Source organism: Staphylococcus coagulans (genome assembly GCF_022557135.1).
In the GTDB taxonomy this organism is placed as follows: Bacteria; Bacillota; Bacilli; order Staphylococcales; family Staphylococcaceae; genus Staphylococcus; species Staphylococcus coagulans.
The window spans coordinates 653118-710788 of sequence record NZ_CP092966.1 but is presented as its reverse complement, the minus strand read 5'-3'; the positions used below and the strand labels follow the sequence as shown (position 1 = coordinate 710788).

Here is a 57671-nt window from a genome sequence, read left to right as displayed (position 1 = left end):
AAATTTTAATGCTTCATCACGCGCTGCTTGCGCAATCCCAAGATATGTAGCTGGAATATGGAGCAACCATCCGTTTTGAAATTTAGGGCCTTCTCCTTTAATCTCAACTAAAAATTTAGATTCTACTTTTACATCGTTTAAGATTAAATCATGGCTTTCAGTTGCGCGCATGCCGACCATATTCCAATTATCTGCAACTTCTAGTCCTTCTGCATCTTTTTTTATTAAGAAAAATCCAACTTTTTCTCGGTCAGGTATATAAGCGGCAACGACGACATGACTGAGTGCTCGACTCATAGACGTGAATGTCTTCACACCATTTAAAACATAGTGAGTCCCATCAAATTGTGCAAATGTTGCAGGACGGCCCCCTCTAGTAGGACTCCCTGTTTCTGCTTCGCTGACTGCACGGTTAACGAGCGCACCTTGTTTGACCGCTTCTGCCAAAAGTTCGAGTATCGCATCGTCCCATAGACGTCCTTCATACAGTTCTCCGATTAAGCCGACATGCCATCCGATTGATAAAGCTGTAGCGCCATCAATTGAACCCAAAACAGTTTGAATGACGGTCATATCCTCTAATGTTGCCCCTCTACCGCCATAAGCGACTGGTAAAGTCAATTGACTATAACCTTCATCAACGAGCCATTGAACATTTTCATATGGAAAGCGGCTTTCGATATCATTACGATGTGCATTCTCTTCTAATTGCTCTCGATGTGCTTCTAATTTAGCTACCCATTCTTTTTGAATTTCAGACTGAATTAACACAGATTTCATAACCAAAACCTCTCAATCTTTTTATTTCTTAGCTACTCACTCAACATTATAGTATAAATCCAGTTCGTTGCCTATCCCTCTGTATCGCACATCGTATAAATATAAAAAACGACAGGAAACAAATATTTAAATTTGCTTCCTGTCGTTGACTATGGTTCCAGTCCCTTTCATGTTAATCCACACAAATCATACATATTACTAAAAAGTTTGAAGCGCCCATCTCAAACGTCATCTCTTAAAAGTAAGATGCCGTGAATATTGCTCTGAAATTTCGTATTTTAAATGGTTTAAAATATTCAAATTCTCAAGTTAATATCTCTCTTTCACTTCCACAAGTTTTTGCTTCCATTCAAAATGATTCATTTATAAAGAACTTACATTTACAACAATGCTTCAATTTCATTAAATAATGCTTCAATTTTTGTATACTGCTCTTCAGACACTTCAATGATCACAGTACGTTCATCATGCTCATTACGTTTCTTAGTTAGAAAACCATAATCTTTCAATTTTTGCATAGCCTTTGTAATGTAGTATGGTTTGAACTTTGAAGCTTTAATAATGTCTTTTACATTATAAATAGAATGCTTATTTTCTAATATAAACGTCAGAATAAATAATTCTTCGTATGTTAGCGCATACTTCTTTTTAATTTGTGCATAGATTCCTTTCGTCGTAAAACTAATTGCCATAAGTTCTTTCATATTTTTGATACGGTATTTTTCCATTCGCTTACCCCCTATAGATGCAATCCAAGATGTATAGGTACAATGTCTAATTCTACTCACAACTATATTAACTTGGAAATTTAATATTTTAACATTTATATTTTAAACCGAATCAGTAAATTTTTCAATTACTTTATGAGTTAGCTTTCTGAAAAAAATTTTGATATATTTTCTTTACCAAATAAAAGTAGATATAAAAAGCCTATTGCGACCGATTTATAGATTCCCAAAAAATTATTTTTAATGATCTAGTTTAAATAATTAGCATTTGAGTTTTGTGCAAATGTCTTATTACTCGTCAAAAATAAATAAACGTAAATATAAGAAAAATAATAACCTACAAAGTAAAATACTTTGTAGGTTAAATAAATAGTAAATAAATATTTGAGACAATACGTTATTAACTAATCAGAAATGATTTATAACATTATTTTTTTAATAATACTTTACTATCAGATACACAAATGCTTACTTTTTAGAAGTCAATGTATCAACAAGACTCAAGCCAGCTAATGTAGCTACATCAATCGCATGTTGCGCGCCTTCTTTTCCTTGACCTGCTTCAAAGTGTTTATAAATAGCACCTACTAAAACACCGATTGATAATAAAGACGCAGCTTGTGAAATACGTTTATGGAAAAGACTTGCGACGAATAAACCAGAAGCTATTAGTTCTATAGTTCCGATTACTTTTACCATTCCTTCAGGTAATTTGAACGTTTTGAACGCTTCTTTCATACCTTCGTCACCTTTTAATTTGGGTTGTGCCGCATCGAATAAAGATTTCGCAGCTTTTAAATTTGTAACATATCTTAAGATCATTTCAAATTCCTCCTTATTTGTTTTCAAAATATGCATCGACGATAGGTTTTACCTTTTCCCCAAAAAGTCGAATTGCATGCATCGTTCTTTCATGTGGCATAGAACCTATAGGCAGATGCAACATGAATCTTGTTAATTCTAATGACTCTACAGTATCAATAATTTTTTGTGCGACAGTTTCTGGGCTTCCAACATACATCGCACCATCCGGACCAATTTCAGATAAAAAGTGTTCATTTGAAAATGCTGGCCAACCCCGCTCTTTCGCTAACACATTATGATGTGCTTCTACAGCAGGATAAAATTCACGTTGTGCCTGTTCATCCGTATCAGCAACATAACCCCATGAGTGTGTTGAGATTTGAAGTTGATATGCTGGAAAACCTTTTGATTCAGCGATGGCTTTATACATCGCAATATTACGTCTGAATCGTCTCGGACTACCACCAATTATCGCATACGTAATAGGTAAACCTAAAGCACCCGCTTTAAGTGATGATTCAGGTGTGCCTCCTGTTGCTAACCAAATAGGTAATTCTTTTTGAACCGCACGTGGATAGACGCCTAAACCTTCAATACTTGGTCTTAGATGGCCTTCCCAATGCACAATTTCATTACGATTAATGTTGAGCAATAAATCTAATTTTTCATCAAACAATGCTTCATAGTCTTTAAGGTCGTAACCAAATAATGGGAAAGATTCAATAAATGAACCTCGACCGGCCATGATTTCAGCACGTCCATTAGATAATCCATCAAGTGTCGCAAATTGTTGATATACTCTTACAGGATCATCTGACGATAAGACTGTCACAGCGGAAGCTAGTTTGATTTTTTTCGTAAGCGGTGCAGCGGCAGCCAAAACTGTTGTTGGACTTGATACCGCATAATCAGGTCGATGATGTTCTCCTAGACCATATACATCCAAGCCTACCTCATCTGCCAATTTGATTTCTTCGACAATATTTCGTATACGCTCTGCATTTGAAATTGCCGGAATGACACCATTTTCTGTATGCATTTCTTGGTTATCAGCAAATGACGTTAATCCTAATTCTATTTTCAATACAGGCACCACCTTTCAAATATAAAATTTATACTAGTATCATAGCTTAGTCTTTTATTATTGTCAACAACTATGATTTTCTCTTCCTTTAAACCTTATCAAAGGTCTCAAAATAAGCACAAAAGTTAAATAACGTATGCTGATTAATTCACTATCTATATAGGAACTTACAGAGGCAATTATTTCGGTTGGTGTGTACCTCGCTAACGTGATAATGAGATAAATGAGTAATAAGTTAACAATTCATTTTAATACAAACAATATAATAGGAAGTTTTTGGATATTTTGTTAAATTTTTAAATTCAATTTTTTTCATGTCGGTTTTCTAACTGCTTATTTTCAATTTTTATGTGTGCACTTTTTAAAATGATATTTACACTGTCATTAGCGTTCCTTTTTTTAATTCATCGATCTAAATATAGGCTCAAATTTCAAATGTGTAGATTTTTACTAAATATTATCCTTGTTCACTACTTAAAAAACGTTTATATCGCAATACTTTTGTAATCATATTACAGTTTTATGACAGAACCTTTATGAAATTTGTTAAGTATTTGTTAAGGGTATCCAAAACCCTTTAGTGACAAGGTTCTTGGCGTTTGTCTTTATTACAATCAGATTCTCATGTTTTCTTAAACATTACAAATTAAATAAGCGCTACACAAGCGTTTTATTTTCTGTTACAGTAAATATCGTTGTTAAGCAAACGCCAATGGGATTTACAAATTATTAAACTTACACTTCACACTTAGTGAATTTAACTTATAATCTTAAACATTTTTCAGGAGGATTTTTTAACATGAAAAAATTAATCGCTACGACTACAATCGCTACAGCAGGTGTCGCTGCTTTCACTTTAGCACACGGTCAAGATGCAGACGCTGCAGAATACAATGGTGGATACAACCCGAACGACCCAACTTCATATAGCTACAGCTACACAATCGACCAACAAGGTAACTACCACTTCCAATGGGAAGGTAACTGGTCACCAGCTCAATTCAACGGTGGAAACGCATCTGCAAACTACTACACAGCAGAAGATAATACAAATCATCACTACACTGGTGCAACTTATGCTGCGCCACGTCAAACATACAGTGCACCTAGAGCATCATATAACTACTCAGAATCAACAACACGTTCTTACCAAACAGCAAACAATGCTTCACGTTCTTACCAAACAACAAGCACATCAACGCGTTCAATCTCAAACGGTTCAGCTGGTACAAACTTATACACTGCTGGTCAATGTACTTACTACGTATTTGATCGCGTAGGTGGTAAAATCGGTTCTACATGGGGCAACGCAAATAACTGGGCAAGCGCTGCTGCTGCCGCTGGTTACACTGTAAATAATCGTCCATCAGCTGGTGCTATTATGCAATCAACTTCAGGTGCATTTGGTCACGTTGCATACGTTGAATCAGTAAACAGCAATGGTTCAGTTACAGTTTCAGAAATGAACTACGGTCACGGACCTGGTGTTGTAACTTCACGTACAATTTCAGCAAGCCAAGCTGCTGGTTATAACTTCATTCACTAATTACAATATCATTTAAAAAAAGGTTTGGGTGCAATCGCCCAAACCTTTTTTTAAAACCAATATGCAATCGTAATCCAATATCCAAATGCGAATAAATATAACAGCGGAAAGTTTTCCATGTTTTTAGCTTTGATTTGTTTGTAAACGACATGAATACCAATGCCTACAAACACCGCTGTTAATAACAATCGAACAATGAGCATTATTGATATGGAGCCAGTGACAAAAAGGCTTGGGATACGTGAAAATGCCATTAGTAGCGTCAAAACGACGATCATAATGGTATATACGATTGTGTCAATCGACCGATACAAATGTGAATACGTCCAAGCCACAATCAAGCCAAATAGCGTGATTAATATGGCTTCATGGATACGTTCATACAAATTAAGGGTACCTGCCTTATAAAGTACAATCGCTACAAAATACAATATAAGGCTGATAACCCAAAATAATATTGAAGGACTTTTTAATTGTTGTTCATCATGGTTGATGTATCGGTGAATCCCAAACCATAATAGTGACATCGCTACAAGAACTATTAAGTAAAACATGGAATCACCTCATTTATATTTAATATATTTCCTTTTTTGCAAGAGTTAAAACATATTTCATGCTCATTTTTATAACATATGCACTATATTTTATAAAAAGGCACCACATTCTTTTCAATGTCCCCTTTACAAAAAACAAGGAGCGACAATGTCATCGTTATGATTTCATTGTTTCACTCCTCGAATAAATTCTAACTGTTATGTTTTATTTTTATGTTATATCATAGCAAGATTTCATTAAAATCAAAGCCTTTAAGCTTGCGCTTTCTTTTTAATGCCAATCCCTGTAAAGCCATAAAATACAGCAATCATGACACATAAATAACAAGGGACTGCCCAAACAAAGAACTCACCGACACCAACACCTAACTGTTGTGTATAATAAATACCTGATGTGCCCCAAGGGATAAGTGGAATAATCATCGTACCTGAATCTTCCAGTGTTCGAGACAAGTTAACACGATCTAGCCCCATCTTGTCATAAAGTTGCATCATCAGTACACCAACCATAATAATAACAACTGATGCAACACCGGCTGCTAATACCATCATTAATCCACCGATGACCGTGACAAGAATCAACTGACCCACTGTATTGACATTTTTTGAAATACGATGTAGTAAGACATCTAAACAACCTGTTTTTTCAACAATACCCGCAAAGGCATAACCACAAAATATCGTGACGATGATTTGTGTCATGCTCATCATGCCACCTTGTTCAATTAAGCTAATCGCCTTTTTAGATAAATCAGATTGTGTGACTAACATATCTTTACTAAAACCATTAAAAGTTGCGATAAAACCATTTTGCAATTTAAATCCGTGATCAAGCCAACCTACCAATATCGCAACAACACTTGAAATGAGCATCGATGGTACAGTTGAAATTTTAGCCACTAAACAAATGATAATTGCGATTAAAGGTAACCAGATGAAGAAATTAATATGGTACATCGCTTCGATATCTTTAAGCAGACCATTGACTTGACTTTCCTTAGCTTGAACAGCAAAGCCACTCGACGCAATATGCCAGACAATCAAGCCGATAATTGAAGCTGGTACCGTGGTCCATATCATATGCTTGATATGACTGAATATGTTAACACGTGTAACTAAAGCAGCCAGATTTGTTGTATCTGAGAGTGGTGACATTTTATCACCGAACACAGCACCTGAAATAATTGCACCTGCTGCCATACCAGCTGGAATATCCATGTTTAAAGCAATTGCCATTAATGCAATACCAGCTGTAGATGCAGAACCCCATGCTGTCCCTGTTGCAACTGAACAAATCGCTGAAATTAAAAATGCTGAGACTAAAAAGTAACTCGGACTTAAAAATTTCAAACCATAGTATATTAATGCAGGCACCGTTCCAGAATACATCCACGTCCCTACAATAATCCCTACGGATAGAATGATAAAAATTGCGGGCATCGCTGTAGATAAACGATCTGTAATGCCTTCTTCAAGATCTTTCCAACGTAAACCAACACGCCATGCAATCCAAGAGGCGTACGCAGCTGAAATAATCAGTAAAGGCTGTACAGGTATTTTAAACACAATAAAACCGACACAGACGACAATCATCATTACGACGATAGTTGATAGTGACTCAATTAAAGTTGGTTTTCTTTTCATACACAACACGCTCCCCTTTGTTCGCTTAGTAAGAAATCAGACCGACTTTCTCTCTCCCTAAATATTCAATTGTTAGCCCTTCATTAAAGAAATCACGTTCTAAAATGGTAGAAGCAATCACAATAATGGCGTCTATGTTCGGCGTTGGGACACCGATTTCACGGCCTAAACTTGACCAAAGCACCAATCCATATGCGATATCTTCTGTTAAATAACGATTATTGACTTTATTAGGTCCTGGGATTCGTGAAAAAACAGGACTGTGGTTAAAGAGCTTGTTAAGTGGCTCATCTTCCATTTCTCGCTCTAAGTAACCCCGTTCTATACGTGCTTCTTTAGCTGTTTCTAATTCAAAGCCCAGCTTACGACCAAGCGTTAATCTTTCGACTTCAACTGCATGAAGCAAGCGTACAGTGTGATTTGTGATACCTTCTTTATAAAGTGCGAAATCACCACTATAGTCAATACGTCCAACATTTAATAATGTAGGGCCTGGATGTACTTCTGGATTCCCATTTTCTAAGTTTGTACGCCACAAACTTTCTTCTTTAACAATATATGGATAAATTTGTTCCACTTTTTTAAATGTCTCAACTAAATCATCTTTATCAAAAGTAGAGAAATAAACTTTACGTACATTTAAAGATAAATCGACACTCGCTGTTGAAAAGTCAACACGTGTCCCATACGTTAACGTATTCGCTTCTGCAAATACTGGCGATACATCTAAATGATATTCTTCTAATACTTTCATAAAGCGCGCTGAACCCATTGCAGCCGCCATATTAAAGAAGACAATTTGGTCATCTTTAATATACGGTGCCATCAATTCAGCATAATACTCAATAAATGAAGACGGAATACATAGCATTACAATTTCAGCGTCCTCTATAACATACGCCATGTCATCACTGATATTTGTAAAGTTTACAAAACTTTCTTTACCTTCATTATAAAAATTAAAGCCGCCTTGTTCTATCGCTTTATCAAATTTATTAATAGATTGGTTACGACAATAAAGTTTGACTTCGTGTCCTTGATCGACCATATCAACAGCTGCTGTAACCGCACCATTTCCTGAACCTACTACCGCTATTTTCATATGTTTACCCTTCTTTCTCGACTGTTTTTTACTTCCATAGCACTGAGCAACATATTTGTGACTCATCAAGCATCGTAACAGAACCACGATAAAAAGAAAACAGTTTTATCAATGATTTCACTATTTTCTACCTACTTTATTCTTCATACCCTCTCTTCCCCATTATTATGTTTAAAATTTCAAATCGATTCTCCTCCTTATTGGTTATAATTCCTTTATTATCAATGGTTTAGCGTATATTATCCCAATAGAAATCGTCTTACCTTTAATGGAACGTTTAGATTTACAATTGATTAGGCTTCTTTATTTAAGTTACATCCCATCCATGCAAATTGAAGCATTCAAATGAAGCTCCTGCCAACAATTTGCTTCTCTAGTTGAATTATGATAGATGATCATCACAAAATCATTTTTAATATTACAAGTTCTGTAATAGTCCTACACTTGATATTTATACTTTGAGGTCTGTATCACTGACAGTGACAGTTTTTATAAGATATTTCATTTAAAATGACAAGATTACATATTTTCCCAAAGCCTTTTTAATTCAATTACAAAATTGTAACATTCCACACAGACCCTATATTTTCTGATAAAGTGTTCATTGTCGTTGAATGAACGATTAATTCTTTATAACAACTTAAAACTTAATTAACTTTACCAATTCAAATAGACGAGAAATATTGAGGAGGACTTTTTATTATGTTAAAAAAAATCGCTACAACAACTACATTAACGGCAGGCTTGGGTGCTGCTTTAGTCGGAATTCAACACAATCAAGCAGATGCTGCAGAAAACAATTACAGTTTTTCTTACAATTATAATTACAATACAGATGGTACAAATTATGATTATCAATCAAGTAGTAACCAAACTTCATCATACGGCCAAAACACAACTACAACTTCTACTTCAACACATGCTACTGGTGTGACAAGTGCAGGCAATCTTTATACAGCAGGTCAATGTACTTGGTATGTATATGACAAAGTTGGTGGAAAAATTGGTTCAACATGGGGCAATGCTAATAACTGGGCAAGCTCAGCATCAGCTGCAGGATTCAAAGTAGATCATAACCCAGAAAAAGGCGCTATTTTACAATCCAATGATGGACCTTTTGGCCATGTTGCTTACGTTGAATCTGTCAATAACGACGGTTCAGTAACTGTTTCTGAAATGAACTATAATGGTGGACCATTCAGTGTCAGCTCACGTACAATCTCAGCTTCAGAAGCAGCATCTTACAACTATATCCACATCTAATAATAAAATTGATAAAAACCATTGTCGACTTCAAGCGTCCACAATGGTTTTTATGTTTTCTAGACCTTTCTACAACATAACTGAGCTGCGTTATAGAAATAAAGTTATTCTATTAAAGTACGAATACATCGTGTTAATGACTAAAATATTTAAAGTGATATCAATGCTTTAAATGTATTAACCTCTCTAAGTCCTATCCCTTTCCCCTTAAACAATGAAGGAACATCTGCTAGCGCTAATAAAATCATCATACTGATTTTTTGAGGTTGTCGTTTGTTTGCACTTCTTATATCATAGTGCTATATGCAAAAAGGGAGGTTGTTTGAGATGCAATGGGCAAAAGTTGTTATTGCCGGCCTGTTGGAAGTGGTATGGGTGATTGGATTAAATCATTCTCACCACTTTTATCAATGGGTCTTGACGATTGCTTTAATAGGCTTAAGTTTTTGGATGATGGTTTCTGCTTCAAACCACCTTCCAGTGGGCAGCGTTTATGCTGTGTTTGTAGGACTCGGTACAGTGGGAACGGTCACAGTAGGGATGCTCTTTTTCGATGAGACGATCAGTTTTGTTAAAATCTTATTGATAACATTGCTTTTAACTGGCGTCATTGGTCTAAAGTTAACCTCAGATAAGGAGAACGAACAAGCATGAGTTGGATTGCTTTAATATTTGCAGGATTACTTGAAGTTTTAGGTGTGCTATGGTTAAATCAATTCGCCCAAACACATCAAAAACGCTATGTCTTATTACTTGCCGTTACATTTGCATTAAGTTTATTTAGTTTATCTTTAGCAATGACAACGATACCGATGGGCACTGCATATGCGATATGGACTGGCATAGGCACTGCAGGTGGCACAATTTTAGGCATGTGGATTTATCATGAATCTAAAGACGCTTTAAGAATATGTTTTATTACTTTGATTATTGTTTCTGCAATTGGCTTACGTATGCTGACCTAAACGGCTATCCTTGTATTATAGAAAGGGGTTTCATATACTAGAAGTGAAAGGTGGGAGTATTTCATGAAAAAAGTATTTATTGCGGGTCCGATTCCAGAAGAAGGACTAAAATTACTCAAATCATATTTTGACGTAGAGATGTACGAAGGTGAAGGTATTATAGATAAAGAAACACTTAAAGCGGGCGTTAAAGACGCCTTTGGTCTTGTGAGTCTGCTTTCAACAGAAGTGGATCAAGAGGTCATCGATAGTGGATCAGAATTAGAATTTATTGCCAACTACGGTGCAGGTTTTAATAATGTTGATGTCGATTATGCACGTTCTAAAAACATCGGGGTTTCAAATACACCCAAAGCTTCTACACGCTCAACTGCTGAATTAACATTTGGTATTTTACTTGCTGTAGCGCGTCGTATTCCAGAAGGCGATCAATTAATGCGCCACGAAGGATTTGGCGGCTGGGCTCCCCTCTTTTTCCGTGGTCGCGAAGTTAGTGGTAAAAAAATCGGTATCATTGGCTTAGGTGAAATTGGTTCAGCCGTAGCACAGCGTGCAAAAGGATTTGATATGGAAATTCTATATACAGGGCCACATCAAAAACCTGAAAAAGAGAAAGAATTAGGCGCACAATATGTTGACTTAGAAACTTTACTCAAAACAGCTGACTTTGTCACAATCAATGCGGCGTACAATCCTTCAATGCGTCATATGATCGATAAAGCACAGCTAGAATTGATGAAGCCAACAAGTTATTTAATTAATGCGTCACGGGGCCCAATTGTGCATGAACAAGCTTTACTTGAAGCTTTGCAGAATAAGACTATCGAAGGGGCTGCTTTAGACGTTTATGAATTTGAACCTGAAATTACGGAGGGGCTCAAATCGTTAGATAATGTCGTGATTACGCCTCATATTGGTAACGCCACATACGAAGCAAGAGATATGATGGCTGAAATTGTTGCGAATAACTTGATAAAGAAAGCAAAAGGGGAAAAACCTGATTACATCGTTAACGAATAAATAACATCCTATGATTGTTTTACCCTTTTACATGATATTAGGCATGTTGATAAAGGGGACGTGTTTCAAACAAATTAATACACATGTGATTAAAACGATGCCAAACGATACAATGGTAGAAGATAACTGAGCGGGACAGAAATAAATACGCTTTCTCTCCTGCTCTATATAAAAGCAACCGTAAGGATCACTTAAAATGTGTCTTACGGTTGCTCTTTTATTTTGTTATTCACTTTTTGCTTTGTATAAAAACCGTGTTTGTGCAGTGACAAATCGATCCGGAGTCATTTTCATACAACGATTTCTCAATGCTATAAGCCCACTATTTTGATATTGTGCAATACGCCCAATTCGACGTGACTGCTTAATCACCTTTTTAGTATGTTTGACACGCAAACGATCATAACGCTTAAGCGCCTCACTTAATGTTGAAAAACGTTTTAATACATTAGTCAAGACAATCGCATCTTCCATCGCTTGACCTGCACCTTGTCCCATATTCGGTGTCGTCGCATGTGCAGCATCTCCAAGTAATACTACACGTTCTTGATAAACGAAAGTTGAGAGTGGTTTCAAATCATAAATATCGTGGTGTAATATCTCCGTCTCTGGTTGATGATCGAGCACTTGCCGAACAGCGTTTGGAAAGTGATTAAAATAAGCTTGTAAATAAGGCTTGTTAAAATGTTTGTATGCTACATCATTTTCTTTGGCGTTAATAGTCGCAAACCAATACGCACGCCCATTTAATAATGGTACGATACCGAAGCGTCCTTTTTTATCCCAGTATTCTTCCGCAATATGATCGAATTGAGACATATCCTCTACAACGCCACGGAAACACGTATAACCTTGATAATTGATTTTCACATTAGGCTGTACTGCGTCTCTCACTTTTGAATGTATGCCATCTGCCCCAATACATAAATCGACCGTGACTGCTTCATGGTTTTCGAATTGAATACGCACACCTTCCGCTACACGTTCAACCGTAGTGACATAATGATTAAGATGAAGTATTTTTTTATCGACATAGGATGTGATTAAATCCATTAAATCTTGTCGTAATAATGTGATATTCGTTGATTGTTGAGACAAAGTCACTTGACTTAAAACTGTCCCTTTTGTATCTAAAATGCGCATTTGTTGGAGTACTTGTCCGGTATTTTTCAGACCTTTCGCTAAATCATGATGGCCTAATTTGACAAGGACGTTATCACCGATACCAATGCCTGCACCTATTTCTCTTAATGCGTCTTCTTTTTCAAATAGGTGAACGTCATGGCCTTGCTCTTTTAACAATACTGCTGCCGTTAAGCCTCCAATGCCTGCACCTATAATCCCAATCTTCATAATGATTCACCTCGTTCTTTACAGTCAAATATCAGTGTATCACAAAATGCCACAGACACCTATCTCACTTTGTTTAATTTTTAATATTTGCATCTCTGTTCACTTTTCTCCAAAGCTTATGTGTCGGTACTGTATCTCAATATATAGAATAGATGAAATAAAAAAGAACAAATACATAGCGTTTTCTATCAAATCGCACATCTCACGCTTAATCGATAAAGAAACACTTGTATTTGTTCAACTCTATTTTATCCTTTTTGGTAAAAGTCTTTTCGAATATCATCCTTTTTAATCCCATATTGCTCATAATAAATAGACATGCGCTCTGCAATTTTCCGCGCCCAGTCGATATCACTCGCATATTGGTTTGTTGCAGGCTGTTTGGGATTCCAACGCATTTGATACAAATTCAATTGGCCGTTCTCAAAATAGTTTTGCCTCACAAACTTAGCCCCACCCATAATCGCCTGACGGGGTGATGTCCAATTTGCTTTTTGCGCGTAACTCGAACCTGTTTTAACTGCGTCGCTATCAAAAGCGCCAATACCAAAGAAATTAAAATATTTTTTCTTTCCTGACTTAACGCCTTGTGCAAGTTCAGATTTGCCTTCTCCAGTCTCCAGTTGAGCATGACTAATCAAATAAATGACATTCACATCATACTTATTTTGCGCATCTAGAAACGCTTTTCCTTGTCCTTCAAGAATGCCTTTTCCTTTTAGCATTTGATTGACTTCTTTTTCAGACATTTGAACAGCTTCTGATAAATCCATATACATCAAATCTGAGTCTTTCCGTTTAATTTCCATTGCGTTTTTAACGTCTTGATGAGACGCTTTAACAAATTGATGGCTTTCTGATTTTGTATGTAACGCCTCACCTTTTACTTGCTTGTCATAGGCTTCTGAAAATGTATGTGTTTTGTCATTTTTAAATAGTGAGGTCTCATTAATCAGTAGTAAAATCGCAAAAATGGTTAATATTAAAATCAGCAATGCACGTGATGGTTTTTCTTTAATGAACCGCTTCATATTTTTGAAAGACTCCTTTTTGTATTGACACTATCTCGTCACAAAAATAACGCATATCACGATAACGAGCACGATAAAATAGGAGGCATTGACTACAATTTTAAGTGTTCGATTTCCATGAAATAGCATATTAAATAATACAAGGCTTAACCCTAAAGAAACAATAAAACAAATTAAAGCCAGCCAAGCACTTACAAATAACAACATTAAAACGCCAAGCACGAGTAAAACATTTGAAATAATGCCTAGTATTTTTATATTTCTTGTATCCATCTCTTCACCTCTTCGCACCGCTTTATTTTATCATGAAACCTCCTTCATCGCGACTTATCACTTTAAGACAAGCTCAAATTTTATTACGCAATATTGATGATAATAGAGAAAATGAGTTGAGACATCATTACATCTCAACCCATATAACCCGAATATATCATCATTAATGCATAATACGTTATACTATTGACTTAAGTCTACATAGAATAGAGACTTTTCAAGGCACGCAATACGAGATACGCGACTTAGCGTGACATCCCTTTTAGCATATTTAAAAAGTATGTTAAACTTTGATTCATTTCGTCATCTTTTAACACGCGCATAAATCCTGCAATAGAAGTTCGAGCATTCGGACTTGCTTGATTGGCAACATGTAAGCCTTTATTCACTTTATTTAATAAGACACGCAATGCTTCAGGATCTAACGCGCCCAACATAAGCACCATTTGCCCCATATTATGAATGACACCGCTGTATTGATCTTTGTTTAACTCATTTGTCAATTTCTCAGCAATGACACCACGTTGTTTAACAGCACCTTTTGCCGCATCTAAAATCTTTGCATCATCTAATGCGCGGACTAACTCAATCGCTTTTAAAATACTGTCTTTATTTTCTGCAATGGCATCCGTCACTTCAGTGAGACGCTCTGCTTTGATTTCTGCTTCACTTTTTTGTATACGTTTAATTTTAGATATTCTTTCAGCCATTACTTCATCACCTGATCCCCTGGGAAGACATAGTCAGGTCTTGCCCATTTTTTATCAACACGGACACTATATTGTGGATGACGTGTTTGGTTTCGGAAGTTCGTTGGATTAAGTGGTGATTTACCACGCTGACTTAATACTTCCATACGACAACATGTTGATTTATATGCAGGTGTATGTGTTTCAGGATCCGTCACACTACTCGTTAAGTAATTTATCGCACCTTGACTATTATCGTTTAATGGTAGATAAATTTGCTTACCTTTCACGCGATCGGTCACATGGACGTGGACTGTTGCTTCACCTGTTTCAGAAATCAATTTAACCGCAGCACCTTCATGAATGTCTCTTTCTTCTGCTAACTGAGGTGAAATTTCAACAAATGTTGTAGGCATTTTGTATTGTAAGCCTGGAACTTTATAAGTCATATTCCCTTCATGGAAGTGTTCTAACAAACGACCATTATTGACATGTAAATCATAAAGTTCATTAGTTTTATAGAAATTATTGAAATCAAGTGGATATAATTTAGCTTTACCATTATCAAAATTAAAGCGTTCAGTAAATAATAACGGTGAATCTTTACCATCTGCTTCAACTGGCCATTGTAAACTGTTATAGCCTTCTAAGCGATGGTATTTCACACCTGCAAACATAGGTGCTAAATCAGACGCCTCGTCCATAATTTCTGAAGGGTGTTGGTAACCCCAATCAAATCCCATTTCTTTCGCAATCAGTTGCGTAATTTGCCAGTCTGGTTTCGAGTCACCTAATGGTTCAAGTACTTGGTATAAACGCTGGAAACGTCGCTCTGTATTAGTAAATGTACCTTCTTTTTCTAAAGATGGACTCGCCGGTAAAACAACATCTGCGTATTCAGCTGTAAATGTTAAAAACTCATCTTGTACAACTAGGAAATCCACTTTTTCTAATGCAGCTTGAACATAGTTGATGTTGGAATCCACAATCCCTGTATCTTCTCCTAAAATAAACATGCTATGCACGTCACCTGCATGAATGTGATCCATCATTTGGTGGTTGTCATAACCCGGTTTACTTGGCAAAGTGACACCCCATCGCGCTTCATAACGGCGTCGCGCTGCATCGTCTTTTACACCTTCATAACCTGGCAGTTTATCCGGCATACTACCAAAGTCAGAACAACCTTGCACGTTATTGTGTCCTCTTAAAGGATAAGAACCTGCGCCTGGCTTCATATAATTACCTGTTGCAAGTAACAAATTAGAAATGGCAGTACTCGTATCAGAACCTGTTTCCTGTTGCGTTACACCCATAGCCCAACAAATCGCTACAGTATTGACACTTACAATCTCTTTCGCAAGCTGAATTAAACGTTCTTTCGCAATACCAGTCGTCTCTTCAGCAAATTCCATTGTATAAGGCTCAAGTGATTGATAATAATCATCAAAATGATCTACCCATTGTGTGATGAAAGCTTTATCATGCCAATTTTGATCAATAATATATTTCGTTACCGCAGAAAGCCAAACTAAATCTGTACCCGGATGAGGTTGGTAAAATTCATCCGCACGTTGGGCCATTTCATGTTTACGAATATCGAAAACGTGCAATTTTTGACCAAACAGTTTATGCGAACGCTTAATGCGTGACGCAATGACAGGGTGAGCTTCAGCTGTATTTGTACCGACAGTAATTACCATTTCTGCATTACCAATATCTTCTATTGAACCTGAGTCACCGCCGTGCCCTACTGTACGGAATAACCCTTTCGTTGCAGGTGCTTGGCAGTATCTTGAACAATTATCTATATTATTCGTGCCAATGACTTGACGCGCTAATTTTTGCATTAAATAAGATTCTTCATTAGTGGCTTTTGAAGAAGAAATAAATGTGAGTGCATCTGGACCATAGTTGTCTTTAACTTCTTGCATGCGTTTAGCAACGTATGCAATGGCTTCGTCCCACTCTACTTCTTCAAATTGATCGTTACGGCGAATCAATGGTTTTGTTAATCGCTCTTCAGAATTCACATAATCCCAACCGAACTTTCCTTTTACACATGATGAAATTTTATTCGCAGGTGAATCGTGAGACGGTTGTACTTTTAAGATTTCGCGGTCTTTTGTCCACACTTCAAAACTACATCCTACACCACAATATGTACAAACAGTTTTTGTCTTTTTAATCCGTTCTTCACGCATTGCCGCTTCCGAGTCGGATACAGCGAATAATGGACCGTAACCAGTCTCGGCTTTTTTAGTTAAATCAATCATGGATGCCAAAGTGCCTGGTTCAATGTCTGTCATATAACCAGCATTACCCACCATGTTATTTTCCATCATCGCATTACAAGGACAAACAGTGGCACATTGACCACAACCTACACATGATGAATCATTAATAGAGACATCATTATCCCAAATAACACGAGGTTGTTCACGTTCCCAATCGATGGAAAGGGTTTCATTCACTTGCACGTCTTGACAGACCTCTACGCATCGACCACATAGTATACATTGGTTTGGGTCATATCTATAAAAAGGACCGAAATCGACCTCGTACGGTTTCGACTTATATTCGTAAGATTGATGCTCCAATCCCCATTCGTCCATTGTATTGTGAATTTCACAATTTCCATTATTATAATCACATACCGTACAGTATAATTGGTGTTTCTCTAAAATACGATCTAATGCTTCTTTTTGGCTGTCTTGAACACGTTGATTCGTTGTATTAACGACCATTGAGCGATTAATCGTTGTCCCACATGCACGTACAATTTCACCATCAATTTCAACAGCACATGTGTCGCACGTTTGTATAGGGCCTAACGATGGATTATAACAAATCGAAGGTACAAACGTATCTTGTTCTTTAATCAGCTCAAGTAAGTTTTTGCCCGGTTCTACAAGATAATCTTTACCATCTAAAGTGACTACCAGATGCTCTTGCATAATATCCCCTCCATTATATTTTTATCTTTCCTAAGATGCCCCCACATACTTAGTTACTTTTATTTTATACCCTTCATAAGAAAATGTTAACTATTTATGAAAATGTCACTAAAAAAATTTTATGTGTTTAAATATGTATCTTTATCATCAATTTTTACAACAAATAAAAAAGATAGGTAAAACGACTGACAATTTTAAAATAATCCTTACTTGTCATCGTATGACCTATCTTTAATGTTATATTTTAGTGTGTTGCTCCGTGTACAGTTTGGATATCTGAATCATATTTAAGGCACACTTTAATTGCCGCTTCTAATCCTTGAACCATTAAGTCAACAGACATAGACGGTTGTCCTGGCTTATTAATGACTTGCTTAGGTGTGAAAGGAACATGAATGAAACCTGTCTTTAAGCCTGGATAATCACGCTCTGCCGCATAAGCCAATTGATACATAATGTGGTTACAAACAAATGTACCTGCACTATTTGATAAGCTTGACGGAATACCTTCAGCGCGAATTGCTTCCACTATTCGTTTGACAGGAAGTGTCGCAAAATAAGCAGGTGCACCGTCTTCTTGAATAGGCTGATCAATCGGTTGTTGCCCTTCATTATCCGCTATTCGCGCATCATCCACATTAATCGCAACACGTTCAGGCGTAATTTCAAAGCGTCCTCCTGCTTGACCGACTGCAATAACAACATCATAATGTGTTTGTTCTAACTTTTCTTTAACGACAGCCATACTTTTATGAAAAACAGTTGGAATTTCCAACTTATCAACTTGATGGCCTTCTATTGTATCAGGTAATTTTTGAACCGCTTGTAATGCTGGATTGATTGATTCGCCGCCAAATGGATCGAATGCAGTAACTAAAACGTTCATTGATAAAACCTCCTATTTTAAAATGCGAATGTATACATAAAAATGATATGAACTAAAATTAAGATGAGCGCCATCGGTATTTGGGCTTTGATCACTGCAAGCTCATCTTTCATTTCTAATAATGCGACCGGTAACGTATTGAAATTCGCCGCCATCGGTGTAAGTAAAGTACCACAAAAGCCGCCTGTCATTGCCAGCGCACCCGCAACTGCAGGATCTCCACCAATTGCCATGACGAAAGGTACACCTATACTTGCAGTAATCACCGTGAATGCCGCAAACGCATTCCCCATTAACATGGTAAACAAGACCATCCCGAATATATAAGCTGTCACACCAATCAATGGATTCCCTTCAGGTAAAAAGCTAGAAATTCCTTTAGAAATCGTTGTGCCCACCCCACTGACAGTAAATAGTATGCCTAACGCTGCAAGAAATTGTGGTAAAATCCCAACGGTTCCGATTTGTTGTACGAGTCGATCACTGTCATATAAACCAATTTTTGCTTTTGGCCGTAATACCAGATAAGCAACAATAATCGCAATCACTGAGGAAGCCCCAATGCCAATGGCACCACCCAACGGCGTCCAAGTAGATATTACAATCGCAACGACCGCCAATACAAGTGCAGGGATAAATAAGCGATTACCAAAGCGCGTCGCACCTTCAGATTCTTCTCGATGTTCGACTTCTACAACTTGACCGACACGAACATTTTTCGTTATCGTCAACAATCCCATAAATAAAACGAGACTCCCATTTAGCCAGTTGGGTATGTATGGCCCTACCATAAATAATGCACCTAATAGACACCAAAATAAAGCTGTTCCCATACGTTTTTGATTGAGTGGATTGCGGTATACACGCCACGCTGTGTAAATAAACTGTAGTCCAATTAAAATATAAAAAATTTCTAAAATTTGATTAATCGTGTGTTGACTCATGACGTGTCTCTCCTTTCACACCATATTTACGTTCCAATTTACGATCAAACAACTTATTTTGAATGACACCTATAATTAAAGTGGCTATCGCAATTGGCGCGGAATATAAAGCAATTTGAATTGCTGTCACGTGCATATCAAGAGACTTAAACGTCGCTACAATTAAAAGCACACCCGATGCACCAACGAATAGGTTTTGACCGAAAAAGTTACCATAATTTTCCATTGCAGAAATATGGGCTTTCAATTTTTCCTCATCTTCTGGTTCTAAATCTCGCTGATATTTCGCTTTTGCTGCAGCCTGTACCATTGGATTCATCAGTGGCCGTACAAATTGAGGATGACCCCCAATACGAATAGATGCCAGACCTGCTATTTCTCGAATCAATAAATAGATGGACATAATTCTGCCAGAGGTCACCCCTTGTACTTTATTAATGAGTCGCGTCGCTTGTGTCTTTAAACCAAATCGTTCTACCATCCCCACCATCGGTAAAGTAAGAATAAATAGCGACACCATACGATTATCTACGAATGCTTTTCCTAATGTATCCAGGATTTCAATCAAGCCCATATTCGAGACGAGACCTGTTGCAACAGCAGCAATTAACACTGTTCCAATTGTATCCCACTTAAAATAAAATCCTAATACGATAATGATAATACCAATAAGTTTAAGCCATTCCATAATAAACCTCCTTCAATAAAGCCGATAATGCACATTTCTTTCGTTGTAGTAACACAGGTCGTTCACTGTTTATTTTTAAATAACAGTCAACCCAATAAAGAAAGAATCGCATGGCTTCAAATCAAATTTTTCTTGCATATATCTTTTATTTTACTCCGTGCCCCCTTTTTATTTCAATGAACGTTCTGTTAGAAACGATACTCTCCTTAAAATTGTCGATATTATTGTTCAAACTAAAAAATCGACATAGACATATATTCAGCGAAATCAAATGCCCGCCTTGTAAACAGTGAACAAATCTTCATTTCGATTCATGAGGGTCAATACACGGTCCAATTTTTCCTCATTATCTTTTTTCATAGTTCATTAAGACAAATGCACAATAAAAAAGGCGGGAGAACGACATTGAATCGTTTTCCCACCTTTCCATATTTAACTATAAACCTAGATTTTCTTTGTACATTTGTGCTAATGATTGTTTTTGACCATCATCAGGCACGAAGTAATAAAGTCCATCACTTTGGATACCACCTGAACCATCGAGTTGATGACGTTTCACATGGTCATTGGCATCGCTATATTGACTTCGAATTTGATTTAATTCTCCAATCGTTAAATCTGTTTTAACATTTTTACTTATTTGATCCATCAATGAATTAAAATTAGTGATAGATGAAACACTTGTCAGTTTATCCGCAATACCTTGTAAAACAAGTTGTTGGCGCTCTTGTCGACCGAAATCTCCACCAGCACCTTCTTCTTTACGGCTTCTTATGAAAGCCATCGCAGTTTCTCCATTTAAATGAACTTTCTGACCTTTTGTAAAAGAATGGCCTTCTGCTGTGAAAGTGGCATTGCTTACGACATTAATGCCATCAAGTGTATCTATCATATCTTTCAAGCCGTCCATGTCTACTGTCGCATAATGGTCAATCGGCACATTCATAAGTTTTTCTAAAGACTTAACCGCCATATTGGGACCACCATAAGCGTATGCGTGATTAATCTTTTCAGTGGTTCCTCTTCCTACAATTTCAGCTTGCGTATCACGAGGAATACTAATCAATTGCGTTGTTTTCTTACTTGGATTTACAGAAAGTAACATAATCGTATCGCTTCTTTTACCAATTCCCTCGGTTTCACGTTTAGCATCTGAGTCTACACCAAATAATGCGATAGAGAAAGGCTCTCCCTTACTTAAATCTACTTTACCTGAACGTAACTCTGAATGATTTCTATCTAATGGATTGTGAATGGCGCCACCTACTGCAAATATTTTAAACGCAAGATAGGCAATGGCTATGATGGCTAATACGAAGAGAATTCCAACAAACCAAAGCACCCCCTTCATAATTGGGTTCATGCGTTTTTTAGCTCGTCTATATTCCAAATAATCACTTCTTTCTCGTTTATAATGGTCAATTCTGCTTTAAATTTAGTAATATCATATAGCATTGTATCTCAAATCGAGTGACTATCAATCGGGCTTTAGACGCAACTATGATTTTTTGTAACCGCCGTCACTATTCAAAATATTTAAAACCGCATCGTAGCATCCAGGATTACTAATAATATATGGACCACCTGTTGTAAAATCAATCGGCTGACGATTAAAATCTGTCATTTTCAGTCCTAACACTTCAGCAAACAAAAACTGTGCACCAATATCCCATGGTTTGGCATTTGTATGTATATGGGCGCCGAATTGTCCCATAATGACCCGGGCTGAATCTAAACCACAAGAACCAATGAGACGATAACCAAATGATTCATTTAATAGTTGCTGAATCGTAGGTTCATTTAAAACCTTGTTATTAAATGAAAGGATGGTGTCTTTGATAGCCATTGACGTAGGTAGCTCAATTTTTTCTTCATTTAAATAGGCACCCTCCCCTTTGATAGCACGATAGAGCTTTTCTCTAGGGTAATCATATATATAAGATAATTGTGGTATACCATCGACAAAATAACCTATAATCATACAAAAATCATCTTGTTGCTTGACTAAGTTGGCCGTTCCATCAATGGGGTCAATCAACCACGTATGTCCTTCTTTTAATCGTTCAGTTTGATGGTGGGCTTCTTCACCATATAATTGATGGTCCGGAAATTGAGATTTCAAAAACTGTTCGAAACGTGATTCGATTGTGCAATCTACATTCGTAACTAAATCAAAACGGTTGGATTTCGTATCCGTTTTCATATGTTGTATCAGTTGTGGAAGTTCACGCCGCATTTCAGAAATCCATATCTGTACTTGCTGATCTATTTCTCGCAGTGTCTTTATCGTCGACATGATGAATCACTCCTTTTCAAAGTCATCTTCATTATACATAATGTCGCTTTAATGAAACAGTTAAATACGAAAAGAAAACCGGTTGGATTTAACCAACCGGCATAGAAAGGAAAGTAAGTAATAAATATTGAAGATGTTAAACTAGAATAAGTACAACCTATCATTTTCAAACTTTACTATCAATCACGATAGCTACCCCTTTTGAATATGCTGTGTACCATCCCCCTGTAGCTAAATACAATATAACATATCCACAAACAAAATGTAAGCGTTTTCTACAAGTTTTTTATTATTTTTATTTACAAATATCACTTTTGTAGTCGTATTGCTCAAAATATACGTTGCGCTATATTTATCTTATAATTATGATATAATATTAATAACTATGGTAGGTTGATTGGAGTGATTTTTTATGAATAAAGAAACACGACAAAATAAACTAATAGCATTAATACAGCAACAGCAACACATGACTGCACAAGAACTCGCAAAAGCACTAAATGTTTCAAAACGTACGATTCTACGTGATATGCATGAACTCGAAAAAAATGGGGTTCAAATTTTAGCACGTGCAGGTAAACACGGCGGCTACCAATTACAATCTAAACAACAACAACATCACTTAGAAATTAATGATCATGAACTTCATGCGCTTTATATGATTTTAAGAGAAAGCCAGTCACAATCTATGTTGCCTTATTCAAAAGAAACATCAGCACTCATCCAAAAGATTTTACGTCAACCTAATACAACAATTCGACGTTCATTACGCCAACTTGATGAATATATTTTATATGAATCTCCTCCAATAGATAAAAATCCGCCCCACTTTGATGACATTCTAATTTATTGTCAAGAACGTAAAGTAATGGGGGTTGATTATAAAGTCGACACATGTGGTCAACATCATTTTGAGAATGTCATCTTTATTGGTTTAATCGCGCAACGCCATCGCTGGCAAGCTGTGGTGTATCATATTGGTGGCGGCTACACACGTTATATTGATTTATCAACGATTGAAGATATTTCTTATTCATTCCATAAATCAATTAAAACAAACGATATTACACTCAAAAATTATGATCAATATTTAAATAAAAACAACGTACAATAAAAACCAATGTTTCTAAACTGGAAACATTGGTTTTTTACAAATTTACAAGATGTCGTCATCCTATGAGTAGTTCACTTTTTATGTCGGCGATAACTGATTTTCATTGAGACATGAGATGCCTCAATGTGTCCCCCTTTATTTACGAATATCAATTCACAGTAAAGCTACCTCTATTAGAAAAAGCTAATCAAATTATTTAACATGTGAAATGCGATAGAGACACCCAAATTACGACCACTCTTCATATATAAAAAGACAAGCGGGATTGAAATAATAAGGTAATCCACAATTTCAAAAGGAGAAGCTGCACCAGTCACGTGACTTGCTGCAAATAGAATCACTGAAACAACCGCCATCACATTAAAATTAAGCTTCTTACCTAACTCACCAATTAAAAGATGTCTAAAGAATATTTCTTCAAATATAGGCCCTACTATTACAATCAACAAAAAGTTAAAGGGCAAAAGTGCTGGAATATCCATTAATGCATCTAATGCTAGTTCATTTTGTGTCGTACCATATTGATAACGTTCGGGTATAAAACGAAATACATAACTGTAGACGTATAATAATACCAAAGTCACAATATATGTGCCCACTATCCATAATCCGTACTGTTTGACACCTTGAATACTTCTTCTGAATCGCTGTTTCGTCTCTTTTCGATGTAATAAATAAAAACTCATGATTACTGTAAGGTATGCAAGTATTGAAGAAATCACTTCCGATACATCTACATAGATATCATTGAAAAATTCTTCTTTATTTATTCCAAAAAGCAATATCACCGCCAATGAAACTGTGAACCCAAAAAAGAGTGTTGTCACAAATAAAATAGGGATCAACCATAAATCTCGCCATGCGATGGCTTTCCAACTATAATTTGACATTTTGAATCCTTTCTACCGCAATCATTTTAATTTTTGCTTTACTCATATGACAATTGCATTTTTAAAATTACATTTTTATAAAAGTCATAATAAAATCATTAGCGTTATGTTATACTATATAATATTTAATGAAAGGAAGGCAACTATGATTCAAAAGGATATACCAAATAGTATGCAAGCGTTTAAAAATCTTGTAGCATTGCAAAAAATAGTTTTAAATTTTGACCTTGTCTATCAAAAAGATTTAGACGAAGCTAACGTCTTATTAACAACTCTTCAAAATAAAGTAACACGCTTATTTGAAAGCCTCCCTCATCCTGATGATATCATCTTACCGACAACATATAGTTATGAGATATATTATGCATGTTTACACAATCTCTATCATAATCCACTCGTTCTTATCGATTTTGGCAGTCAAAGACGCGTTAATAACGGTTACCTCCACGTGATTAATCAAGCCGCAGCCCATTTTAATATCTCACATTGTGATTACTAACCCCATTAAAAAAAGAAGCGAGACCTTTTTAAAGGAACTCACTTCTATACAAGAACTCAGTATGGATACCAAGTTGAACATTTGATTATAATATCTATCTCACTCTTACAATTTTAATTCTTCTTTATCGCGTTTATGATGACCGCGTAAAAAGAAAAATACAGCCATAAATCCTAAGAACAAGAAACCGATAATCACAGATACACGTGTTTCATCATTAATTACCATACCTACTAATACCATTAATAAGAATGCGATTGTCAAATAGTTACTTACAGGTGCGAACGGCATTTTAAAAGGATGATTTTCGATTTTTTCTGGATATTTCTTTCTAAATTGTATATGGCTCAATAAAATCATAAACCATGGAATCATACCCGGTAAGATTGAAGCACTATAAACATATACAAAAATACTTTCTGATCCTTCAATAATCATAGGCAATACAACATTTAAAATGACACCGATGAGTATCCCCGTAGAAACGGCTAATACCGTGTAGAAAGGCACACCATTTCTCATAACTTTTGTAAAAATCGCTGGTAGTTGTCGATGTTGTGCAAGTGTAAAAATCATTCGACTTGAGCTAAAAATACCTGAATTACATCCTGACATCGCAGCCGTGATAACGACAAAGTTGATTAACCCTGCTGCAATTGTAATCCCTACTTTTGCAAATGTTGCGACAAATGGACTACCAATATCATGTAACTCGTTCCAAGGATACACAGTGACAATCACAAAAATAGCACCGATATAGAAAATTAAAATACGCCAAATGACGCCGTTGACAGCCTTTTTAATATTCTTTTGTGGATCTTTCGTTTCTCCTGCTGTAATACCGATTAATTCAACCCCTTGATAAGAACCGATAACAATTGATAATGCAAAGAAGAAACCTAACCAACCATTTGGCATAAAGCCACCGTGTGCAGTTAAATTACTTAAACCGATTGGATGTCCTCCGTTCCCTAATCCGAAGAAAATCAATCCAAATCCGGCAATAATCATTAATATAATTGTGACGATTTTAATCATAGCAAACCAAAATTCAAACTCGCCAAATGCTTTTACAGATATAGCATTCGCTAAAGTTAAAATAACAATTACAATGATACCTGGAATCCATGATGGTAATTCCGGCCACCAAAACTTCATATATTCACCGACCGCAATTACTTCAGACATACCAACTACTATCCATTGAAAGATATTCGCCCATGCAGTGACGTAACCTGCAACTGGATGTATGTAATCTGTTGCATAATTGGCAAATGATCCGGTAGATGGATCTAAATAGACCATCTCACCCATTGCACGCATAATTAAAAATAAAAATAATCCCGCAAGTAAATATGCAAAAATAACAGATGGCCCCGTCCAAGCAATTGTGCTCGAAGCACCCATAAATAATCCGACGCCAATTGTACCACCTAGCGCAATCATTTGAATCTGTCGTGAACTCAGACCTCTGTGTAACTGGTTTTCTTCCATTGCTTCCATCTCCTTTTAACCCCTACTCATAAAATGATGTTGCACCGTGCATGTCGCTATTATACTACACTTGAGATTGCTGTGGAGAAAAAATTATCACCCCATTTATCTTTGTTTTGAAGAAATATATTACTTTAAAAAATATTTCAACAAATTGAAGTTTGAAATATAACTCAATTTACAAACATATATGTTCGCATATTTTTGAATTGTAAAAGTTGTTGAAATATTGACACAACCCCTAATTGTGAATGCATTCACATTTTGTTGTGAAATGTTTATACTATGGTAGAAAATTGAAGAAAGGAATTTCTAACACATGAAAGAAACAAACATAAAATGGGATACAATCTTCTACGGTCGCAAGTGGGTGTCAAACATCATTGACACGATTCAAAAGAAAGATATTTTACAAAGCTTTTATCTGAGGCGCTATTTATTAAGAGCTATGATGGCAGGATTTATTATTAGTATTATTGCAGTATTCGTTTTAATGGTAAAAACAACTTTTGCACCCGATGTCGCACCTGGTGTAGTCAATATGGCAGGTGCCATTACCTTTAGTTTCGCCCTTGTTTTAATTCTATTTACAAATTCTGAGTTATTAACGAGTAATTTTATGTATTTTACAGTTGGTCTGTATTACCGTCTTATTCGACCTTCGCGTGTGTTAAAAATCTTTTTCCTTTGTTTCCTAGGAAATATTTTAGGAGCGATTGTGTTATTTGGCTTAATTTCACTGACAGATGTCATGACAGTTGAAATGCTTGAAATGCTCAATCATACGGTTCAAGTTAAATCCATTCAATACAGTTTTCAAAACATTTTGGTTCGTGCTATTTTCGCCAACTTTTTTATTAATATATCACTTGTCATTGCAATGCAAATTGAAGATGTTATGGCTAAAATGTTTGTCATGATGTTTGGTGTAACGATTTTCGCTTTTATGGGTTACGAACACGTTGTTTACAATGCGTGTCTTTTCGTTGCTAGCTTTATTTATCAAACAGAGGCATTTCATATTTTTCATGTATTAAAAAACTTAGTTGCTGCCTTTATCGGTAATTATATCGGCGGTGGTTTGATTATTGGACTATTCTATGCCTATTTAAATGATCATGGCCAATTTAAAGTGATTAAAAATCAACAAGTGAATGACAATATCAAATAAAGGAAGCTATAAGCCTAGTCTCACAACTGGTTTCAATACTTTAATCCATTCGTGTCCTGTAACATATCAGTGATATTGATTTTATCTCTTAAAACGTGAGTCACCCCCTTGACTCGAACAATACTGAATGGCCTTCAAGCGAGCCGACGTTCAAAACTTTTCGTGTTATAATGGTATCAATTCATTGCACAAGGAGTTAGATTATGAACAAAGCACGCATCATCAAGGGACTGATTATCGCTTTACTTTTAGGCGTTTTTTTCTTTGTCATCAATGTAAATCAATATGGCGTTTCGCCCATAGCATTAGCAACTAAATCTATCATGGTTGCTGTCGTATTCGCAGTCTTATATATTTTGACATTCAGTATTTTAAGTTCAGATGAACGAAAACAACTTTTTGGTCCTCCTTTACTGATTGGGCTCATTATTGGACTCTTAGCAGGCATTCTTTTTAATCAGCCGCTCATTGGCTGTTTGACAGGTATTGTGTTGGGTATTGCGGTTGGATGGATTCGTTATCGTATGCAAAGGAGAGATTGAGATGTCGACACAAACGATTGGATTTATTATTATTGGCATTTTGCTATTGAGCTTTGTACCAAATGTATACATGCTTTACAAAACATCTAAAGAAGGTAATCCAAATACACGTTACCAATTAATGGTCGGTGTGGACGCTATACTATTAGTATTAATTATTACAGCTATCATTTTATTGACTTAACGCTTCAGTTGAACACTGTTTGAAACGCTTCAAAACAGAAAATAAAATGACAACAACAATAATTTTAATATCATCGCATATTATTAAACCCGAGCTTTTCATCAAATCATGAAAGGCTCGGGTTCACATATAACTGAGCCATTTGACTCAGATTGTTTTAAAATCATTATTAAATTTTCCCTTGTAAAAAGAAATAGTAGATTACAGCGGCAAATACAGCATAAATAATAAGACCGACGATGCCTGAAAGCACATGAATACGCATCGGAATATGCTTTTGAAAACGTGGTGCAAGTACCAAGTTACCTACTAAAATAATGAGTGGTCCAACTATAAAAAACAAAATTCCCTCTAAACTCATACTTTACACTCCTGTATCGCTATCGTTTTAGCACGATATCAATGTGCGTTCTTATCTTACCATGCTATTGTTTCTTAGCCTATATCGTTTAACTAAAAAACGAGCCGCCCTTATTTTCTTAAGAGACGGCAGGTAAAACGATAAAGGAAATGATTCCCATGATAACGATGGACAAAGGAAACACAAGAGACTGAATCAAATGTACTTTTGCTGGTGGTAAAGCTGCTCTAAGCAACCATGACTCAATCGCAAAATTGATCACTGTTAATGTCACTGTCATTGATAAGACCAACACGAAGCCATTTTGAAACTGAGCAATAAACCCAACAGATAATAACAACATCATTAATAATACAGTGAGCGTTATAAAATAATTTTGAAGGACTTTGACCATCGTTTCACAACCTTTCCTAGCACTACTTTTCGATATATTCAAATCATATTTTCGCACAACCTAACAAAAAAGTAAAATATACTTTACTAAAGTTATTGCTAAGCTAAAAAAGTTTTGCTCTGATCCGTTGAATTGTTGGATATCTTTTTTATAGTTGATACAAGGCTTTAACCCGATTTATAACTCCAAATCTTCCTTTGTTCTTGCCGCCCAATAACGTGCAAGTAATGGGCCCGTGACTAAATGAATAAAACTAAATACCGCTCCTGGTACTGCAGCTAATGGATTAAAATGAACCGTTGCAAGTGAGGCAGCTAATCCAGAATTTTGCATCCCGACTTCTATTGCTACAGTCTTTTTATCTTTATAATTAAGTTTAAAAAGATGTGCTAAAACATAACCAATTGTATAACCGAGCACATTATGTAAGATGACGACAACAAAAATAAGTAGCCCTGTTTCCACAATCAGAGCTTTACTAGAAGCAACAACCGCACCTAAAATAATAGAGATCGCAACAACAGAAATAAGAGGTAAAATGTCAGTCCCTACGTGTGCAACACGCTTCATATATTTTTGAATAAGAATACCTAAAAGCAATGGGAATAAGACAACTTTTACAACTGAAAGAAACATTGCAAGTAATGAAACATTCATCCATTCTCGAGCAAGTAGAAACATAAGAACAGGGGTTAAAATAGCCGCTAAAATTGTTGAGATTGAAGTAATCGTAACGGATAACGACACATTGCCTTTAGCAAGATAACTGATAACATTGCTCGATGTTCCTCCCGGACAACAGCCGACGAGTAACACACCGATGGCGATATCTGCGGGTAGATGAAATAATTTTACAACGGCGTATGCAGCAAATGGCATAATTGTGTATTGTAAAAAAACACCGATAATCACGGGCTTAGGCTCTTTTAAAATGAGCCTAAAGTCATCCAGACTAACGGTCAATCCCATCCCTAACATAACAACACCTAATAAATAAGGAATGATGCCTCCAAAACCTATAAAAATACTGGGAACAAAAAATGCGAGTAGACTTGCCAGTAACATCCAAAATAAAAAAGTTCGAGATGCAAATTGGCCAATACGTTGTAACATAGGCTTCACTCCTTAATTGTTTTAATAATCTGAATATTAGCATAATTATAGATGGTCTACAACCTCTTTTTTACACTTATTCAACTAAAACAACCATTCAATATCGTCCCACACATTTTATTTTTACATCTATAGTCTTACTGATTTCAAAAATTTATCATGCTACAATAGATGTAAGAAAAATTTAAATGAGGAATTGCAATGATAATTGATAAACTAGAAACTTTTATTTTAAATATAGATCAAATGAACCATCGTATGGCACGACATAAATTGTTGAAATTATTACGCCAAGTTAACCTCCAGGTTGTTATTCATGCTGAATGGACTAAACATCAACAAAAGCACATGCTTAAGATTCAAATTCCTAAGCGTGCGCTTCCTTATGTCATCAGTTTTATCAGCTTTCACCATTATCGTATCTATCAAATCGTGCCTTTGTCATTACTCGAATCAATGGAGCCACTTCAAATCCGACCTCGTGAAGAAAATCGATTTGAAATACAAATTGATGGATTGAATGATCCTTTTATTAAAGATAAAGTCATAGATATTTTAAATGTTTTTCAAAACAAGCGTATTCACTATAGTTTTGCAAAAGACAAATTGAAAGTCACAACAACGCCAGAAATACTATGTCAACTCATTGCTACGTTAGCAACGCGTCATATTGATATTTGTCAAGCAAGTGCGCCTGCTCGTTGTTATCGTCAATCGCGTATTTCATAGAGCGATACAATTCTATGTCCTCAATATAGACCTACGCACATTAAACATTTGTTCATAATTTTAGGCGGGGCAAAAATTGATTTCCGCCCCGCCTCGTTTAGACTAGCTCGAATTGTGCACCTCGGAATGTTGACCGATGCATATTTCGAGCATTTTTAGTTATCTTAATTTTAGTTTCTTTTGTTAATGACGCAACATAGCTCCCAAACCATAAAATAGGCGCGCGTTCTAATTTACATCTTGCTGCGCTTCTAGTTCTTGTTGTAACGTATCAAACATTAATTCAAAACCATGTGCCGTATGATCGTGATAAGCTTTTTTCTTCTGTTTGTATTCTAAGTTTGTCAATCGTCTTTCTTTAGGTACTAGGCCTTTATAATAAAACGTCATCTGCGTAATACCTGGACTTCTTTCTTCAAAGTAAACTTCAATTTCATCCGCTTCATCGCTAAACTCGGGCATTTGAATCGTTTGAATGATATGGGTATCTTCAACTAATGTTTGATAAACGCCTTCAATCTCCAAGCGTTTGCCTTGACGTTGATCAACTATTCTATAAGTGCCGCCCTCTATTGGATGATTTTCTAATTCTTGATTCGTACGACGTGAAGTCATAAACCATTCTTTCAATTGCTCTGGCTCCAACCATGCACGATACGCGCTTGTTGGTGTCGTCTTCATGAGACGTACAAGTTTTATTTCAACCCATTCATTTTGCATATGCTTCACTTCCATTCTCCATACTTTTCCCGATGAACTCCATCATGTTTATTGTAACTTAAATCCATACACATACCGAATAAATTGAACATCTCACAACCTATTTTGCTAGACTATTCCTAAACGTTTTTTCAAATTTATATTAAGAGAGATGTCACTATTTTTTGCGTTCTAGTCTTGGAAGGTTAAAAATGATAGCCACCACACCACATAAAGCAAGCATAATCGGATAAATAGAATAAGGTAATAACATGACGGGCGATATACTCGCGACACCCGCTGCCGCAATCAACTGTGGACTGTACGGTACAAATCCTTGAAACGCACTGCCGAAAATATCCAAAATACTTGCCGATTTACGTGCATCAATTTGATACTCATCCGCTATATCTTTTGCTAGGGGACCTGCCATAATAATGGAAATCGTATTGTTTGCAGTTGAGATATCTGCAATACTCACTAATCCAGCAATACCAAATTCGGCGCCACGTCTAGACTTAACACGACTTTTAACAAAGTTTAATAGCCAAGTAATACCTCCGTGGTGCTCAACAAGGCCAATCATACCACCAATCAATAAGGCAATCATGGCAATATCTTGCATACCTATAATTCCTTCCGATATCACTTTTAATAAACCTGAAAAACTAAATGCATGATCAATAAGCCCTATGACACCTGCAAGTGCAACGCCACCTAATAATACTAATATGACATTCACACCGATAATCGCAAGAATCAATACAAGCAAATAAGGAATCACTTTAAACCATTCGTAATCATATGTTTTTGTATGATCAATTTGGTAGCCCATTGTGAGCCACCAGAGTAATACAATGGTAATCAGTGCACCTGGCACTACAATTCTAAAGTTCACTTTAAACTTATCACTCATTTGCGTTTTTTGTGTGCGAACGGCAGCTATTGTCGTATCAGAAATCATAGACAAGTTATCTCCGAACATCGCGCCGCCAACAACTGTCGCCATTGCTAACGCTGCTGGAATTTCGGTAGCTTGGCTAATCCCAAAACCGACTGGCGCAATCGCAGCCACTGTCCCAACAGATGTCCCCATTGAAATAGAGATAAACATACAAATGATAAATAGACCGACTATCAAATAATTTTGTGGAATTAATGACAAACCTAGATTCACTATTGAGGTCACACCACCCATAGCTTGGGCTGTCTTTGAAAACGCACCTGCAAGTATAAAGATAAACATCATTAAAATAATATTAGGATGACCTGCTTTTTGAGCAAACACTTCAACTTTAGTGGTGAACTTCTCTTGACGATTCATCATAAGTGCAACAACGACGCCAATAATTGCGGCAACATTTAACGGCATAAAGGTAAAATCCTTCGTAATGATACCGGCGCCTAAAAAAATACTTATAAATACAACGAGCGGTGTTAATGCCCACGGATTATTTTGATCTCGATATTGTTTAGACATTTTGAAACTCCTTATTTATAAAAAGTATAGTCCCCTTTTTTTCAATTTCATCAACAGAATAAAACTTTCCTTATATCAAAATCATTCATTGTTTATCTGTCCTTTTAAACATCCCTTTAAAAATAACCTTAAAAGTCAACTTTTTATATGCGTATTGATTTAAAATTGAATTTTACTGTTAAACAATACATGAAATCTAATTTAACGTCAATGTCAACTTGAAGCCTCCCAAATCTCTTGAATTAAAGCCACAAAATAAGCTGGTACTTTTTCTAAAATGGCTTCATTAGGATTGTATTGTGCATGGTGAAGCGGATATGGACTTTCAGAACCTATCATCGCAAAGTGAACTGGCGCGACATCTTGATAACCTGAAAAATCTTCCCCAATCGTTAAGGCACGAGGTAAAACGTTAGCTTGATAGCCTACATGTTCTGCACTTTTTAATGCCATTTGTTGTAAAGTATCATCATTAAATACCGCACCTGCTAAACGTTGGTAATCTAAATCAACTTGAGCATCAAATTGGAGCGCGAGTCCTTCACAAATTTGAGTCATACGAGCTTCAACCTGGTCTCTAACATCCTTTTTAAAACTTCGAATTGTGCCCTCTATCATAGCGTCTTGTGGAATGACATTCCAAGTGTGGCCGCTATGCACTTGCCCGATAGTTACAACCGCTTCATCATGTGGTGCAATGTTTCGACTGACGATCGTTTGCAAACTCGAAATGAGCTGACTCAATATCACGTGTGGATCTTTCGCATTGTGTGGCATCGCGGCATGTGCACCTATGCCATGGATTCGAATAATGAAACGATCCACATTCGAAGTCATAAATCCTGTTTTAGCACGCCATTCACCCACTTTTAATGTTGGATCATTGTGGAACCCTAAAATTGCCTTCGCACCATCTAGCACGCCCGTTTTGACCACTTCAAAAGCCCCTTTACTAATTTCTTCTGCGGCTTGAAAAATTACACGGACACGGCTTTTCAACTGCGCTTCCTGTTCTTTCAATTGAATGGCTGTAGCTAATATGGCAGCCATATGAATATCGTGGCCACAAGCGTGCATCACACCTTTGTTTTCAGAACGAAATTTTAATGCGGTTTGTTCTTCAATAGGTAAAGCATCAATGTCAGAACGAATGACGATAAATTCTTCCCCTTGACCGATTTCAGCAACTAACCCTGTTGAAAGCGGCGTATTTAATATTTGTATATCATAAAGTGTTAAAATTTCACGAATCCGCTGCGTTGTCTCGTATTCTTGATTGGATAATTCTGGATTATGATGAAAGGCTCTTCGCCATTCAATGAGTTGGTTCAGTTCAACTGGCATCATTGCCACGTCCTTTCATATCATTTTTAAATCGTTTTACAAGGTAAAATATAAGCGTTCCTATCAATACCCCTAATGCTAATTGATGTGTTCCTATAATCAATAAGAATGTAATGCAAATGGTACCAAATTCGATCCAGCGTTTTTCTCTTATATAATCCAACGTTTGTTTTTCAAACGTCCCCATCGCAATACGCATCAATACGATTGCTAAAACAACAAGTGGAATACGGCCGACAATCGGTCCTAAAAACATGAGAAATATCAATAACATCACGCCTGTCGTAAAAGTCGATAAACGGGAAGTTGCGCCAAGTTGGTAATTATACTTGGACTGTCCGACAAGCGCACTGCCCCCGATACCACCAAGTAAACCGACAAGCGCATTCGTTAACCCTTGGCCAAAGGATTCCTTATTGATACTACTTTGATTATCGGTGAAGTTATCCATCATTTGTACAGTCAAACTTGTTTGAATCGTCGCAACTACAGCAAGCATTAATCCAAATAACCCAACTTCAAATAAGGTCATCCACTGTAACGGTACATCTGGAAACCCGATTGATGGCATTTCAAAATGGAGCTTGGCTAAATCTTTCACATACTTTAAATCTAAGTTGAAATATTCCGCAATAAGTGAGAAAAATAGAATTGTAACCAAAGCGGCAGGAACACGTTCAGTAATGTGTGGTAGCCAAAATAACATACACAAACTTCCTAAAGTGATGATATTTGTCAAAGCCGACTGACCTACAACATACTTAAGCTGAGAAGTGAGTAGAAGATAGCCAAGTGCATTCATAAAGCCAATGACCACTGGTGCTGGAATTTTATAAATCATTTTTTCTACATTACAAAATGCAAACAGTATTTGAAAGAGCCCCATGACGATCATCGTCGCAATAAGCATTGCTATACCGTAACGCTCATTAATCAATACAGCAACAATTGACACACCACTACTCGGGGCTGATACCATCAAGCGGCGCGCGCCAAGAAAACTAATTAGCATCATCATCAACGCAGAACTCAACAACCCGATTGTTGGACTGACACCGGCGATAAAAGAAAAAGCAATGGCACCCGGTATCATCGCAAGCGCAACGAGCATCCCTGCACTGATATTTTGGGCGACGCTGCCTCGCCAACTATTTAAATAGGCCAATACATCTCCCCTCATATCTATTCCCCCATGTCTCGTATACAGTTGTATATATTGTATCAAATTTAAAAAGTTAAGTTGACATATCGATACATTTTACGCATATATGCTTTTTGCGTTAATCATTAAGAGGCTGTGACATACATTACAAAATAAATAACGCTAAGATGATTTTCTGTTAAAATCATCTTAGCGCCCCCCTTTTAAATGATAAAACTTCGTATGATATGACTTTGTTTTCCGAGGGAACAGTCTCAGCCTGTAGTCTTCGGCTCATCCTCTTCCCTCAGGCGTCTCGTCATTAATACTTCATTTCCGTATGTCATCTTTCACTATGATAGTAAAAATAAGTCGATTACGTTTTATTTAATGAGTAACAACCCAAAATAACTTAATGATATTTATAAGTTGAGACTTCAGCCCTTAAGCAATCGCGTTCAGGAAAGTAGGCTATCAAAGATTTTATGCCCCGAACGCTTATAATGAATGGTAAAATTAAACTTATAATAATCCCAAGTGACGGTCTACAATGACACGTCCTTTTTGAATAACTTTTTCTACATGGTTTACCCCATAGTGATAAGGAACATATTCATGATTGGGTGCATGCCAAATCACAATATTCGCTTGATCACCAGGATTAATTGTACCTGCATCCACATCGATTGCCTTAGCTGCATTCACTGTAACTGCATTCCATATTTCATTTGGTGATAATTTTAATTTTAAAGCTGCAATCGCCATGACCATTTGTAAGTTATTTGTTACACAACTTCCTGGGTTGTAATCCGTAGCAATCGCAATCGCTCCATTATGATCTAACATACCTCTTGCATCGGCGTAGCTTTCTTTCCCTAAATAAAATGTTGTCCCTGGTAAGAGCACCGCTACTGTGTTCGAATGATTTAACTTCGCTTTGTCTTCTTCACTTGAAGCAACAAGATGATCTGCAGAAATCGCTTCTTCATCAATGGCAAGGCCTAACCCCCCTAATGGATCAATTTCATCTGCATGAATTTTGACTTTAAATCCTTGTGCCTTAGCCGCTTCCATATATCGTTGAGATTCTTCAATAGTGAAAACGCCTGTCTCACAGAAAATATCTGCAAAATCCGCTAATCCTTTCACTTCGGGTAGTAAATCAATCATTTCTTGTAAAAAGGCTGCATTAGACGTCGCTTCTTTAGGGACAGCATGAGGCCCTAAAAAAGTATGTCGCATCGTTAAACCATATTTCTCTGCCAATCGATTAGATATTCTTAACTGCTTTAATTCATTTTCTTTATCAAGGCCGTAACCACTTTTACTTTCTACCGCTAACACGCCATGATGCACCATCGTTAACAATGCGTGTTCTGCTTTGGCAAATAGCTCATCTTCCGTTGCTTGACGTGTCGCTTCAACGGTAGATAAAATACCGCCACCCGATTCTAAAATTTCTAAATATGACTTACCTTGTCTTTTTAGTGCCATTTCATGTTCACGTGAGCCTCCATGAATAAGATGGGTATGGGCATCCACTAAGGCAGGTGAAACGACACGATTTGAGGCATCGATCACTTCTTTAGCTTCATAGTCTTCTGTGTATGGACCTGAATAAACAATTTTACCGTCATCAACAACAACAGTCCCATTTTGAATGACTGTTAATTCATCCAATTCTTTCCCTTTTAAAGGTCGATCGACAGATTTAGGCAAAATCAATTCTTTAATATTTTGAATGATTAAATCATATGCCATTAAGCTTCATCCTCCTTCTTCATCATTGGAATATCGATTCCTTTTCTTTGCGCTGTTTCAATCGCAATGTCATAGCCTGCATCTACATGTCTTACTACACCCATACCCGGATCCGTAGTCAATACACGTTTTAATCTTCTTTCTGCACGTTCACTTCCATCTGCGACAACGACCATACCTGCATGTAAGGAATAACCCATACCTACGCCGCCACCATGATGCACAGAAATCCATGAACCACCTGCTGCAGTATTGATAAGTGCATTTAAAATCGCCCAGTCACCGACAGCATCCGAGCCGTCTTTCATTGATTCTGTTTCTCTATTTGGCGAGGCAACTGAGCCAGAATCTAAATGGTCACGTCCAATAACAATTGGTGCTGAAATTTCACCTTTACGCACAAGTTCATTTAATGCCAGCCCCATTTTCGCACGTTCACCGTAACCTAACCATGCAATTCTTGACGGTAAACCTTGAAAGGCAATCTTCTCTGTTGCCATATCTAACCAGCGCATGAGTTTTTCATCTTCAGGGAAAAGCTCGCGCATCAATTGGTCTGCACGTTCAATATCTTTAGGATCACCAGACAATGCTGCAAAACGGAAAGGCCCTTTTCCTTCACAGAATAGAGGTCGAATATAAGCTGGTACAAATCCAGGAAAATCGAAGGCATTTTCAAGCCCTTGGTCATAAGCAACTTGACGGATGTTATTGCCATAATCAAAAGCGACGGCACCTTTTTCTTGAAATGCCAACATGGCTTCCACGTGTTTTTTCATTGACTGTTGTGATTTTTGTACATAGGCTTCAGGATCGCTTTCTCTCAACTGTTCCGCTTCTTCTAAAGAATAGCCTTCTGGAATATAACCATTCAACGGGTCATGGGCTGACGTTTGGTCCGTAATAATATCAATTTTAAAGTTTCGTTTTAATATTTCATGATGAACTTCAGCTGCATTTCCAACGAGTCCTATGGCTAATGCTTCACCATTTTGTTTGGCTTTTTCAGCCTTTTCTAGCGCTTCATCTAAAGAATCGGTAATGATATCACAGTATTTTGTATCAATCCGTTTGTGAATACGTGAGGGGTCAACGTCTACGCCAATCACAACCCCTTCATTCATCGTCACGGCGAGTGGTTGTGCACCACCCATGCCCCCTAATCCAGCTGTTAATGTAATCGTTCCTTTTAATGAGCCATTAAAATGCTGCTTTGCTAATTCTGCAAACGTTTCATATGTCCCTTGAACAATCCCTTGTGAGCCGATATATATCCAACTTCCCGCAGTCATTTGGCCATACATCATTAAGCCTTTACGATCCAATTCATGGAAGTGTTCCCAATTGGCCCATTTCGGTACGAGTACAGAATTTGAAATTAAAACGCGCGGTGCTTCTTCATGTGTTTTAAAAACTGCGACTGGTTTACCTGATTGAACGAGCATCGTCTCATCTTTTTCTAATCGTCTTAACGTTTTAACAATCGCATCAAAACTTTCCCAGTTTCTTGCTGCTTTTCCGATGCCCCCATATACGACGAGTTTGTCGGGGTGTTCTGCAACTTCCGGATCTAAATTATTATAGAGCATGCGTAAGACAGCCTCTTGTTCCCAACCTTTACATTCGATTTCCAATCCTTTTTTCGCTTTAACTTCTCTAGCCATAATGCATCTCTCCTTTGATTAAAATAGAACTAAACTTAATGGAATCGTGATTAACAATGTGAGCGTGACACGGATAAACCATATACACACAAGTTGCCAAATTGGCACTTTGATTTCTGTCGCTAAAATACACGGCACTAGCGCTGAAAAGAAAATGATAGCGGATACACTCGTAATCCCTACAACAAACTTCACTTGTAAAGTGGCATTAACGACAAGTAATGAAGGTAAAAACATTTCGATAATTGAGATTGCAGATGCTTTTGCTAGTAACGCTTGATCCGCAATAGGAAATAGATATATAAATGGATAAAAAATGTAACTTAAAATATCAATCACGGGTGTGAAATTAGCGAGCAATAAACCAACAAAACCAATCGATAAAATCGAAGGCAAAATCGCTACCGTCATTTCTAATCCATCTTTAAAATTTAGCCATACATTTTTTACAAGAGGAAGCGCCTCGTGTGATTGTTTTTTAACTTCCATCCATGCACTTTTCCAACGACTTCCTTCAACAACGACTTCTTGATAGCCTTCTTGATTGTTGTAATACGCTGTAGAAGCATTTGAAATCGGTGGTAAATGTGCTGAAATTGCTGTTACGACAAATGTAATCACTAAGCAACTCCAAAAATAAAGGTTCCAATGCGGAATCAAATCGAGCGTACGCGCCACAATTATCATAAATGTGGCTGAAACAGTAGAGAATCCTGTCGCTATAATTAAAGCCTCTTGATAATTGTATACCCCTTTTTTATACACACGATTTGTAATTAATAGTCCAAGTGAATAGCTGCCTACAAAGGACGCCACTGCATCAATTGCTGATTGACCGGGCGTTTTAAATAGCGGCCTCATAATTGGTTGCATTAAAATGCCAATAAACTCTAACAAGCCGTAGCCAACTAATAGCGATAATGCAATTGCACCGACAGGTATTAAGACGCTGAGCGGCAACATGAGTTTTTCAAATAAAAATGGTCCATAATCTTTTTGAAACAATAAGGCTGGGCCTATTTTAAAGACATACATCACACCGATGACTGCACCTAAAACTTTAAACAATACAATAACAAAGTCAGTTACTGATTTTTTGTATTCTTTCCTTATAATAGGTAACAATGCCCCAATTATAATCATTAACAATGCGATGTAAGGCATCCATTGATGCAGTCCCGATCGAATCACAAGGTGAACATGGTCGACAATAATCGTTTTCTCACCATGCCATTGAATTGGGACAAAAAAGCAAACGACACCAATCAAGCTATAGACCCAAAAGCGCCACAGCTGTTTGCCTTTTAGCACTTGTTTTTGTTCTCCCATCACAGTTCCCCCTTTAAAATCGTGATGTTATTCTCTTTGTTTCATTCAAATCATCTCCAATTGTGATATGCGTGTGCCAATGTTTTTTCAATTCTTACTATTCTCATTGTAATATGGTAAGCTATCAATAACTAATATAAATAAACTAATTATCTATAAACATAAACTATAAATAAGAGGGAACGATATGAAGATTGTACAATTGGAATATTTTATTGAAGTTGTAAACCAAAATAGTTTTACTAAAGCCGCACATATTTTACACATTAGTCAGCCATCACTAACTGCGACGATTAAAAAAATGGAGAACGACTTAGGTTATTCCTTGTTAAAAAGGACAACGAAATCAATCTCCATTACCGAAAAAGGGATTCAGTTTTATAATGAGGCCATTGAACTCGTCAAACACTATCATCAAACGATAGAAAAAATGTATGATTTAAAAATGAGCCAAACCCCTAAAATTAAAATGGCCATTATTGAATCGGCTGCGCATTGGGTCGCCAATGTGATTCGGCAGCATCAAACGATACATCCCGAGCAACATTACCAAATCACAGAAATATTAGATCCACACGTACTAACACAAAAGTTAATTAACTTTGATATCCATATCGGATTATCTAACGATGAGATACGACATGATGACATTATTTCTTTGCCACTTTACAAGGAAGACTACGTCGTGCTCGCGCCTAAAGACGCATTTACACATCAAAAATCCATTTCAATTAAAAAATTACCATTGATAGTGCCTAATAAGAAATATCAAGTTCGCAAACATATTGATGATTATTTTACGCGCCTTGAAGAACGACCTAATATTATTATGGAAGTCGACCGCTTTGAAGCAGCGACCAATTTTGTACATCAAGACATGGGATATGCAGTGATACCTCGCATGTACTACCAGTCCTACTCTACAAATGATTTACGCGCAATTCGAATTCGCCCAAGTATTGAACGCACGATATATTTAAATTACTTAAAAAAACGTCAATACAGTCCACATATATTAAATCTTGTGCAGTCTTGTCGTCAATACTGGGATATGGGATAACACGAAGGACATCAGTCACGCATACATCGTTTAGCTAACATCGTTTTCTCATCATTCAACCTACACTATCCCTTTATGAAGCGGAACAATGAATAAAATGTGATAATAAATGTGCAACGAGTTTAGCTGTGCGTTGATCGACATCATACTTTGGATTGGTTTCTGCGATACTCACTGAGGTCACTTTAGGTGATTCTAAAATACGTCTCGCTAAGTCCAATACCGTATAAGGTGTCAATCCGAGTACTGCAGCAGCACTGACACCGGGCGCAAAGGCACTATCAACGACATCCATGCAAATCGTAAATAAAATCACATCATGTGCGTTAATAAAGTGATCAATTTTATCTTTCACGGGCGGCCCGATTTGATCGACAAGCTCTTCAGCTAAAACGTACGCTGTATCCGTCTCTTCCGCGTAATCAAATAACGATGGTGTATTTGCAGGGCGTTGGATACCTAAAACAAAATAATCTAAGTTTTCATCTTCAGTCAACATTTGTCTAAAGCTTGTACCAGAGGTTGAGTGTTCCTCATAGCGATTATCAAAATGTGCATCAATGTTAATGACGCCTATGGATTGATCAGGATAAGCTGCACGGACACCTAAATATTGAGCATATGCGATGTCATGGCCGCCTCCTAATAAAAATGTTCTTTGGTGCTGTTGCAGTAATTGGTGTACATAATGACCAAACTTTTGTTGTGAAGCGAATAATGTATCAGCGGAATGGGTCCAATTACCATAATCTACGATGTTTAATGACGTCGATGCAGGCAATCCCGCAAATGCACGTTTAATCGCATCAGGTCCGTCTTTAGCACCGACACGACCTTGATTCAGTCTGACACCTTCATCGATGGCATAACCGAATAAAGCAACTTCTGCTTGTTGTTGTGCAACCTCATCAATATGAGCTAACTGGATTGTTTGAAATTGACGAAATGCGCGCTGATCCGTTTCACTATCTAAACGACCTGTCCATAATTCATGATTTGGCTTTTGATACATAAGAACCCCCTCTTTCGTACGAGACTTTAATTGGGTTGTCCCATCTTAGCAAAAATTGAAATAGTATACTTATCGACAAATACAACTTCATATTAAGTAGCGACTATTCTTGAATCGTTTGACATGCTGTGATAGATGAGGCATCCCTACGTCTTAACTTTCTACAATTCTATGCTACTATTTTTACCCTTGAAAATACAAAGAAAACGTTACCAAGTGGGGAGAGTCAGAAATTAATGAAGATATTGCTTTTTGATAAACTTGAATCAAGCTTATTGATGTTTAAGTCGGTAGAGACACGATTGAACGTATCATTTGGGGTTTATGTGACACGATAAAATCTGTAACAATTTTCTTAACTTATATTACAATTCAATGATATTTGACTGTTAATAATTTATTTCTTTACAATATATGTTTATAATGAACGTTAGATTCTATGACTTGATCGTCGTCCTTTCTTGCGTTGCATTTCAATTGCAACACGTGTTTATAGGACACCCTCATGCATACGAACCTCATTAGCTACGTTTAATATGGAGGATTTTTTATGAATCGAACGCGTATTTCAGGCTTCCAATGGGCAATGACCATCTTTGTGTTTTTTATTTTTGCATATGCAAGCCCCTTGATTTTACAAGATTTCCAGAAAGCATCTGGTTTTAAACCGTTTGTATTTGCATTAAATAGCTTAGGTCCATTTATTGCCGCAGTATTATGTATCATTGTATTTAAAAATAAAAAAGAACAACTTGGCGGATTAAAGTTAGGGATTAATTTAAAAGTTATTGAAAGAATTTTATTAGCACTGACTTTACCTTTAATTATTTTTATCATCGGTATGTATAGTTTTAATACATATGCGGATAGTTTTATCTTATTACAGTCTAAAGACTTGTCTGAGACGATTTGGACTATTTTAATTGGCCATCTTCTTATGGCATTCTTTATCGAGTTTGGTTTTCGTTCTTACCTATTAAATATTGTCGAAGCAAAGTTACCACACTTCTTTGCGAACATCGTTGTCAGTGTCCTTTATTTAGTATGGGATGTTAACACTGCATTTGGATCAACTTATACTTTATTCAGTGCACTCTATGTCTTTTCATTTTCAATGATAGCAGGCGAACTTGTTAGAGGCACAGGCGGGCGTTCAATTTATATCGCTACGCTTTTCCATGCTGCCATGTCCTTTGCTAGAGTCTTTTTCTTTAGTGAGGAAATTGGAGATATCTTCTCTATGAAAGTCCTTGCTTATTCTACAGCAAGTGTTGCAGCCGTAGTCGTTGTATTAGGTCTCATCATGCGTCTCTTTACACCACGTCATAAAGATGAAGATGACGATACACCATTGATGTTCGATACGTCTCAAGAGGAAGAAGATAATCCACTTGAAGAACATTATGAAACAGAAACAGCAGTGGAACCAAAACCGACAACAAAAAGTTCTGATGCACCAGATGCAAACGTGCAACCAGAACAACAAAATGACGCAAATGTTGCCGAAGAAGTAACGTCTAAAGAACAAATCAAAGATGCAGAAAAACAAACGGACGAAACAAATCAATCTATTCAAGAGCGTGAGGCGACATCATCGCATACAGCCGATGAAGAAAAAATAAATATTGAAAATACGGATAATGAGGTTCAATCATCTGCACAAACACTGACAGATGAAAACGACGTGGCAAAAATGTCAAAACATGAGGACAAAGCAGATTGATATTATAAATAAAAAGTAGCCGGTCAATGACCGTGCTACTTTTTTATTTGTTCGGAGTGATGAATCACTTTTAAGCCTTCATCCGTTCCAACGATGGCTTCTTCAACTGTGTCTAAGAAATAGCCTGTTTCTAATATGCCAACAAGGTGAATTAAATATTCATGAAATGCATACGAATCAATACTTTGATTTAACGTACAATCTAAAATATAGTTTCCATTATCTGTAATAAAGGGGATATCACCGATCATACGTCGTGTCACTTTAACGTCAAATGCTTGTTCAATGGTACGAATCAACTGACGCCAGTTAAAAGCATCCACTTCAACAGGGAGCTTGAACGTTTGTCCTAAATAATCAACTAACTTTGTTTGATCCGCAATAACGATAAATCGTTCCGCAAAAGTATCGATGACCTTTTCTCGAAACAGTGCCCCACCGCCACCTTTAATTAAGTTTAAGTTAGGATCAATTTCATCTGCGCCATCAATGGCGATATCGATATGTGTCACATCATTAACATCAACAATTGGAATATCTAACGACTTCGCTTGTAGTGCTGTACGCTCTGAAGTACATACGCCTTTAATTTGGTATCCCTTTTCATGGATGAGTTGCGCAATTTTCGGAACGAGCAATTCAATTGTACTTCCTGTTCCAATGCCCACCGTCATGCCATCTTCAATACGACTTATCGCTTCATCTAGTGTCATTTGTTTTAGTTGCTTAATGCCCATTGTCGCACTCCTTTTTTTATGACTTATGTATCTGTCTTTATTGTACAATATTCATCTGAAAAAGCCATGACGAATCAACCGAATTACGTTAAAATAAACTTTAAATATGAGGAGGAAGCAAAATGAAATATCAAATCCATGCCATCTCAACGGGAAAAATAGAATCTTTACAATATCGAAACGATCGACCTATGAAAAGTGCGCTTAACAAAAAGCCCATTCAAGATAAAGTATGGCTATCTCAAACAGGTTTAATCACAGACGAACAAGAATATAAAGACCACGGCGGACCTGATAAAGCACTCTGTTTATACAGTTATTCCCATTATGATATGTGGAAAGAAGTTATCCACCCCTTACCTGACTATGCTTTATTTGGCGAAAACCTTACTGTATATCATGTTGATGAGACGTCATTATTTTTTGGTGATCAATACCAACTTGGAGAAGCGCGTATCGAAGTCTCTGAAATACGTGAACCTTGTTGGAAAATCCAAAGTAAATATGGTTATCCTCATCTTGTTAAAGATATGACGTCTTCTGGAAAAACAGGCTGTTACTTCCGTGTCTTACAAGAAGGCTATGTTTCTCCGAATGATGACTTGCAACTTATAAAAAGTGCGCCTAAAGTAACAAGACTTTCTGTTCAAGAACTCAATGATATATATTATAACGATAGAAAAAATAAAGACCGCCTCGCATACGCGATTCAAAACCCATTCCTTACACAAAAGCGCAGACAAAAACTTGAAAAAATGCTTGCACGCCTCTAGCTTTATGGACGCAAAAAAAGCAGGCTGACTATTGTCACCCTACTATAATATCGACTTTAATTAGCATTGAAACAGGAATCTAAGTATTGAAGTCTTTGGCTTCAAAGATAAAGACCTGTTCAACAGGCTCATTGAAAATACGCGCAATCTTTACCGCTGTCAAAATAGAGGGCATAAAATCATTGCGCTCTATTAACGACACGGTTTGACGAGAGATACCCGCCTTTTCTGCTAATTGTGTTTGATTATAGCCGTCTCTTGCACGTAATTCTTTCAAACGATTGCGCATCGCATCATCTCCTCAAATAAAAGTAAAATTGGGATGAAACTATAAATTTGATATAAGATGCATTTTACACCTTTAACAAGCCAGAAATAAAGACAAAAGCAAACTTCTATAAGTGTATTTTTTTACACATAAATTGTCTTTTGTACGATTCTTAAACAGAAATAGGAGGTGGAAAACGTCATATCCTCTCTTCCAACCTCCTTAAACTTATCCCGCACTTGCCTGAGTTCACATTGTATTCAACAATTGGATATTCTTTCGATTTGAAATGCTGTTTTAGAATAAAAAGGTGTATTAGCTTTCAAAATCGAATAGGCCTTGGGACCTAGTAATTGTATATCATTAGGCAAGCTTTGAGTTTCGACTGTAATACCTGAATGAGGCTTAAAAATATTCATATGACTTTTCCAATTTTCAGAGTCATTTAACGTATAAAGTACAACTTGAGGCGCATCTGTTGAAACATGCAAAGCAAGATCATCATTTGAAATTGATAGTTGACCCTCCGCCACTTCAAAAGGATGATCTAAACCTCTCTTCGCATTCACTTGTTGCTGGATGCTATCCTGCGTAGTATTAAAAAGTTGTGCTAACTGAATCTGATTCGAACCCATTTCTTCAACGAGATCAATCGGAGTTAGCGTAGGCATGCCTGTTTCATCTAAAGGATACATTGCTAATCGATCACTTGCGATCACATGATTATCCACCACATTGCTATCTCGATTTAAATTAAAATACACGTGATTCATTGGATTAAATAATGTATCTGCATCTGATTGTGCTTCATACTCAATCGTCCATGTTTCCGATGTATCATACGTAAAAGTTACTTTTACATCTATATTTCCCGGGTAATGATCTTCTTCTTGTCGTAATTGTGTAGTAAAAACAACTTGCACCTTTTCTGAAAGATCCTCTTTAATGATTTGATAATCAAACAGCCGATCTGACAAACCATGATGTCCACCATGTAAATGATGTGGTGGATCATTTTGTTCAAGTGTATAGGTTTTGCCTTTTAATTCAAATTGACCGTTTGCTATGCGACCGCCAACTCTTCCAACTGTTGCACCAAAATAAAAAGGATGATGAGGATAAAATTCATCAGCTTCAACTTCGTTCCCTAAAACAATATTATTGTCGCCAATTCTCCAACTAACAATACGTGCACCGTAATTCATGAATACAATTTTACTTTTGTTATTTTCTATTTTGATGAGTTCAATACCATTAGATTGTTGTTCAATATTAATAAACATTTTTACACTGTACTCCTTTACACTGCTCCCAAAGTTTATCCCCTAGTTGGCAATACCATTATGAGCACCCCTATGATACAGATGGCACCACCAATCAAATCAAACTTGTCCGGCGTTTCTTTATCAATCCAATATGACCATAAAAGGCTCATAACGATAAAGACACCCCCATACGCTGCATACACACGCCCAAAAGTTGGAAAGGTTTGAAATGTCGCAATCACGCCATATAAAATGAGTACGACACCACCGATGAATCCAAACATGAATGGTCGTTCTGCGCGTAACCATAGCCATATGAGATAACCGCCACCGATTTCACATAATCCTGCTATGATAAAAATCACTGTGGAATACACAAAACTCACATCTTCACCTCATATATTTTACTCTATTCTAACAGTATACTACAAAAAACAAATGATAAGGCAATCACACTTGCACAAAGTGAATATGACTTGTGGCCATCACCGATAAAAAGGTAACTGAATTCCTAAAACAGTAGTGTCTGTTTACGAAACCCGTTACCTTAATATTTATTCATCATTTTGATATCTTTTTTAAGATTGGTTTTGGCGTTGAAAAGCACGTTTTAAAACATTGACCCATCCTTTTTCAAACGAAAGAACCGAATTTTTATATGTTTTTGCAGCAACAATAAACAACACAATAATGAGCACAATATGAATAATTACTGCAATAATACCTTCTATCGTTGAGACATTGGACAAGGATAAGCGAGAGAATGTCACAAACGGTGAGAAAAACGGTACATAACTTGTAATTTTGATAAATAAATTGTCTGGATTAAGCGCACCAAAATAACCTGAGTAAAATGCACCCATTATTAATAAATTCATTGGCATTAATGATTGTGCCATATCTTCTATTCTAGACGTTAAGTTACCTAAAATAGCGGCTAAGATAACATAACTAAAGATGCCAAGTATCAAGAATAGCAATCCGAAAATGATCAAGCGAACGATATGAGGTGTAAATTCTACAGATATCGAGTCGAAAGTATGTTTTAAATCAAATATAAAATAACAAGCGACGACAGTGATAAAGAGCGCTAAGATTTGAGTGAACGCTACTGCCAATACGGCTAAAATCTTGGCTAAGATATGATGCACAGGATTTACACTCGTAATAATCATTTCGGAAACGCGCGATGTTTTTTCAGTCGCGACTTCCATCGCTATTTGTTGTGCATAGTTAAATGTAATAAAAAATATTAGAAATGTTCCTGCCATTACAATTACTTTGCTAAAACTTTCTTCTTCAGAACTTAAATTTTGATCTGCTTGACCTTCTTTTTGAACAATTTGGCTTTTAACGTTACTTTGTGCTTGTAACTTTTGTAAATCTTGTCCTTGAAGTCCTAGATCCTGTGCCACCTTTTGCACTTGTAGTTGAGTTAAAACAGATTGTAATGTCGATTTATCTTTATCTGATGGTGTATCGTGACTTAAAATAGTTCCATTGAGTTCATGCGTCTTCGTCTCATCAATAATAAAAGCTTGATCAATATCTTCCTTTTTTAATTTTTGCTTTGCTTGTTTTTCTGATACATGTTCAAACTTCGTGTCTTCATTGACAATCGAATATTGCTTTTTGACTTGTTGATACAAATTTTTATCCTGCGTTACAATTGCAATACGGTCTTCTCCACCGTCAAACAGTTTAATGATTTTATCCACATTCGCTAAACCGATGATGAGCAAAATCATGATGACCGTCGTAGTGATAAAAGATCTAGATCTCAACTTCTTTTGGTATGTGATTTGGAAAGTCGCAAAAAATTTATGTATTTTTGTCACCTACCTTCTCTATAAAGATTTCATTAATCGTTGGTTCCATTAGTTGAAAACGTTTCGCATAACCTTTTTGTTGAACGATTTGAAATATCGCTTCTGCCACAGTTTCATTTTCAATTGTAAAATAATTTTCTGAGCGATGAGTTTCATAATGTAATACACCTGTAAGTTGCGCCGCTTCTGATAAGTCATAAGGTGCATCGACGACAAGACGTTGATAGCCTGCTTGTTGTTTCACTTGTTGAATATCCCCTTGTACAACCATCTGTCCACGATTTAATATACAAATATTATCGCAGAGCTCTTCGACATGTTCCATACGGTGTGAGCTAAAGATAATCGTCGTCCCTTTGGCATTAAGATCTTTGACAGCATCTTTTAACAACTCTACATTAACTGGGTCTAATCCACTAAATGGCTCATCCAAAATCAATAGTGACGGTTCATGAATCATACTTGCGAGCAATTGTACTTTTTGTTGGTTCCCTTTAGATAGCGCTTCTATTTTTTTATGACGGTTTTCTGTGATTTGAAAACGCGCTAACCAATAATCTAATGCTTTTTTGATATCCGTATTTTTCATTCCTTTTAAAGTTGCTAAATATTTGAGTTCTTCTGTTACAGTCAATTTAGGATGCAATCCTCTTTCTTCTGGTAAATAGCCAATGATGTCATACATCGTTTTATCTATCTTTTTGCCTTCGTATGTAATTTTGCCTTCAGTCGGTTCAGATAATCCTAAAATCATACGAAATGTCGTCGTCTTACCCGCACCATTTCGTCCTAAAAAGCCCAACATCTTACCTTTTTGAAGTTCAAACGAAATGTCATCTACTGCCACAAATTGTTTGAACTTTTTCGTGACCTGTTCTACTTTTAACGTCATTGATGTAGCTCCTTTCGCTATACGATTACTTTGAATATACAAGAATCCAATAAAAATGACAAGTATATTTGTCAAAATGACTTATTTATATTTCATTAACTGCATTGTAGTACACTTAAAGCATAACGCAAATTGAAACAGTTAACCTTACTTAATGTCAATTTGTAGAAAAAAGTGTAGCCAAGATGAAACACTTCCTTAGAAGGTGTCAGCAAAGTGCTTTCATCTCAACTACACAAACGTCTATTCATTATTTATTTAATAGCCTACTAAATATGCAATAGACATCGCCACTGCACATATCACTACCCATGCAAGTATCAGTTTCCATACAAATTTAATCCACTGTGTATAGCTTATATTTGCGACTGCTAAAGCACCCATTAGAACAGCAGATGTTGGAAAGAGACTATTACTGATTGCATCACCATATTGAAAAGCTAAAACAGTAATTTGTCGATTCACCTCGAGTAAATCTGAAATTGGCACTAACAACGGCATTGTAGTTAAAGCTTGACCTGATCCAGAAGGAATGAAAAAGTTGAGGAAAAATTGAAAAATGAACATCCCTATAATCGTCACAACTGGCGGTAATCCTTCTAACATTGATGACATGAAATAGACAATTGTATCGATAATCTTTCCGTTTTCTAAAATAACGATAATCCCTTTCGCAAAACCAACAATCATTGCACCAAACAAGACATTTTTCATACCTTCTAATAAAGCGTCGAATGTACCATTGAAACCTAGGCCAGCTACAAAGCCAGCAAGCAGTCCTGCTAACAAAAAGTTTGCACTCATTTCATTAAATGTCCAACCGAATTTAAAAATCCCAAAAACATTCAGTCCAATAGCCCCAACAATGAATAATAAGCTGACGAATTGTCTACGCGAAAATGACGGTATCACTTCTTGTCGATGACGATCCACTTCTTCCTGTTCTAATTTGTATACGATACTCTGTTCAGGCGAACGTTTCACACGTCTTGCATAGCGCATGACCGCCACCATTGCGGCCAGCAAAATAAAAATATAAATGATAGAACGCAATCCCCATCCTGAGAATAGGGGGAGTTCGGCGACGCTTTGTGCAACGCCGACTGTAAATGGATTGAGCATCCCTCCAATAAAGCCACTCGCTGCACCTAAAATAACGATTGCCGCCCCCGTCAATGCATCGTAACCTAAAGTTCGTGCAATTATAATCCCGATAGGCACAAAAATAATCGTTTCTTCCGCGAGTCCAATTGAAAAACCTAAAATTGAAAACATTAACATAGTGAGCGGAATCATTAACACTTTAAACTGCCCTAATTGCGTCATCAATCGCCGAATCCCTGCTTCTATTGCACCGCTCTTATGTACAATCCCAAAAGCGCCACCTACTAAAAAAATATAAAAAACAATTTCTCCACCACTTATTAATCCTTCTGGTATAGCACGAAAGATATCCAATAAACTTGCAGGCTGTGAAGGTAAAATATGATAAGAATCAGGCACAACAACCGTCTGGCCATTGACCTTTTTTCGTTCAAATGTTCCCGCCGGTATCAGATAAGTCAATAGTGCAGCCACCACAATCACCATCATCAATAAAGCATAGGTATGTGGCATCTTACGTTTTTTCAGCTTGTTTTTCATGATTAAAACATCCCTTTTATTTAAATTTTCGAAATAAACTGATTTTTATTTATATACACTTAATCCAGTTGCTCTAATCATGCGCTCTGAATTAAACAAAAATGCTCAAAAATGAAATGCTTACTTACTTCATCTCATCTTTGAGCACACTTGATTTAATATTTATATGGATCTTGTTCTATTTGTTTTTGTTGTGATGTTTCGTATGATGTGAATGATTCCTCGTTTGAAGCATCATCTTTTAGATCATCGTTAGGGAAGCCCTTATCATGACCGGCCTCAATATATTTAGGCGAAGGTCCATATTTATTGACTTGTTCCTTACTATCAAGCAAAGCAATAATTAAACACACAATATTTAAAATGATTGTGAGGCTAAGTACAGTATAACCTAACCAATCTGGAATAAAATCAAAATTTAAGTTTCCAGTCACTTTTGTATCTACCCCATTGATGTTTCCTTCAGAAATATCTTCATCAGGGCTTAGGCCACTGATAACATTATAAATGATACTAACGATAAAACTAATCATTGGAATCCACATTGAAAAGCCCACATCATGAAATCTTCTGACCTGTAACGCTAAATTAGGAATAATGGTTGCTAACGCATAGAGGAGTATAACAATGATTAGAATCACACCCAAAATAGGGCCTACTCCAGGGATAAAGAAACATAAGAATGCAAGGAAAAATGTGACAACATAAATCAAAAAATTCCAAAGTGCTACCCACCAGTATTCACTTCGACGACTTCGCCCTTTGAAGTTAAAGTAATTTAACCAAAAATATTTGTAGGCCTCTACAAAGCCAACTTTCGGCGTTACGTACATGATTGATCCTCCTTGTATTTTCTCTTTTCTTCAGTGTACCATACTCTTTAATGAATGTAACAGGTCCCTTTTTCACCATGCATCTCTTTAATATGAACTTCCCTTCGATGTGGCTATGAGTTGGTTTTGACACGCAAGTTCGCTACAATATGAATCATCATCATATATGGAGGCACGTATTATGGATTTTATTTATCGTCCAACGATTCAAACTGCTCAAGACTTATTAGGCGTTCAATTGATTTATGAATCTGAACACCATACGCTTACAGGATATATTGTTGAAACTGAAGCTTATCTCGGCCATCAAGATCAAGCTGCACATGGCTTTCAAGGGAAGCGCACACCGAAAGTCGAATCTCTCTATCAAGAAGGTGGCACGATTTATGCTCATACGATGCACCGACAATTATTAATTAATTTTGTAACCCAAACAGCTGGTGTTCCTGAAGGCGTCCTTATCCGTGCCATTCAACCAGAGCAAGGCATCGATATTATGGAATACAATCGCGGCAAAAAAGGCTTTGAATTAACGAACGGTCCGGGAAAATTAACACAAGCATTACAAATTCCTCGTGCAATAGATGGCTCCAAATTAAATACAGGCCGATTAAAAATTGATACAAAACATCGTAAATATCCAAGAGCGATTGTAGCAGGCCCTCGAATTGGCATCCCGAATAAAGGTCAGTGGACGGATGAACCGTTACGTTTTACGGTTAAAGGAAACCCTTATGTGTCCCATATGCGCGCGAAAGATCGGTTACCCGCACATGAAACGTGGAAATCTTCGTAATAAAAAGCAATGTATCTCGAACATAAAAGACTGTTCGAAATACATTGCTTTTTCTTTATATTGTTTCTTTTTTACGAAACATGCCGACATGAATCGAAATAATGGTACAAATAACTAAAATAATTGGATAGAATGAATATTTCAATACTTCCAAATATGTGACATGACCAAATTGTTCGGCCATTAACATACCACTATCGTGCGGTAACACCATCAATGCACTAGCTGCAAAGATATCTAATAAGCTTGCCATTCGTTTTGGCGCAATTTTATACATTTGTCCAATTTCTTTAGCAATCGGTGCTGATATAATAATTGCGACCACATTATGCACTAATGCAGCGGATAAAAAACCTGATAGAAAGCTCATCGCATATTCAGCACTTTTCGGTCCCTTTGCACGTTTTTTCATCGTTTCAATAATCCAATCGATGCCCCCGTAATATCGAATCAACGCAACAAGTCCTGAAATTAAAAAAGCAATAAGGAAAATCATAAAGGTCCCTTCCATACCTTCCCCTATTTTAGTAGTCCATTCAAAAATGCCAATATTTCCTCTTGCTACACCAATCACGCCTGTGAGTAAAATACCCGAAATAAGGACGAGCATGACGTTCATTCCTAAAATAGCAGCAGCCAACACAAATAAATAAGGGAGTAAATCAATAAAGTTATAACTCAAATCTTTATCAATGTGTCCTGTACCACCAACAATGGCATAAATAATAAATGTAATGACCGCAGCTGGAAGTGCGATTAAAAAATTCGCTCTAAACTTGTCTTTCATTTTAGCACCGACACCTGTTGTTGCAGCAATTGTTGTATCTGAAATAATAGACAAGTTATCCCCGAAATAAGCTCCTGCAATGACAGCAGCTGCAGCGGCTGCAACATTTAAGTCAGCAGACTGTGCTACAGCAACACCAATTGGAATAAATGCCGCTTGTGTTCCTGTTGATGTCCCTAATGATGTGGCTACAAAAGCACTCATCACAAAGATACCAGGTATGAGTAAACTTGGTGGTATGACTGAAAGCCCCATATTTACCATTGCTTCTTGTCCACCCATCGCAGAAGCAGCGCTCGCGAATCCTCCTGCTAATAATAAAATTAATCCAAGTTCAGCAATACCTGAAGAACCCGCGTTTTCAGTAAAGATCTTAATCTTTTTTGCAACTGATGTTTTTCGATCATAACAAACCCAAGCAATGACTATGGCTATAAATATCGCAACATGCCGTGGCAATCGACTGAATGGGTCTTTAGCGCCTATCGCTGTGAAATATAAACCTACCCCAATATATAAGACGAGAAAAATGATAAGGGGTAATAATGCGAGTGCACCATACTGTTTTTGACTTCTTAATTCTTGTGACATCTCTTTCTCCTTATACCTTAGTTTCACGATAAGGATTATACACCATTATTTGACTTTGACAAGTCACTTGCTTCATTGCTTCTGCATATTCGTTTTAAGATCATTTGCTCACTATGTACATTCACGGCAAATGATGATTTTCGTAGTCGTTTTCTTAATCATCAGTTGAAAAAGTAACGTAACCCGTCTTATTTTTAATAACGACCTGATGCTGTCCTTCACCAACTTGTTTATGTTTTAAGTCTTCAATATCTTCTAAATCGACATTCCCATAGCGATTTTGTATATCAAATCTTGTATTATGAGGCTTTGTTTTATAAGTGACTTCGACGCCGCCTTTTTCATTTTCAATCGTTATCGGAATATCTATCGGTACATCATTTAAATCTGTATGACCTAAACGGTTATGAATCAATAGTTCTTTATAATCTGTTGTTTCGCTTTCTATATAACCAGAACCTATTTGTGCATTCAACGTTCCGATTTGACTATGATTGATTATGATAGAGCCAGAATCTGTATCAACACTCAACTTATTGATATTTAATTGTTCAATATTCATGACACTTTTTCCTAACTTTAATGAAAGCGCATCTAATTTCGATTTTGGAATCGTGATTAGCACTTTATGTCGTTTTACATTTTTAAAAGGATTGACATTAATCCGAGGTTGTACTACATCATTTCCTTTAACGTTAATATTTAATTGCTGTTGATGTTGCTTAGTTTGAATCGCATTTTTCTTGTCAGTAAATACACCTTCAATTTTGAGTTGATCCCCAGTTGTAAGTTCCACATCTTTACCTTTAGCTTCGATATGTAGTGACTTTATTTGAGATGTATCAAACTTCTTCTCTATTTCATCATAGTGCACTTTAGACTGTTGATTAAAAAAGGAGTAATAGATAGTACCTACAATACCAACGATAAAGAGGAGCAAGCCAATTAAAAATAAAATCTTTAGTGTCTTTTTCATGATTGATTACCTCTCTTGATCAGTTGAATGTTCCATTTTAAATATTTAATGATCATCAAATAACTCCATTTCACAATAACAATGGTTAAAACGGCGAGCATGATACCTAAGCCAAGCCATCCTATCGCTGCAAACCAATCTGATATTAAAACAGGGTCTGTTGTAAACTTTTGTTGATAGAACACTAAAAAAGGTGCTGCCAAGCCAATGAGTCCTACGAATGCGAGACTGATAAGCAAACCAATGTATATCAATAACGGACCTGTAATCAAAATAAAATTAATAATGCTCAGCCCTAAAACAGTTATAATTGCTTGTCCCGTATTTGATAAGCCCTTATGCTTTTCTGCTTCACCTACTGCACTTTCAGCATTAATTGCTTTCGCCATATCTTTAGGATGACCTAGCATCTTGACGATTTGTTGTTCAGTTTTGCCATCATTTAAACCTTCAATAAAATGATTTTCGTATTCAGAGACAATATCTTGTTTCTCGGTTTCAGACATATTTTTTAAATGCTCATAAAGTATGGCTAAATATTCATTCTTTGTCATGCTTGCTCACTCTCTTCTATAAATAGTTGTACGATATCTACAAACGCACGCCATTCCGATTTTAATTGATTCAAGCGCACCAAACCTAACTCTGTTAATTCATAATATTTTCTTGCTGGTCCTTCTGTTGAAGGTTGATAATATGTCGAAAGGTAACCTTCTTTTACTAAACGTCTTAATAAGGGATAAACGGTACCTTCCGCAATCATCATCCGCTTAGAAATGCTTTGTACAAGGGAGTATCCATATTGCGCCTCTCCTTTAATAATCAAAAGTACAATCATTTCTAATGCACCTTTTTTAAATTGTATATTCATCGCAAAACCTCCAACTATACATCAATCAGTACTGTTTAATGTATAATACTAAAATAAACTTACCATAAGCTATTAAACATTACAAGGTACTGATTAAAAAATAAAACACACCCCTTCAATTGTGAACGGCTGTATTTTATGTTTTGATGCTTATATTCATTTTTAATGCGTTAGGATAACTGGTTCATGTTTTCCATTGACCTCAATACGATGTGCAATGGTTTCGTGTTCAGTTTCTATATATAAAATAAAAGGAGGAGGTCCTTCTTGACTAAACGGAATATGAATTGATGTCACCCTGTCTATATCAATATCACCTTCCAATATGATACGCGCTTCGGCATCAACAATCATAAAAGAAGGAATCGGAGCACCATCAATATCTAAAATCTGTAATTGTAGCGTCAAACCATGCTGATTGATCCCTTGGATGTCTATTTCAAAATTCTGAATACGATCATTAGCCCGTTCTAAAATATAAAGACTTTGGCATAAGTCCATTTGCAAATCTATCTCAGCTGAATCGTTTGCAACCTCCATTGACTGAAAATCAGTTATTATCTCTATCTTATTATTTCGTCCATTAATCATAGGTGTCACATCAAATTCGATTATAGTTTGCGTTGTATCGACAATCTCCAAACTCATGTCATTCACTTTAATGAGAAAAGGTTGATTGATGCCTTCTATGTTTAGATGATAATCTTTACTGTCATCGAAGTCTTTGATATCAAAATATTGTTGGTAACTTAATTGATTCATGCGCCCAGGTTGTTCTAAATTTAATTCGACAGCGCCTGAATCATGCTGTTCCGACTTCTCCCATACGTCAGAAACTTCATCGTTAGTCTCGAAACGTTTCACTGTTGACTCCCATTCACCAGCTAAAACGGTTATTGTATGATTTATATAATCCATAGAATACGAATTAAAAACATGTCGATTAATATAAGGTATATAACGTATTCTATGTGCAAGGGGCTGAGGCTTCACCTGTCGCATTGGTATATTCCTTAATTTTTCCATTTTCCATACACCTCTAAATAGAATATTATTTCTTATTATACAATTAATTTAACACTATAAAAGATATGAGAA

General features: G+C 36.5%; 58 protein-coding genes (1 of these 58 only partly in view). 15 read left to right on the top strand and 43 right to left on the bottom strand.

The window, feature by feature from the left end; translation table 11 throughout:
* The 4 genes from KM149_RS03080 to KM149_RS03065 all read right to left on the bottom strand — a co-directional run.
* Positions 1-780 carry the 5' portion of an acyl-CoA dehydrogenase family protein gene (locus KM149_RS03080; protein ID WP_214970913.1) on the bottom strand. The gene continues 378 nt to the left of window position 1, outside the view, so 780 of the gene's 1158 nt are visible here — the first part of the coding sequence; its start codon is at positions 778-780; its stop codon lies beyond the left edge, outside the window.
* Between the two features lie 380 nt (positions 781-1160).
* Complete coding sequence (locus KM149_RS03075; protein WP_050330179.1) at positions 1161-1508, bottom strand: transcriptional regulator, SarA/Rot family; 348 nt, start codon at positions 1506-1508, stop codon at positions 1161-1163.
* A gap of 468 nt (positions 1509-1976) precedes the next feature.
* Positions 1977-2330: a DoxX family protein gene (locus KM149_RS03070; protein WP_050330178.1), complete on the bottom strand. Its 354-nt coding sequence runs from the start codon at positions 2328-2330 to the stop codon at positions 1977-1979.
* A 13-nt stretch (positions 2331-2343) separates the two neighbouring features.
* Positions 2344-3396 carry an LLM class flavin-dependent oxidoreductase gene (locus tag KM149_RS03065; protein ID WP_103356136.1) on the bottom strand — a complete coding sequence of 351 codons (1053 nt, stop codon included), beginning with the start codon at positions 3394-3396 and terminating at the stop codon, positions 2344-2346.
* Positions 3397-4195: 799 nt separating this feature from the next.
* On the opposite strand from KM149_RS03065, the gene KM149_RS03060 reads away from it, so the two are divergent.
* Positions 4196-4942 carry a CHAP domain-containing protein gene (locus KM149_RS03060; RefSeq protein WP_214970915.1) on the top strand — a complete coding sequence of 249 codons (747 nt, stop codon included), beginning with the start codon at positions 4196-4198 and terminating at the stop codon, positions 4940-4942.
* Positions 4943-4992: 50 nt separating this feature from the next.
* On the opposite strand, the gene KM149_RS03055 is transcribed toward KM149_RS03060, so the two are convergent.
* From KM149_RS03055 to KM149_RS03045, 3 genes are all read right to left on the bottom strand, one after another.
* Positions 4993-5496 (bottom strand): hypothetical protein, encoded by a 504-nt coding sequence (locus KM149_RS03055; protein WP_231909494.1) that lies wholly within the window; start codon positions 5494-5496, stop codon positions 4993-4995.
* A gap of 252 nt (positions 5497-5748) precedes the next feature.
* The gene (nhaC, locus tag KM149_RS03050) at positions 5749-7140 is read right to left on the bottom strand and encodes a Na+/H+ antiporter NhaC (protein ID WP_214970918.1); all 1392 of its coding nucleotides are present in this window, start codon (positions 7138-7140) and stop codon (positions 5749-5751) included.
* Positions 7141-7165: 25 nt separating this feature from the next.
* Positions 7166-8242, bottom strand: a complete 1077-nt coding sequence (locus tag KM149_RS03045) for an NAD/NADP-dependent octopine/nopaline dehydrogenase family protein (protein ID WP_060829513.1) — start codon at positions 8240-8242, stop codon at positions 7166-7168.
* Positions 8243-8944: 702 nt separating this feature from the next.
* Here KM149_RS03045 and KM149_RS03040 point away from each other — a divergent pair.
* The 4 genes from KM149_RS03040 (at position 8945) to KM149_RS03025 (ending at position 11490) form a co-directional block, all read left to right on the top strand.
* A complete protein-coding gene (locus KM149_RS03040; RefSeq protein ID WP_060829512.1) occupies positions 8945-9505 on the top strand; it encodes a CHAP domain-containing protein in 561 nt (186 codons plus the stop codon).
* A 327-nt stretch (positions 9506-9832) separates the two neighbouring features.
* Positions 9833-10159 carry a DMT family transporter gene (locus KM149_RS03035; RefSeq protein ID WP_214970921.1) on the top strand — a complete coding sequence of 109 codons (327 nt, stop codon included), beginning with the start codon at positions 9833-9835 and terminating at the stop codon, positions 10157-10159.
* Positions 10156-10470: a DMT family transporter gene (locus KM149_RS03030; RefSeq protein WP_050345283.1), complete on the top strand. Its 315-nt coding sequence runs from the start codon at positions 10156-10158 to the stop codon at positions 10468-10470. The genes KM149_RS03035 and KM149_RS03030 overlap by 4 nt, the downstream gene beginning before the upstream one ends.
* A gap of 63 nt (positions 10471-10533) precedes the next feature.
* Complete coding sequence (locus KM149_RS03025) at positions 10534-11490, top strand: NAD(P)-dependent oxidoreductase (protein WP_214970925.1); 957 nt, start codon at positions 10534-10536, stop codon at positions 11488-11490.
* A 225-nt stretch (positions 11491-11715) separates the two neighbouring features.
* Here the strand turns inward: KM149_RS03025 and KM149_RS03020 are convergent, their stop codons facing one another.
* The 10 genes from KM149_RS03020 to KM149_RS02975 all read right to left on the bottom strand — a co-directional run bounded on the left by KM149_RS03020 (position 11716) and on the right by KM149_RS02975 (position 22607).
* Positions 11716-12843: an FAD-dependent monooxygenase gene (locus KM149_RS03020; RefSeq protein ID WP_241415520.1), complete on the bottom strand. Its 1128-nt coding sequence runs from the start codon at positions 12841-12843 to the stop codon at positions 11716-11718.
* 248 nt (positions 12844-13091) lie between these two features.
* Entirely contained in the window at positions 13092-13874 is a 783-nt protein-coding gene (locus KM149_RS03015) for an N-acetylglucosaminidase (protein WP_214970932.1), read from the bottom strand.
* A gap of 30 nt (positions 13875-13904) precedes the next feature.
* Complete coding sequence (locus KM149_RS03010; RefSeq protein ID WP_016426292.1) at positions 13905-14147, bottom strand: hypothetical protein; 243 nt, start codon at positions 14145-14147, stop codon at positions 13905-13907.
* 245 nt (positions 14148-14392) lie between these two features.
* Positions 14393-14857 carry a helical membrane plugin domain-containing protein gene (locus KM149_RS03005; protein ID WP_050330161.1) on the bottom strand — a complete coding sequence of 155 codons (465 nt, stop codon included), beginning with the start codon at positions 14855-14857 and terminating at the stop codon, positions 14393-14395.
* Entirely contained in the window at positions 14857-17793 is a 2937-nt protein-coding gene (gene fdhF / locus KM149_RS03000; protein ID WP_241415519.1) for a formate dehydrogenase subunit alpha, read from the bottom strand. The genes KM149_RS03005 and fdhF overlap by 1 nt, the downstream gene beginning before the upstream one ends.
* Before the next feature lie 244 nt (positions 17794-18037).
* Positions 18038-18679: a pyroglutamyl-peptidase I gene (gene pcp / locus KM149_RS02995; protein ID WP_182280601.1), complete on the bottom strand. Its 642-nt coding sequence runs from the start codon at positions 18677-18679 to the stop codon at positions 18038-18040.
* 17 nt (positions 18680-18696) lie between these two features.
* Positions 18697-19623 (bottom strand): DUF979 domain-containing protein, encoded by a 927-nt coding sequence (locus tag KM149_RS02990; RefSeq protein ID WP_103356133.1) that lies wholly within the window; start codon positions 19621-19623, stop codon positions 18697-18699.
* Positions 19604-20311: a DUF969 domain-containing protein gene (locus tag KM149_RS02985; RefSeq protein ID WP_165545165.1), complete on the bottom strand. Its 708-nt coding sequence runs from the start codon at positions 20309-20311 to the stop codon at positions 19604-19606. Before KM149_RS02985 ends, KM149_RS02990 begins: the two co-directional genes overlap by 20 nt.
* A gap of 436 nt (positions 20312-20747) precedes the next feature.
* On the bottom strand, positions 20748-21674 hold the full coding sequence (locus tag KM149_RS02980; RefSeq protein WP_165545296.1) for an LCP family glycopolymer transferase: 927 nt from the start codon (positions 21672-21674) through the stop codon (positions 20748-20750).
* A 135-nt stretch (positions 21675-21809) separates the two neighbouring features.
* The gene (locus tag KM149_RS02975) at positions 21810-22607 is read right to left on the bottom strand and encodes an inositol monophosphatase family protein (protein WP_214970938.1); all 798 of its coding nucleotides are present in this window, start codon (positions 22605-22607) and stop codon (positions 21810-21812) included.
* Between the two features lie 412 nt (positions 22608-23019).
* Between KM149_RS02975 and KM149_RS02970 the strand changes: the two genes are divergently transcribed.
* Entirely contained in the window at positions 23020-23721 is a 702-nt protein-coding gene (locus tag KM149_RS02970) for a helix-turn-helix transcriptional regulator (RefSeq protein ID WP_214970941.1), read from the top strand.
* 173 nt (positions 23722-23894) lie between these two features.
* Here KM149_RS02970 and KM149_RS02965 read toward each other — a convergent pair whose 3' ends face one another.
* Positions 23895-24611 carry a CPBP family intramembrane glutamic endopeptidase gene (locus tag KM149_RS02965; RefSeq protein ID WP_241415518.1) on the bottom strand — a complete coding sequence of 239 codons (717 nt, stop codon included), beginning with the start codon at positions 24609-24611 and terminating at the stop codon, positions 23895-23897.
* A 145-nt stretch (positions 24612-24756) separates the two neighbouring features.
* On the opposite strand from KM149_RS02965, the gene KM149_RS02960 reads away from it, so the two are divergent.
* A complete protein-coding gene (locus KM149_RS02960; RefSeq protein ID WP_165545169.1) occupies positions 24757-25110 on the top strand; it encodes a hypothetical protein in 354 nt (117 codons plus the stop codon).
* A gap of 105 nt (positions 25111-25215) precedes the next feature.
* Here the strand turns inward: KM149_RS02960 and KM149_RS02955 are convergent, their stop codons facing one another.
* Positions 25216-26604, bottom strand: a complete 1389-nt coding sequence (locus KM149_RS02955; protein ID WP_060830497.1) for an amino acid permease — start codon at positions 26602-26604, stop codon at positions 25216-25218.
* A 319-nt stretch (positions 26605-26923) separates the two neighbouring features.
* Between KM149_RS02955 and KM149_RS02950 the strand changes: the two genes are divergently transcribed.
* The 3 genes from KM149_RS02950 to KM149_RS02940 all read left to right on the top strand — a co-directional run bounded on the left by KM149_RS02950 (position 26924) and on the right by KM149_RS02940 (position 28501).
* Positions 26924-27775, top strand: a complete 852-nt coding sequence (locus KM149_RS02950) for a formate/nitrite transporter family protein (protein WP_165545170.1) — start codon at positions 26924-26926, stop codon at positions 27773-27775.
* A gap of 203 nt (positions 27776-27978) precedes the next feature.
* Complete coding sequence (locus KM149_RS02945) at positions 27979-28317, top strand: hypothetical protein (RefSeq protein WP_165545171.1); 339 nt, start codon at positions 27979-27981, stop codon at positions 28315-28317.
* Position 28318: 1 nt separating this feature from the next.
* Complete coding sequence (locus tag KM149_RS02940; RefSeq protein ID WP_050330143.1) at positions 28319-28501, top strand: hypothetical protein; 183 nt, start codon at positions 28319-28321, stop codon at positions 28499-28501.
* A 169-nt stretch (positions 28502-28670) separates the two neighbouring features.
* Here the strand turns inward: KM149_RS02940 and KM149_RS02935 are convergent, their stop codons facing one another.
* From KM149_RS02935 to KM149_RS02925, 3 genes are all read right to left on the bottom strand, one after another.
* Positions 28671-28862: a hypothetical protein gene (locus KM149_RS02935; protein ID WP_165545172.1), complete on the bottom strand. Its 192-nt coding sequence runs from the start codon at positions 28860-28862 to the stop codon at positions 28671-28673.
* 118 nt (positions 28863-28980) lie between these two features.
* The gene (locus KM149_RS02930) at positions 28981-29256 is read right to left on the bottom strand and encodes a hypothetical protein (protein ID WP_050330140.1); all 276 of its coding nucleotides are present in this window, start codon (positions 29254-29256) and stop codon (positions 28981-28983) included.
* A 177-nt stretch (positions 29257-29433) separates the two neighbouring features.
* Positions 29434-30369: a bile acid:sodium symporter family protein gene (locus KM149_RS02925; protein ID WP_214970944.1), complete on the bottom strand. Its 936-nt coding sequence runs from the start codon at positions 30367-30369 to the stop codon at positions 29434-29436.
* A gap of 201 nt (positions 30370-30570) precedes the next feature.
* Between KM149_RS02925 and KM149_RS02920 the strand changes: the two genes are divergently transcribed.
* Complete coding sequence (locus tag KM149_RS02920; protein WP_165545174.1) at positions 30571-31098, top strand: hypothetical protein; 528 nt, start codon at positions 30571-30573, stop codon at positions 31096-31098.
* 228 nt (positions 31099-31326) lie between these two features.
* On the opposite strand, the gene KM149_RS02915 is transcribed toward KM149_RS02920, so the two are convergent.
* The 7 genes from KM149_RS02915 to KM149_RS02885 all read right to left on the bottom strand — a co-directional run bounded on the left by KM149_RS02915 (position 31327) and on the right by KM149_RS02885 (position 40516).
* Positions 31327-31833, bottom strand: a complete 507-nt coding sequence (locus tag KM149_RS02915; protein ID WP_082165711.1) for an SRPBCC family protein — start codon at positions 31831-31833, stop codon at positions 31327-31329.
* A gap of 142 nt (positions 31834-31975) precedes the next feature.
* Complete coding sequence (locus KM149_RS02910) at positions 31976-33277, bottom strand: Na+/H+ antiporter NhaC family protein (RefSeq protein WP_165545175.1); 1302 nt, start codon at positions 33275-33277, stop codon at positions 31976-31978.
* Positions 33278-33490: 213 nt separating this feature from the next.
* The gene (locus tag KM149_RS02905) at positions 33491-34621 is read right to left on the bottom strand and encodes an amidohydrolase (protein ID WP_182280611.1); all 1131 of its coding nucleotides are present in this window, start codon (positions 34619-34621) and stop codon (positions 33491-33493) included.
* Entirely contained in the window at positions 34611-35801 is a 1191-nt protein-coding gene (locus KM149_RS02900) for a SulP family inorganic anion transporter (RefSeq protein WP_241415517.1), read from the bottom strand. The genes KM149_RS02905 and KM149_RS02900 overlap by 11 nt, the downstream gene beginning before the upstream one ends.
* Positions 35802-36284: 483 nt before the next feature.
* Positions 36285-37523, bottom strand: coding sequence for an imidazolonepropionase (hutI, locus tag KM149_RS02895; protein ID WP_060829494.1), 1239 nt, complete (start codon positions 37521-37523; stop codon positions 36285-36287).
* A complete protein-coding gene (gene hutU / locus KM149_RS02890) occupies positions 37523-39187 on the bottom strand; it encodes a urocanate hydratase (protein ID WP_165545177.1) in 1665 nt (554 codons plus the stop codon). Before hutU ends, hutI begins: the two co-directional genes overlap by 1 nt.
* An 18-nt stretch (positions 39188-39205) precedes the next feature.
* The gene (locus KM149_RS02885) at positions 39206-40516 is read right to left on the bottom strand and encodes a YjiH family protein (protein WP_182280613.1); all 1311 of its coding nucleotides are present in this window, start codon (positions 40514-40516) and stop codon (positions 39206-39208) included.
* 187 nt (positions 40517-40703) lie between these two features.
* On the opposite strand from KM149_RS02885, the gene KM149_RS02880 reads away from it, so the two are divergent.
* On the top strand, positions 40704-41576 hold the full coding sequence (locus tag KM149_RS02880; protein WP_241415516.1) for a LysR family transcriptional regulator: 873 nt from the start codon (positions 40704-40706) through the stop codon (positions 41574-41576).
* A 73-nt stretch (positions 41577-41649) separates the two neighbouring features.
* Here the strand turns inward: KM149_RS02880 and hutG are convergent, their stop codons facing one another.
* Entirely contained in the window at positions 41650-42588 is a 939-nt protein-coding gene (gene hutG / locus KM149_RS02875; protein ID WP_241415515.1) for a formimidoylglutamase, read from the bottom strand.
* Positions 42589-43138: 550 nt separating this feature from the next.
* Between hutG and sdpC the strand changes: the two genes are divergently transcribed.
* Complete coding sequence (gene sdpC / locus KM149_RS02870) at positions 43139-44311, top strand: peptidoglycan release complex CPBP-like subunit SdpC (RefSeq protein WP_165545181.1); 1173 nt, start codon at positions 43139-43141, stop codon at positions 44309-44311.
* A gap of 35 nt (positions 44312-44346) precedes the next feature.
* On the opposite strand, the gene KM149_RS02865 is transcribed toward sdpC, so the two are convergent.
* Positions 44347-45048 (bottom strand): ribose 5-phosphate isomerase A, encoded by a 702-nt coding sequence (locus KM149_RS02865; RefSeq protein ID WP_241415514.1) that lies wholly within the window; start codon positions 45046-45048, stop codon positions 44347-44349.
* Between the two features lie 122 nt (positions 45049-45170).
* Here KM149_RS02865 and KM149_RS02860 point away from each other — a divergent pair, with 122 nt between their 5' ends.
* Positions 45171-45821 carry an MOSC domain-containing protein gene (locus KM149_RS02860; protein ID WP_165545182.1) on the top strand — a complete coding sequence of 217 codons (651 nt, stop codon included), beginning with the start codon at positions 45171-45173 and terminating at the stop codon, positions 45819-45821.
* A 79-nt stretch (positions 45822-45900) separates the two neighbouring features.
* On the opposite strand, the gene KM149_RS02855 is transcribed toward KM149_RS02860, so the two are convergent.
* From KM149_RS02855 to KM149_RS02825, 7 genes are all read right to left on the bottom strand, one after another.
* Positions 45901-46110, bottom strand: a complete 210-nt coding sequence (locus KM149_RS02855) for a helix-turn-helix transcriptional regulator (protein ID WP_016426259.1) — start codon at positions 46108-46110, stop codon at positions 45901-45903.
* A 239-nt stretch (positions 46111-46349) separates the two neighbouring features.
* Positions 46350-47372: an aldose epimerase family protein gene (locus KM149_RS02850; protein WP_182318207.1), complete on the bottom strand. Its 1023-nt coding sequence runs from the start codon at positions 47370-47372 to the stop codon at positions 46350-46352.
* Between the two features lie 35 nt (positions 47373-47407).
* The gene (locus KM149_RS02845) at positions 47408-47740 is read right to left on the bottom strand and encodes a YnfA family protein (protein ID WP_165545184.1); all 333 of its coding nucleotides are present in this window, start codon (positions 47738-47740) and stop codon (positions 47408-47410) included.
* 192 nt (positions 47741-47932) lie between these two features.
* Entirely contained in the window at positions 47933-49192 is a 1260-nt protein-coding gene (locus tag KM149_RS02840; protein WP_241415513.1) for an ABC transporter permease, read from the bottom strand.
* A complete protein-coding gene (locus KM149_RS02835; protein ID WP_241415512.1) occupies positions 49176-50075 on the bottom strand; it encodes an ABC transporter ATP-binding protein in 900 nt (299 codons plus the stop codon). Before KM149_RS02835 ends, KM149_RS02840 begins: the two co-directional genes overlap by 17 nt.
* A 258-nt stretch (positions 50076-50333) precedes the next feature.
* Positions 50334-51719 carry a YfcC family protein gene (locus tag KM149_RS02830; protein ID WP_182280622.1) on the bottom strand — a complete coding sequence of 462 codons (1386 nt, stop codon included), beginning with the start codon at positions 51717-51719 and terminating at the stop codon, positions 50334-50336.
* A 155-nt stretch (positions 51720-51874) separates the two neighbouring features.
* Positions 51875-52552: a DUF805 domain-containing protein gene (locus tag KM149_RS02825; RefSeq protein WP_165545187.1), complete on the bottom strand. Its 678-nt coding sequence runs from the start codon at positions 52550-52552 to the stop codon at positions 51875-51877.
* Positions 52553-52733: 181 nt separating this feature from the next.
* Here KM149_RS02825 and KM149_RS02820 point away from each other — a divergent pair, with 181 nt between their 5' ends.
* A complete protein-coding gene (locus KM149_RS02820) occupies positions 52734-53348 on the top strand; it encodes a DNA-3-methyladenine glycosylase (protein WP_214970970.1) in 615 nt (204 codons plus the stop codon).
* A 55-nt stretch (positions 53349-53403) separates the two neighbouring features.
* Here KM149_RS02820 and KM149_RS02815 read toward each other — a convergent pair whose 3' ends face one another.
* The 5 genes from KM149_RS02815 to KM149_RS02795 all read right to left on the bottom strand — a co-directional run bounded on the left by KM149_RS02815 (position 53404) and on the right by KM149_RS02795 (position 57599).
* Positions 53404-54726: a Na+/H+ antiporter NhaC family protein gene (locus KM149_RS02815; RefSeq protein ID WP_060829481.1), complete on the bottom strand. Its 1323-nt coding sequence runs from the start codon at positions 54724-54726 to the stop codon at positions 53404-53406.
* A 154-nt stretch (positions 54727-54880) separates the two neighbouring features.
* Positions 54881-55702, bottom strand: coding sequence for a DUF4097 family beta strand repeat-containing protein (locus KM149_RS02810; RefSeq protein WP_214970974.1), 822 nt, complete (start codon positions 55700-55702; stop codon positions 54881-54883).
* The gene (locus tag KM149_RS02805) at positions 55699-56256 is read right to left on the bottom strand and encodes an HAAS signaling domain-containing protein (protein ID WP_214970977.1); all 558 of its coding nucleotides are present in this window, start codon (positions 56254-56256) and stop codon (positions 55699-55701) included. The genes KM149_RS02810 and KM149_RS02805 overlap by 4 nt, the downstream gene beginning before the upstream one ends.
* Positions 56253-56573 (bottom strand): PadR family transcriptional regulator, encoded by a 321-nt coding sequence (locus tag KM149_RS02800; protein ID WP_182280630.1) that lies wholly within the window; start codon positions 56571-56573, stop codon positions 56253-56255. Before KM149_RS02800 ends, KM149_RS02805 begins: the two co-directional genes overlap by 4 nt.
* A gap of 162 nt (positions 56574-56735) precedes the next feature.
* Complete coding sequence (locus KM149_RS02795; protein WP_241415511.1) at positions 56736-57599, bottom strand: hypothetical protein; 864 nt, start codon at positions 57597-57599, stop codon at positions 56736-56738.
* Between the last annotated feature and the right edge of the window lie 72 nt (positions 57600-57671).

What these genes read in the sequence shown, in the direction of transcription:
- hutI (WP_060829494.1), bottom strand. Translation starts at nt 37,523, where the DNA reads ATGGCATATGATTTAATCATTCAAAATATTAAAGAATTGATTTTGCCT.
- KM149_RS02910 (WP_165545175.1), bottom strand. Translation starts at nt 33,277, where the DNA reads ATGTCTAAACAATATCGAGATCAAAATAATCCGTGGGCATTAACACCG.
- KM149_RS02960 (WP_165545169.1), top strand. Translation starts at nt 24,757, where the DNA reads ATGATTCAAAAGGATATACCAAATAGTATGCAAGCGTTTAAAAATCTT.
- KM149_RS02805 (WP_214970977.1), bottom strand. Translation starts at nt 56,256, where the DNA reads ATGACAAAGAATGAATATTTAGCCATACTTTATGAGCATTTAAAAAAT.
- KM149_RS02850 (WP_182318207.1), bottom strand. Translation starts at nt 47,372, where the DNA reads ATGTTTATTAATATTGAACAACAATCTAATGGTATTGAACTCATCAAA.
- hutU (WP_165545177.1), bottom strand. Translation starts at nt 39,187, where the DNA reads ATGGCTAGAGAAGTTAAAGCGAAAAAAGGATTGGAAATCGAATGTAAA.
- KM149_RS02810 (WP_214970974.1), bottom strand. Translation starts at nt 55,702, where the DNA reads ATGAAAAAGACACTAAAGATTTTATTTTTAATTGGCTTGCTCCTCTTT.
- KM149_RS02795 (WP_241415511.1), bottom strand. Translation starts at nt 57,599, where the DNA reads ATGGAAAAATTAAGGAATATACCAATGCGACAGGTGAAGCCTCAGCCC.
- KM149_RS03015 (WP_214970932.1), bottom strand. Translation starts at nt 13,874, where the DNA reads ATGAAGCGGTTCATTAAAGAAAAACCATCACGTGCATTGCTGATTTTA.
- KM149_RS03045 (WP_060829513.1), bottom strand. Translation starts at nt 8,242, where the DNA reads ATGAAAATAGCGGTAGTAGGTTCAGGAAATGGTGCGGTTACAGCAGCT.
- KM149_RS03025 (WP_214970925.1), top strand. Translation starts at nt 10,534, where the DNA reads ATGAAAAAAGTATTTATTGCGGGTCCGATTCCAGAAGAAGGACTAAAA.
- KM149_RS03005 (WP_050330161.1), bottom strand. Translation starts at nt 14,857, where the DNA reads ATGGCTGAAAGAATATCTAAAATTAAACGTATACAAAAAAGTGAAGCA.
- KM149_RS02965 (WP_241415518.1), bottom strand. Translation starts at nt 24,611, where the DNA reads ATGTCAAATTATAGTTGGAAAGCCATCGCATGGCGAGATTTATGGTTG.
- KM149_RS02815 (WP_060829481.1), bottom strand. Translation starts at nt 54,726, where the DNA reads ATGTCACAAGAATTAAGAAGTCAAAAACAGTATGGTGCACTCGCATTA.
- KM149_RS03035 (WP_214970921.1), top strand. Translation starts at nt 9,833, where the DNA reads ATGCAATGGGCAAAAGTTGTTATTGCCGGCCTGTTGGAAGTGGTATGG.
- fdhF (WP_241415519.1), bottom strand. Translation starts at nt 17,793, where the DNA reads ATGCAAGAGCATCTGGTAGTCACTTTAGATGGTAAAGATTATCTTGTA.
- KM149_RS03030 (WP_050345283.1), top strand. Translation starts at nt 10,156, where the DNA reads ATGAGTTGGATTGCTTTAATATTTGCAGGATTACTTGAAGTTTTAGGT.
- KM149_RS02855 (WP_016426259.1), bottom strand. Translation starts at nt 46,110, where the DNA reads ATGCGCAATCGTTTGAAAGAATTACGTGCAAGAGACGGCTATAATCAA.
- KM149_RS03010 (WP_016426292.1), bottom strand. Translation starts at nt 14,147, where the DNA reads ATGGATACAAGAAATATAAAAATACTAGGCATTATTTCAAATGTTTTA.
- KM149_RS03055 (WP_231909494.1), bottom strand. Translation starts at nt 5,496, where the DNA reads ATGTTTTACTTAATAGTTCTTGTAGCGATGTCACTATTATGGTTTGGG.
- KM149_RS02925 (WP_214970944.1), bottom strand. Translation starts at nt 30,369, where the DNA reads ATGTTACAACGTATTGGCCAATTTGCATCTCGAACTTTTTTATTTTGG.
- hutG (WP_241415515.1), bottom strand. Translation starts at nt 42,588, where the DNA reads ATGTATCAAAAGCCAAATCATGAATTATGGACAGGTCGTTTAGATAGT.
- KM149_RS03070 (WP_050330178.1), bottom strand. Translation starts at nt 2,330, where the DNA reads ATGATCTTAAGATATGTTACAAATTTAAAAGCTGCGAAATCTTTATTC.
- KM149_RS02985 (WP_165545165.1), bottom strand. Translation starts at nt 20,311, where the DNA reads ATGGAATGGCTTAAACTTATTGGTATTATCATTATCGTATTAGGATTT.
- KM149_RS03020 (WP_241415520.1), bottom strand. Translation starts at nt 12,843, where the DNA reads ATGAAGATTGGGATTATAGGTGCAGGCATTGGAGGCTTAACGGCAGCA.
- sdpC (WP_165545181.1), top strand. Translation starts at nt 43,139, where the DNA reads ATGAATCGAACGCGTATTTCAGGCTTCCAATGGGCAATGACCATCTTT.
- KM149_RS02885 (WP_182280613.1), bottom strand. Translation starts at nt 40,516, where the DNA reads ATGGGAGAACAAAAACAAGTGCTAAAAGGCAAACAGCTGTGGCGCTTT.
- KM149_RS02970 (WP_214970941.1), top strand. Translation starts at nt 23,020, where the DNA reads ATGAATAAAGAAACACGACAAAATAAACTAATAGCATTAATACAGCAA.
- KM149_RS02920 (WP_165545174.1), top strand. Translation starts at nt 30,571, where the DNA reads ATGATAATTGATAAACTAGAAACTTTTATTTTAAATATAGATCAAATG.
- KM149_RS02820 (WP_214970970.1), top strand. Translation starts at nt 52,734, where the DNA reads ATGGATTTTATTTATCGTCCAACGATTCAAACTGCTCAAGACTTATTA.
- KM149_RS02955 (WP_060830497.1), bottom strand. Translation starts at nt 26,604, where the DNA reads ATGGAAGAAAACCAGTTACACAGAGGTCTGAGTTCACGACAGATTCAA.
- KM149_RS02825 (WP_165545187.1), bottom strand. Translation starts at nt 52,552, where the DNA reads ATGTACGTAACGCCGAAAGTTGGCTTTGTAGAGGCCTACAAATATTTT.
- KM149_RS03040 (WP_060829512.1), top strand. Translation starts at nt 8,945, where the DNA reads ATGTTAAAAAAAATCGCTACAACAACTACATTAACGGCAGGCTTGGGT.
- KM149_RS02945 (WP_165545171.1), top strand. Translation starts at nt 27,979, where the DNA reads ATGAACAAAGCACGCATCATCAAGGGACTGATTATCGCTTTACTTTTA.
- KM149_RS02835 (WP_241415512.1), bottom strand. Translation starts at nt 50,075, where the DNA reads ATGACGTTAAAAGTAGAACAGGTCACGAAAAAGTTCAAACAATTTGTG.
- KM149_RS02865 (WP_241415514.1), bottom strand. Translation starts at nt 45,048, where the DNA reads ATGGGCATTAAGCAACTAAAACAAATGACACTAGATGAAGCGATAAGT.
- KM149_RS02800 (WP_182280630.1), bottom strand. Translation starts at nt 56,573, where the DNA reads ATGAATATACAATTTAAAAAAGGTGCATTAGAAATGATTGTACTTTTG.
- KM149_RS02830 (WP_182280622.1), bottom strand. Translation starts at nt 51,719, where the DNA reads ATGAAAAACAAGCTGAAAAAACGTAAGATGCCACATACCTATGCTTTA.
- KM149_RS02935 (WP_165545172.1), bottom strand. Translation starts at nt 28,862, where the DNA reads ATGAGTTTAGAGGGAATTTTGTTTTTTATAGTTGGACCACTCATTATT.
- KM149_RS02950 (WP_165545170.1), top strand. Translation starts at nt 26,924, where the DNA reads ATGAAAGAAACAAACATAAAATGGGATACAATCTTCTACGGTCGCAAG.
- nhaC (WP_214970918.1), bottom strand. Translation starts at nt 7,140, where the DNA reads ATGAAAAGAAAACCAACTTTAATTGAGTCACTATCAACTATCGTCGTA.
- KM149_RS02900 (WP_241415517.1), bottom strand. Translation starts at nt 35,801, where the DNA reads ATGAGGGGAGATGTATTGGCCTATTTAAATAGTTGGCGAGGCAGCGTC.
- KM149_RS02975 (WP_214970938.1), bottom strand. Translation starts at nt 22,607, where the DNA reads ATGTCGACGATAAAGACACTGCGAGAAATAGATCAGCAAGTACAGATA.
- KM149_RS02990 (WP_103356133.1), bottom strand. Translation starts at nt 19,623, where the DNA reads ATGAGTCAACACACGATTAATCAAATTTTAGAAATTTTTTATATTTTA.
- KM149_RS02860 (WP_165545182.1), top strand. Translation starts at nt 45,171, where the DNA reads ATGAAATATCAAATCCATGCCATCTCAACGGGAAAAATAGAATCTTTA.
- KM149_RS03060 (WP_214970915.1), top strand. Translation starts at nt 4,196, where the DNA reads ATGAAAAAATTAATCGCTACGACTACAATCGCTACAGCAGGTGTCGCT.
- KM149_RS02915 (WP_082165711.1), bottom strand. Translation starts at nt 31,833, where the DNA reads ATGGAAGTGAAGCATATGCAAAATGAATGGGTTGAAATAAAACTTGTA.
- pcp (WP_182280601.1), bottom strand. Translation starts at nt 18,679, where the DNA reads ATGAACGTTTTAGTTACTGCATTCGATCCATTTGGCGGCGAATCAATC.
- KM149_RS02930 (WP_050330140.1), bottom strand. Translation starts at nt 29,256, where the DNA reads ATGGTCAAAGTCCTTCAAAATTATTTTATAACGCTCACTGTATTATTA.
- KM149_RS03075 (WP_050330179.1), bottom strand. Translation starts at nt 1,508, where the DNA reads ATGGAAAAATACCGTATCAAAAATATGAAAGAACTTATGGCAATTAGT.
- KM149_RS02980 (WP_165545296.1), bottom strand. Translation starts at nt 21,674, where the DNA reads ATGAACCCAATTATGAAGGGGGTGCTTTGGTTTGTTGGAATTCTCTTC.
- KM149_RS02880 (WP_241415516.1), top strand. Translation starts at nt 40,704, where the DNA reads ATGAAGATTGTACAATTGGAATATTTTATTGAAGTTGTAAACCAAAAT.
- KM149_RS02905 (WP_182280611.1), bottom strand. Translation starts at nt 34,621, where the DNA reads ATGCCAGTTGAACTGAACCAACTCATTGAATGGCGAAGAGCCTTTCAT.
- KM149_RS02940 (WP_050330143.1), top strand. Translation starts at nt 28,319, where the DNA reads ATGTCGACACAAACGATTGGATTTATTATTATTGGCATTTTGCTATTG.